53 protein-coding genes (1 of these 53 running past the window's edge) are annotated in these 55,538 nt (G+C 72.4%); 30 read left to right on the forward strand and 23 right to left on the reverse strand.

Annotation, left to right across the window (positions count from 1 at the left end; all coding sequences use genetic code 11):
* Positions 1-90: 90 nt before the first annotated feature.
* A complete protein-coding gene (locus ACFVYR_RS33950; RefSeq protein ID WP_384258584.1) occupies positions 91-636 on the reverse strand; it encodes an RNA-binding S4 domain-containing protein in 546 nt (181 codons plus the stop codon).
* Between the two features lie 179 nt (positions 637-815).
* Between ACFVYR_RS33950 and ACFVYR_RS33955 the strand changes: the two genes are divergently transcribed.
* The 5 genes from ACFVYR_RS33955 to ACFVYR_RS33975 all read left to right on the forward strand — a co-directional run bounded on the left by ACFVYR_RS33955 (position 816) and on the right by ACFVYR_RS33975 (position 7,226).
* Entirely contained in the window at positions 816-2,219 is a 1,404-nt protein-coding gene (locus ACFVYR_RS33955) for a M20/M25/M40 family metallo-hydrolase (RefSeq protein ID WP_384258586.1), read from the forward strand.
* Positions 2,216-3,754 carry a YfcC family protein gene (locus tag ACFVYR_RS33960; RefSeq protein WP_384258589.1) on the forward strand — a complete coding sequence of 513 codons (1,539 nt, stop codon included), beginning with the start codon at positions 2,216-2,218 and terminating at the stop codon, positions 3,752-3,754. Before ACFVYR_RS33955 ends, ACFVYR_RS33960 begins: the two co-directional genes overlap by 4 nt.
* A 58-nt stretch (positions 3,755-3,812) precedes the next feature.
* On the forward strand, positions 3,813-4,535 hold the full coding sequence (locus ACFVYR_RS33965; protein WP_384258592.1) for a uracil-DNA glycosylase: 723 nt from the start codon (positions 3,813-3,815) through the stop codon (positions 4,533-4,535).
* Between the two features lie 33 nt (positions 4,536-4,568).
* Positions 4,569-5,768, forward strand: a complete 1,200-nt coding sequence (locus ACFVYR_RS33970) for a nitrate/nitrite transporter (RefSeq protein WP_384258594.1) — start codon at positions 4,569-4,571, stop codon at positions 5,766-5,768.
* Positions 5,769-6,008: 240 nt separating this feature from the next.
* A complete protein-coding gene (locus ACFVYR_RS33975) occupies positions 6,009-7,226 on the forward strand; it encodes a glycoside hydrolase family 6 protein (protein ID WP_384258596.1) in 1,218 nt (405 codons plus the stop codon).
* Positions 7,227-7,232: 6 nt separating this feature from the next.
* On the opposite strand, the gene ACFVYR_RS33980 is transcribed toward ACFVYR_RS33975, so the two are convergent.
* From ACFVYR_RS33980 to ACFVYR_RS33995, 4 genes are read right to left on the reverse strand one after another with little or no spacing between them, the layout of a single operon-like run.
* Positions 7,233-7,643: a RidA family protein gene (locus ACFVYR_RS33980; RefSeq protein WP_384258598.1), complete on the reverse strand. Its 411-nt coding sequence runs from the start codon at positions 7,641-7,643 to the stop codon at positions 7,233-7,235.
* 52 nt (positions 7,644-7,695) lie between these two features.
* Positions 7,696-8,772 (reverse strand): hypothetical protein, encoded by a 1,077-nt coding sequence (locus tag ACFVYR_RS33985; protein ID WP_384258600.1) that lies wholly within the window; start codon positions 8,770-8,772, stop codon positions 7,696-7,698.
* Positions 8,769-10,043 carry an MFS transporter gene (locus ACFVYR_RS33990; RefSeq protein ID WP_384258602.1) on the reverse strand — a complete coding sequence of 425 codons (1,275 nt, stop codon included), beginning with the start codon at positions 10,041-10,043 and terminating at the stop codon, positions 8,769-8,771. The genes ACFVYR_RS33985 and ACFVYR_RS33990 overlap by 4 nt, the downstream gene beginning before the upstream one ends.
* Positions 10,044-10,061: 18 nt before the next feature.
* On the reverse strand, positions 10,062-11,036 hold the full coding sequence (locus tag ACFVYR_RS33995) for a metallophosphoesterase family protein (protein WP_384258604.1): 975 nt from the start codon (positions 11,034-11,036) through the stop codon (positions 10,062-10,064).
* A 346-nt stretch (positions 11,037-11,382) separates the two neighbouring features.
* Between ACFVYR_RS33995 and ACFVYR_RS34000 the strand changes: the two genes are divergently transcribed.
* The 3 genes from ACFVYR_RS34000 (at position 11,383) to ACFVYR_RS34010 (ending at position 16,514) form a co-directional block, all read left to right on the forward strand.
* Positions 11,383-14,343, forward strand: a complete 2,961-nt coding sequence (locus ACFVYR_RS34000; RefSeq protein WP_384258607.1) for a DEAD/DEAH box helicase — start codon at positions 11,383-11,385, stop codon at positions 14,341-14,343.
* Positions 14,340-15,938 (forward strand): SWIM zinc finger family protein, encoded by a 1,599-nt coding sequence (locus ACFVYR_RS34005; RefSeq protein ID WP_384258609.1) that lies wholly within the window; start codon positions 14,340-14,342, stop codon positions 15,936-15,938. The genes ACFVYR_RS34000 and ACFVYR_RS34005 overlap by 4 nt, the downstream gene beginning before the upstream one ends.
* Before the next feature lie 141 nt (positions 15,939-16,079).
* A complete protein-coding gene (locus tag ACFVYR_RS34010; RefSeq protein ID WP_384258612.1) occupies positions 16,080-16,514 on the forward strand; it encodes a hypothetical protein in 435 nt (144 codons plus the stop codon).
* A 77-nt stretch (positions 16,515-16,591) separates the two neighbouring features.
* Here the strand turns inward: ACFVYR_RS34010 and ACFVYR_RS34015 are convergent, their stop codons facing one another.
* The 3 genes from ACFVYR_RS34015 to ACFVYR_RS34025 all read right to left on the reverse strand — a co-directional run bounded on the left by ACFVYR_RS34015 (position 16,592) and on the right by ACFVYR_RS34025 (position 18,380).
* Positions 16,592-17,083: a DUF3574 domain-containing protein gene (locus tag ACFVYR_RS34015; RefSeq protein WP_384258614.1), complete on the reverse strand. Its 492-nt coding sequence runs from the start codon at positions 17,081-17,083 to the stop codon at positions 16,592-16,594.
* Between the two features lie 171 nt (positions 17,084-17,254).
* The gene (locus tag ACFVYR_RS34020; RefSeq protein ID WP_384258616.1) at positions 17,255-17,809 is read right to left on the reverse strand and encodes a 2'-5' RNA ligase family protein; all 555 of its coding nucleotides are present in this window, start codon (positions 17,807-17,809) and stop codon (positions 17,255-17,257) included.
* Between the two features lie 4 nt (positions 17,810-17,813).
* On the reverse strand, positions 17,814-18,380 hold the full coding sequence (locus ACFVYR_RS34025; protein ID WP_384258619.1) for an FABP family protein: 567 nt from the start codon (positions 18,378-18,380) through the stop codon (positions 17,814-17,816).
* A 339-nt stretch (positions 18,381-18,719) separates the two neighbouring features.
* Between ACFVYR_RS34025 and ACFVYR_RS34030 the strand changes: the two genes are divergently transcribed.
* On the forward strand, positions 18,720-19,781 hold the full coding sequence (locus ACFVYR_RS34030) for a phosphatidylinositol-specific phospholipase C domain-containing protein (RefSeq protein ID WP_384258621.1): 1,062 nt from the start codon (positions 18,720-18,722) through the stop codon (positions 19,779-19,781).
* A 25-nt stretch (positions 19,782-19,806) separates the two neighbouring features.
* Here the strand turns inward: ACFVYR_RS34030 and ACFVYR_RS34035 are convergent, their stop codons facing one another.
* Positions 19,807-20,763, reverse strand: a complete 957-nt coding sequence (locus tag ACFVYR_RS34035) for an endonuclease/exonuclease/phosphatase family protein (protein ID WP_384258624.1) — start codon at positions 20,761-20,763, stop codon at positions 19,807-19,809.
* A 256-nt stretch (positions 20,764-21,019) separates the two neighbouring features.
* Here ACFVYR_RS34035 and ACFVYR_RS34040 point away from each other — a divergent pair, with 256 nt between their 5' ends.
* The 3 genes from ACFVYR_RS34040 to ACFVYR_RS34050 all read left to right on the forward strand — a co-directional run bounded on the left by ACFVYR_RS34040 (position 21,020) and on the right by ACFVYR_RS34050 (position 23,425).
* On the forward strand, positions 21,020-22,318 hold the full coding sequence (locus ACFVYR_RS34040; protein ID WP_384258626.1) for a cytochrome P450: 1,299 nt from the start codon (positions 21,020-21,022) through the stop codon (positions 22,316-22,318).
* Between the two features lie 90 nt (positions 22,319-22,408).
* The gene (locus ACFVYR_RS34045) at positions 22,409-23,092 is read left to right on the forward strand and encodes a DUF899 domain-containing protein (RefSeq protein ID WP_384258628.1); all 684 of its coding nucleotides are present in this window, start codon (positions 22,409-22,411) and stop codon (positions 23,090-23,092) included.
* A 138-nt stretch (positions 23,093-23,230) separates the two neighbouring features.
* A complete protein-coding gene (locus ACFVYR_RS34050) occupies positions 23,231-23,425 on the forward strand; it encodes a hypothetical protein (RefSeq protein WP_384258731.1) in 195 nt (64 codons plus the stop codon).
* 86 nt (positions 23,426-23,511) lie between these two features.
* Here the strand turns inward: ACFVYR_RS34050 and ACFVYR_RS34055 are convergent, their stop codons facing one another.
* Positions 23,512-23,961, reverse strand: coding sequence for a hypothetical protein (locus ACFVYR_RS34055; RefSeq protein WP_384258630.1), 450 nt, complete (start codon positions 23,959-23,961; stop codon positions 23,512-23,514).
* A 108-nt stretch (positions 23,962-24,069) separates the two neighbouring features.
* Positions 24,070-24,552, reverse strand: coding sequence for an ATP-binding protein (locus tag ACFVYR_RS34060; RefSeq protein ID WP_384258632.1), 483 nt, complete (start codon positions 24,550-24,552; stop codon positions 24,070-24,072).
* Positions 24,553-24,709: 157 nt separating this feature from the next.
* On the opposite strand from ACFVYR_RS34060, the gene ACFVYR_RS34065 reads away from it, so the two are divergent.
* Positions 24,710-25,570: a helix-turn-helix domain-containing protein gene (locus tag ACFVYR_RS34065; protein WP_384258634.1), complete on the forward strand. Its 861-nt coding sequence runs from the start codon at positions 24,710-24,712 to the stop codon at positions 25,568-25,570.
* Position 25,571: 1 nt separating this feature from the next.
* Positions 25,572-25,892: a DUF397 domain-containing protein gene (locus ACFVYR_RS34070; protein WP_384258637.1), complete on the forward strand. Its 321-nt coding sequence runs from the start codon at positions 25,572-25,574 to the stop codon at positions 25,890-25,892.
* A gap of 50 nt (positions 25,893-25,942) precedes the next feature.
* On the opposite strand, the gene ACFVYR_RS34075 is transcribed toward ACFVYR_RS34070, so the two are convergent.
* Positions 25,943-26,422, reverse strand: a complete 480-nt coding sequence (locus ACFVYR_RS34075; RefSeq protein WP_384258639.1) for a DUF1772 domain-containing protein — start codon at positions 26,420-26,422, stop codon at positions 25,943-25,945.
* A 175-nt stretch (positions 26,423-26,597) separates the two neighbouring features.
* Here ACFVYR_RS34075 and ACFVYR_RS34080 point away from each other — a divergent pair, with 175 nt between their 5' ends.
* Together ACFVYR_RS34080 and ACFVYR_RS34085 are read left to right on the forward strand one after the other, a co-directional pair.
* Positions 26,598-27,257 carry a uridine kinase gene (locus tag ACFVYR_RS34080; protein ID WP_384258641.1) on the forward strand — a complete coding sequence of 220 codons (660 nt, stop codon included), beginning with the start codon at positions 26,598-26,600 and terminating at the stop codon, positions 27,255-27,257.
* A gap of 133 nt (positions 27,258-27,390) precedes the next feature.
* Complete coding sequence (locus tag ACFVYR_RS34085; RefSeq protein WP_384258643.1) at positions 27,391-27,825, forward strand: CBS domain-containing protein; 435 nt, start codon at positions 27,391-27,393, stop codon at positions 27,823-27,825.
* A gap of 43 nt (positions 27,826-27,868) precedes the next feature.
* Here the strand turns inward: ACFVYR_RS34085 and corA are convergent, their stop codons facing one another.
* The 3 genes from corA to ACFVYR_RS34100 form a co-directional block, all read right to left on the reverse strand.
* On the reverse strand, positions 27,869-29,014 hold the full coding sequence (gene corA / locus ACFVYR_RS34090) for a magnesium/cobalt transporter CorA (RefSeq protein ID WP_384258645.1): 1,146 nt from the start codon (positions 29,012-29,014) through the stop codon (positions 27,869-27,871).
* A gap of 108 nt (positions 29,015-29,122) precedes the next feature.
* Positions 29,123-30,163: a carbohydrate kinase family protein gene (locus ACFVYR_RS34095; RefSeq protein ID WP_384258647.1), complete on the reverse strand. Its 1,041-nt coding sequence runs from the start codon at positions 30,161-30,163 to the stop codon at positions 29,123-29,125.
* A 77-nt stretch (positions 30,164-30,240) separates the two neighbouring features.
* A complete protein-coding gene (locus ACFVYR_RS34100; RefSeq protein ID WP_384258649.1) occupies positions 30,241-31,149 on the reverse strand; it encodes a pseudouridine-5'-phosphate glycosidase in 909 nt (302 codons plus the stop codon).
* A gap of 137 nt (positions 31,150-31,286) precedes the next feature.
* Between ACFVYR_RS34100 and ACFVYR_RS34105 the strand changes: the two genes are divergently transcribed.
* Complete coding sequence (locus ACFVYR_RS34105; protein WP_384258651.1) at positions 31,287-31,652, forward strand: cupin domain-containing protein; 366 nt, start codon at positions 31,287-31,289, stop codon at positions 31,650-31,652.
* 231 nt (positions 31,653-31,883) lie between these two features.
* Here the strand turns inward: ACFVYR_RS34105 and ACFVYR_RS34110 are convergent, their stop codons facing one another.
* The 3 genes from ACFVYR_RS34110 to ACFVYR_RS34120 form a co-directional block, all read right to left on the reverse strand.
* The gene (locus ACFVYR_RS34110; RefSeq protein ID WP_384258653.1) at positions 31,884-33,146 is read right to left on the reverse strand and encodes an MFS transporter; all 1,263 of its coding nucleotides are present in this window, start codon (positions 33,144-33,146) and stop codon (positions 31,884-31,886) included.
* 156 nt (positions 33,147-33,302) lie between these two features.
* A complete protein-coding gene (locus ACFVYR_RS34115) occupies positions 33,303-33,857 on the reverse strand; it encodes a methylated-DNA--[protein]-cysteine S-methyltransferase (RefSeq protein ID WP_384258656.1) in 555 nt (184 codons plus the stop codon).
* Between the two features lie 62 nt (positions 33,858-33,919).
* Positions 33,920-34,846, reverse strand: a complete 927-nt coding sequence (locus ACFVYR_RS34120) for a glycerophosphodiester phosphodiesterase (RefSeq protein ID WP_384258658.1) — start codon at positions 34,844-34,846, stop codon at positions 33,920-33,922.
* A gap of 275 nt (positions 34,847-35,121) precedes the next feature.
* On the opposite strand from ACFVYR_RS34120, the gene ACFVYR_RS34125 reads away from it, so the two are divergent.
* The 7 genes from ACFVYR_RS34125 (at position 35,122) to aroQ (ending at position 44,139) form a co-directional block, all read left to right on the forward strand.
* Positions 35,122-36,006, forward strand: a complete 885-nt coding sequence (locus tag ACFVYR_RS34125) for an MHYT domain-containing protein (RefSeq protein ID WP_384258660.1) — start codon at positions 35,122-35,124, stop codon at positions 36,004-36,006.
* A 116-nt stretch (positions 36,007-36,122) separates the two neighbouring features.
* The gene (gene uvrB, locus ACFVYR_RS34130; protein ID WP_384258662.1) at positions 36,123-38,282 is read left to right on the forward strand and encodes an excinuclease ABC subunit UvrB; all 2,160 of its coding nucleotides are present in this window, start codon (positions 36,123-36,125) and stop codon (positions 38,280-38,282) included.
* 156 nt (positions 38,283-38,438) lie between these two features.
* Positions 38,439-39,017 carry a TerD family protein gene (locus ACFVYR_RS34135; RefSeq protein ID WP_384258664.1) on the forward strand — a complete coding sequence of 193 codons (579 nt, stop codon included), beginning with the start codon at positions 38,439-38,441 and terminating at the stop codon, positions 39,015-39,017.
* 118 nt (positions 39,018-39,135) lie between these two features.
* Positions 39,136-41,130 carry a TerD family protein gene (locus ACFVYR_RS34140; RefSeq protein WP_384258667.1) on the forward strand — a complete coding sequence of 665 codons (1,995 nt, stop codon included), beginning with the start codon at positions 39,136-39,138 and terminating at the stop codon, positions 41,128-41,130.
* Positions 41,131-41,440: 310 nt separating this feature from the next.
* Complete coding sequence (locus tag ACFVYR_RS34145; RefSeq protein ID WP_384258734.1) at positions 41,441-42,427, forward strand: TerC family protein; 987 nt, start codon at positions 41,441-41,443, stop codon at positions 42,425-42,427.
* A gap of 93 nt (positions 42,428-42,520) precedes the next feature.
* Complete coding sequence (locus ACFVYR_RS34150; RefSeq protein ID WP_384258669.1) at positions 42,521-43,621, forward strand: calcium:proton antiporter; 1,101 nt, start codon at positions 42,521-42,523, stop codon at positions 43,619-43,621.
* Positions 43,622-43,674: 53 nt separating this feature from the next.
* Complete coding sequence (gene aroQ / locus ACFVYR_RS34155) at positions 43,675-44,139, forward strand: type II 3-dehydroquinate dehydratase (RefSeq protein ID WP_384258671.1); 465 nt, start codon at positions 43,675-43,677, stop codon at positions 44,137-44,139.
* 39 nt (positions 44,140-44,178) lie between these two features.
* On the opposite strand, the gene ACFVYR_RS34160 is transcribed toward aroQ, so the two are convergent.
* On the reverse strand, positions 44,179-44,835 hold the full coding sequence (locus ACFVYR_RS34160) for an MBL fold metallo-hydrolase (protein WP_384258674.1): 657 nt from the start codon (positions 44,833-44,835) through the stop codon (positions 44,179-44,181).
* Positions 44,836-44,845: 10 nt separating this feature from the next.
* A complete protein-coding gene (locus ACFVYR_RS34165) occupies positions 44,846-45,571 on the reverse strand; it encodes a maleylpyruvate isomerase family mycothiol-dependent enzyme (RefSeq protein ID WP_384258676.1) in 726 nt (241 codons plus the stop codon).
* A gap of 229 nt (positions 45,572-45,800) precedes the next feature.
* On the opposite strand from ACFVYR_RS34165, the gene uvrA reads away from it, so the two are divergent.
* Both uvrA and ACFVYR_RS34175 read left to right on the forward strand, forming a co-directional pair.
* Positions 45,801-48,896 carry an excinuclease ABC subunit UvrA gene (gene uvrA, locus ACFVYR_RS34170; RefSeq protein WP_384258678.1) on the forward strand — a complete coding sequence of 1,032 codons (3,096 nt, stop codon included), beginning with the start codon at positions 45,801-45,803 and terminating at the stop codon, positions 48,894-48,896.
* A 192-nt stretch (positions 48,897-49,088) separates the two neighbouring features.
* A complete protein-coding gene (locus ACFVYR_RS34175; protein WP_384258681.1) occupies positions 49,089-49,853 on the forward strand; it encodes a crotonase/enoyl-CoA hydratase family protein in 765 nt (254 codons plus the stop codon).
* A 66-nt stretch (positions 49,854-49,919) separates the two neighbouring features.
* On the opposite strand, the gene ACFVYR_RS34180 is transcribed toward ACFVYR_RS34175, so the two are convergent.
* Positions 49,920-50,834, reverse strand: a complete 915-nt coding sequence (locus tag ACFVYR_RS34180) for a carbohydrate kinase (protein ID WP_384258683.1) — start codon at positions 50,832-50,834, stop codon at positions 49,920-49,922.
* Positions 50,835-51,015: 181 nt separating this feature from the next.
* Between ACFVYR_RS34180 and ACFVYR_RS34185 the strand changes: the two genes are divergently transcribed.
* On the forward strand, positions 51,016-51,444 hold the full coding sequence (locus ACFVYR_RS34185) for a Rieske 2Fe-2S domain-containing protein (RefSeq protein ID WP_384258685.1): 429 nt from the start codon (positions 51,016-51,018) through the stop codon (positions 51,442-51,444).
* Between the two features lie 72 nt (positions 51,445-51,516).
* Here the strand turns inward: ACFVYR_RS34185 and ACFVYR_RS34190 are convergent, their stop codons facing one another.
* Complete coding sequence (locus ACFVYR_RS34190; protein ID WP_384258736.1) at positions 51,517-52,428, reverse strand: hypothetical protein; 912 nt, start codon at positions 52,426-52,428, stop codon at positions 51,517-51,519.
* A 306-nt stretch (positions 52,429-52,734) separates the two neighbouring features.
* On the opposite strand from ACFVYR_RS34190, the gene ACFVYR_RS34195 reads away from it, so the two are divergent.
* Both ACFVYR_RS34195 and ACFVYR_RS34200 read left to right on the forward strand, forming a co-directional pair.
* Positions 52,735-53,421, forward strand: a complete 687-nt coding sequence (locus ACFVYR_RS34195; protein ID WP_384258688.1) for a papain-like cysteine protease family protein — start codon at positions 52,735-52,737, stop codon at positions 53,419-53,421.
* 5 nt (positions 53,422-53,426) lie between these two features.
* Positions 53,427-54,245, forward strand: coding sequence for a hypothetical protein (locus tag ACFVYR_RS34200; RefSeq protein WP_384258690.1), 819 nt, complete (start codon positions 53,427-53,429; stop codon positions 54,243-54,245).
* Positions 54,246-54,358: 113 nt separating this feature from the next.
* Here ACFVYR_RS34200 and ACFVYR_RS34205 read toward each other — a convergent pair whose 3' ends face one another.
* Positions 54,359-55,309, reverse strand: coding sequence for a L,D-transpeptidase (locus ACFVYR_RS34205; protein ID WP_384258692.1), 951 nt, complete (start codon positions 55,307-55,309; stop codon positions 54,359-54,361).
* 115 nt (positions 55,310-55,424) lie between these two features.
* On the opposite strand from ACFVYR_RS34205, the gene ACFVYR_RS34210 reads away from it, so the two are divergent.
* On the forward strand, positions 55,425-55,538 hold the beginning of the coding sequence (locus ACFVYR_RS34210; RefSeq protein ID WP_384258694.1) for a SigE family RNA polymerase sigma factor. 432 nt of this gene lie beyond the right edge of the window; the window shows 114 of its 546 coding nt (coding positions 1-114); its start codon is at positions 55,425-55,427; the stop codon falls past the right edge of the window.

The following is a 55,538-nucleotide window of genomic DNA, read 5'->3' on the forward strand; positions in this document are numbered from 1 at the left end:
CCTCCGCCTTGCAGCTGCACGCACCAGACCCCGCTCAAGCCCCACCCAAGGCAAGGCCACCCAAGTCCGGCCTGATCCGAAAGACAGACCCTAGCCCTCCGCTCCTCGCAGGCGTTCCATCTCGCGGCGGTCCCGTTTCGTCGGGCGGCCGGTGCCCCGGTCGCGGATGCCCGCTGGCGCGACGGCCTCGCGGGGCGGCGGAGGCGGCGAGTTGTCGACGTAGCACTCCACCGCGACGGGCGCGCCGACGCGCTTGCGGATGAGGCGCTTTACGACGGCGACCCGCTCCCGGCCGCCCGCCTGCCGCACCCGCACCTCGTCGCCCACCCGCACGCCGTACGCGGGCTTGACGCGCTCGCCGTTGACCCGGACGTGGCCGCCCTTGCACGCCGCGGACCCCGCCGAGCGGGTCTTGACGAGGCGGACCGACCAGATCCAGCTGTCGATCCGCACCGAGCCCTCGCCTGCGGGTCCGGGCCCGGGGCCCGCCGAGCCGCCGCCCGTCGCGCGCTTGTCCGACGCCGAGCCGTCGGACGTACTGCCCGAAGCGCCACCCGGCGTATCGTCCGGCGCGCCGCCCGGCGTACCGTCCGCCACGCGACCCGTTCCGCCGCCCTCCGATGTCTCCGAAGCCATACGTCGACCTTAGTCCCGGCTTCGGCGCGGCATGCCCGTCGCACGGCGAGCCGTCCGGAAACCGCTGACCTTGGGCGTCGATAATTCGGACCGATCACAACAAAACGGTCCGGACATGAGGACATGACACGCGACTCGCGCACCTCACGTGACTCGCGCGACGCCCAGGAGTGCTGCCCATGACGTCTTTCGAAGCCACCGTCGACGCTCTGATGGGCGGGCTCCGCGCCGACCTGGAACGGCTCGCCGCGATCCCCTCGATCTCCTTTCCAGGGTTCCCCGCTGGACCGGTGGAGGAGGCCCACGACCTGGTGGCCGGGCTGTTGCGCGACGCCGGGGTGGAGCGCGTCGAGCGGCTCGACCTGCCGGACACCGCCCCGGTGATCTACGGCGAGATCCCGCCGCCGTCGCCGGACGCGCCGACCGTCCTGCTCTACGGCCACTACGACGTGCAGCCGCCCGGCGACGAGGCCCTCTGGAAGTCCCCGCCCTTCGAGCCGACACCCGTCGAAGAGGCGGGCGGCGGCCTGCGGGCGCGGGGCATCGCCGACGACAAGTCCAACGTCATCGCGCACCTGGGCATGCTGCGGGCGTACGAGGGCAGGCCGCCGGTCGGGGTCAAGATCGTCATCGAGGGGCAGGAGGAGTACGGCAGCGCCTTCGACGGCTATCCGCCCACCGACCCGGAGCGGTTCGCCTGCGACGCCATGGTCATCGCCGACCTCGGCAACATCCGCCCCGGCACCCCCACCCTCACCACCGGTCTGCGCGGCGCCGCCGAGGTGACGGCCGAGGTCCGCACCCTCGACGAGCCGCGCCACAGCGGGGAGTTCGGCGGGGCTGCGCCCGACGCGCTGCTCGTCCTGCTCAAGGCGCTCGGCACCCTGCACGACGTCCACGGGGATGTCGCCGTCGAGGGGCTCAGGCGCGAGGAGTGGGACGGCACCTCGTACACGGAGGAGGAGTTCCGTTCGCTCGCCGGTGTGCGGGACGGGGCGCCGCTGATGGGCAGCGGCAGCCTGGGCGAGCGACTGTGGAGCGGGCCCGCGATCACCGTCATCGGCCTCGACGCGCCGGGCGTGGAGCAGGCCGCGTCCGCCGTGGTGCCGTACGCCAGAGCCAAGCTGAACCTCCGCTTCCACCCGCGGCAGGACCCGCGCGAGGCACAGGGCAGGCTCGTCGAGCACCTGCGTTCGCTCCGGCCCTTCGGGATTGCGCTCACGGTCATGCCCGGTGACACGGGGCCCGGATATGAGGCGGCCACCGGCGGGCCCGCCTACCGCGCCGCGCTCGTCGCGCTGCGGGAGGCATGGGGGAAGGACGCCTCGTACGTAGCGACGGGCGGGTCGATTCCGCTGGTCAACGGTCTTGCGAAGGCGGCGCCCGGCGCCGAGGTGCTGCTCTTCGGGGCGCAGGACAGCATGTGCAATCTGCATGCCCCGAACGAGCGCGTCCTCTTCTCGGAGCTGCGCAACACGGTCGTCGCCCTGTGCGCCTTCGTACGGGAGTACGCCGACGGCTTCGAGCGGCCGGACGCGGGCCGCCCGAACCGCTCGAAGCCCTCGGCGGGCGGTGCCGCGTGAGCTCGACCGAGACGCCCGTGGGCGGCGACCCGTCCGAAGCGCCCCCGCAGAAGCGGAAGTTCACCTTCCCCAGCGCCCTGACCGTCCTCGCCGTCGTCACCGTCGCCGTCTGGCTGCTCGCCTTCCTGATCCCCTCGGGACAGTACGACCGGAGCGGCTCCGGCGCCCCCGTCCAGGGCACCTACCACCGCGTCGACTCCGGGCAGTCCTTCACCGGCCGCCTGAACGACCTCTTCCTGTCGCCCGTCAACGGCCTCTACGGCATCCAGGACGAGAAGACCTCGCTGGTCGCGCCGGACAACGCGGGGTCGCTCTACGGCAGCGCGGGCGTCTTCCTGTTCGTGCTGGCCATCGGCGCGTTCATCACCGTCGTCTTCGCGACGGGCGCGCTCGACCGCGGCATCGAGCGGCTCGCGCACCGGCTGCGGGAGCGCGGCGCGCTGCTCATCGCCGGGATCATGGCCGTCTTCTCCGTGCTCGGCACGGTCGAGGGCTTCGCCGAGGAGACGCTCGGCTTCTACGGCCTGATCGTGCCGCTGATGCTCGCCCTCGGCTACGACCGCATGACCGCCGTCGGCGCCATCATCCTCGGCGCGGGCGTCGGGGTGCTGTGCTCGACGGTGAACCCGTTCGCGACCGGCGTCGCCTCGTCCGCGGCGGACATCTCGCTCGGCGACGGCATCGTGCTCCGCTTCGCCATGTGGGCCGTCCTGACCGGCGTCACGGTCGCCTACGTCATCCGCTACGCGAGGCGCGTACGGAGCGACCCGGAGCGCTCCCTCTCCGGGTTCCTGCCGGGCGACCGGGACCGCGAGCAGGCCGCCGAGGCCGACGAGGCGCCGGAGCTGACCCGGCTGCACAAGGCGGTGCTCGTCACCACGGCGCTGGTCTTCGCCTTCATGATCTTCTCGGTGGTGCCCTGGTCCAGCGCGCTCACCGGCAAGGCGGACGCGCAGCCGTACGGCTTCGAACTCGGCTGGTCCTTCCCGCAGCTGGCCGCCCTCTTCCTCTGCGCGGCCGTGCTCGTCGGTCTGGTCGCGCGGATGGGCGAGCAGCGGCTCAGCTCGACGATCATCCAGGGCGCCGCGGACTTCGTCTCGCCCGCGCTGGTCATCCTGCTCGCCCGCGGCGTCACGACGATCATGAATAACTCGAAGATCACGGACACCGTCCTGCACTCCATCGAGGGGGTGGTGAAAGGGACGTCGTCGGGTGTCTTCGCGGTCATCGTCTTCCTCGTGAACCTGCCGCTCGCCTTCCTCATCCCCTCCACCTCCGGCCACGCCACACTCGCCATGCCGATCCTCGCCCCGCTCGCCGACTTCGCCGGAGTCCCGCGGGCGGTCGTCGTCACGGCCTGGCAGGCGGCGAGCGGCTGGATGAACCTGTGGGTGCCGACCACGGCCGTCACCATCGGCGGCGTGGCGCTCGCGAAGGTCGGCTACGACAAGTACCTGCGGTTCGTGTGGCCGCTCCTCGCCGTCCTGGCGGCGCTCATCTGTGCCTTCGTGGCGCTGGGCGCCGCGCTGACCTGACACGGGCTCTGCGGGGGCCCGGACGCTGCGGGTACGCGGGCGTACGTACGGTGGAGGCATGGACGGCCTGAGCGAACTGGACGAGCGGATCACCGAATGCCGTGCCTGCCCCCGCCTCGTGGAGTGGCGCGAGGAGGTCGCACGCTCCAAACGCGCGGCCTTCGCCGACTGGGAGTACTGGGGGCGGCCCGTGCCCGGCTTCGGGCCGCCCGACGCCGCCCTCCTGATCATCGGCCTCGCGCCCGCCGCGCACGGCGCCAACCGCACGGGGCGGATGTTCACCGGTGACCGCTCCGGCGAATTCCTCTACCCGGCGCTGTACGACGTGGGGCTCGCCTCCCGGCCCACCGCCGAGAGCGCCGACGACGGCCTCACCCTGTACGGCACCCGCATCACCTCGCCCGTGCACTGCGCGCCGCCCGACAACAAGCCCACCACGGGGGAGCGCGACACCTGCCGGTCCTGGCTGGTGAGCGAGTTGAACCTGCTCGCCCCGACGCTCAGGGCGGTCGTGGTGCTCGGCGGTTTCGGTTGGCAGGCCGCGATGCCGGCGTTCGCGGCGGCGGGCTGGCAGCTGCCGAAGCCGCGTCCGGCGTTCGGGCACGGGGCGCGGACGACGCTCGCGGGCGGCGAGGGCCGGGAGCCGCTGGACGTCTTCGGCTGCTTCCACGTCAGCCAGCGCAACACGTTCACCGGGCGGCTGACGCCCGCGATGCTGCGCGAGGTGCTGGGCGCCGCCGCCTTCGAGGCGGGACTGCACCCGAACGGCCCAGCACAGTGAGCCGCGCCGGGCGGTGATTCCTACGTTGAGGACGTGGACGAGACCCGCGCAGCCAAGCCGCCAGAGCCCTCCTCCGCGGCCTACCGCAACCTGGCCGTGGCGACGGTCGGATTCACGCTCACCTTCTGGGCCTGGGACCTGGTGGCGCCGCTCGGCAGCGACTTCAAGGACCGCCTGGGGCTCAGCTCCTTCGAGCAGTCGCTGCTGGTCGCCGTCCCCGTGATCGTGGGCTCGCTGGGCCGCGTCCCGGTCGGCGCGCTCACCGACCGCTACGGCGCGCGGCTGATGTTCCCGCTGGTCTCGGCGCTCACGATCGTCCCGGTGCTGCTGATCATCCCGGCCAGGAACAGCTACTTGGCGATGCTCGGGGTCGGCTTCCTGCTGGGCCTCAGCGGCACCACGTTCGCCATCGGCATCCCACTGGTCAACTCCTGGTTCCCGCCCGCCCGCAGGGGCTTCGCGCTCGGCGTCTTCGGCATGGGCATGGGTGGTGTGGCGCTCTCCGGCTACTTCACACCGCGCATCGCCGAGCACGGCGACAACCTGCCGTTCGTCGTCGTGGCCGTCGCTCTCGCCGCCTTCGCGGTGCTCGCCTTCTTCCTCATCACCGACCGCCCCGACAGGACCGTGCCCACCAGCTCCCTCGGCACCCGGCTCGCCACGGCGGGCCGGCTGCGCGTCACCTGGGAGCTGTCCGCGCTGTACGCGATCGGCTTCGGCGGAATCGTCGCCTTCGGCGTGTACCTGCCGACGTACCTCAAGACCTGGTACGACCTCTCGCCCACCGACGCCGGGACCAAGGCGGCCGGCTTCGCGCTCGTCACCGTCGTCTTCCGGCCCGTCGGCGGCTGGCTCTCCGACCGTATCCACCCGGCTACGGTCACCACGACCGCCCTCGCGGTGGTCGCGCTCTTCGCCGTCGTGCAGGCCTTCGACCCGCGGCTGAACCCGACGGGCACGATCTGCTTCCTCGCCATGGCGGCCGGCCTCGGCACCGCGAGCGGCAGCGTCTTCGCCCTCGTCTCGCAGGTCACCCCGCAGCCGCAGGTCGGCTCCGTCACGGGCATCGTGGGCGCGGTGGGCGGCCTCGGCGGCTTCGTGCCGCCCCTGGTCATGGGCGCGATCCACAGCGCGAAGGGCTCGTACTCGATCGGCTTCATGCTGCTCTCCGACCTGGCGCTCGCGGGCTGCGTCTACGCGTACGGACGGATGCGGAACGCGAGGGCGGACTGACGTGCGTCGGTGGCCCGGGGCGGGCGGTGGGCACCTCCTCGGTGGGGACGCCAACCACCCGCCTCGGGCACCTACTTGACGATCTTGGTACGCGGGGGGCGCCGCCGTCCGGGTGATCTTCGGGGCGAACCGCCGTGCACGCGGCCGGGTACGGGTTTCCGCCGCGGCGCGCCGACCGAACACTCCGGGGAAGCGCCGGACACCACCGGCGCCGTCACGTCGAACGACTGGAGCCGCCCGGTGCCTCCGCAGCCATTCCGCCGCCTCCGACCGCGCCTCTCCGTCCCCTTCCCCCGCCCCGGCCGCTCCCGCTCCCGGACCGTGCTCGCCGCCACGCTCCTGCTGGGCGCGCTGAGTACGGTGGCGACGGGCGGGGCGGCAGCGGACGGCGCGGAGCCGACGGGACCGCCGCCCGCACCGACGGGACCGCCCGCACCGACGGAGACGGCTGCGGCGACGGAGACGGCCACTCCCACCGGGGCAGCCGTCCCCACCGAAACACCAGCCCCCACCGAAGCACCAGCCCCCATGCAGACGGCCCCGCCCACCGCCCCGGCCGCTCCCGCTGCCCCCGCCGTCCCCGCCGTCCCCGACTTCTGGGTCGATCCCGACAGCGCCGCCGTCCGCCAGGTCGCCCAGTGGCAGCGGGAGGGCCGCACCGCCGACGCCCGCCTCGTCGAGCGCATCGCGGCGCGGCCACAGGCCGTCTGGCTGTACGGGAGCGGGCCGGAGGCCACCGTCGGCTCCCACGTCGAGGCGGCGGCGAAGGCGGGCCGCACCGCGGTCTTCGTCGCCTACTTCATCCCGCACCGCGACTGCGGCGCGTACTCCTCGGGCGGTGCCCGCGACGCGGCCGAATACCGGAGGTGGATCGAGGAGTTCGCCTCGGGGCTCGGCACCCGGGGCGCGTACGTGATCGTGGAACCGGACGCCGTCGCCCAGCTGGTGGCGGGCTGCCCGCGCGCGGACGCCGCCGAGCGGTACGCGCTGCTCGCCCACGCGGTCCAGCGCCTCAAGCGCCAGCCGCACACCAAGGTGTACCTCGACGCGGGCAACGCCGGCTGGATCCCCGACGAGCGGCGCCTTCTCGACCCGCTGCGCCGCGCCGGTATCGCCGAGGCCGACGGTTTCGCGCTGAACGTATCCAACCACCATACGGACGAGGTGAGTTCCGCGTACGGGCACCGGCTCGTCAAGGAGCTCGGCGGCGACAAGCACTTCGTCATCGACAGCAGCCGCAACGGCAACGGCCCCTACGCGGGCGACCAGGCCTGGTGCAACCCGCCGGGCCGCGCCCTCGGCAGGCCGCCCACCGCCGAGACCGGCGACCCCGCGCTCGACGCCTACCTGTGGATCAAGCGCCCCGGCGAGTCCGACGGACCGTGCCGGGGCGGCCCGCGGGCCGGCCAGTGGTGGCCGGAATACGCCTTGGGCCTCGCCCGCCGGGCGCGGAGCTAGGAGGGGTCAAGGGCCGGGGACGACCGCGGTGGCGGTGATCTCGACGAGCTGCCCCCGGTAGCCGAGGCAGGGCGTGCCGAGCAGTGTCGAGGTGTGCGGTCCCGTGTGCAGGGCGGATGCCTGGACGACCTGCCACGCGAGGTCGAGGGTGGCGGGGGCGTCGCCGACCACGTACACGGTGCTGGCCACCACCAGGGAAAGATCGCTGCCCACCGCGCGCAGTGCCTCATCGAGGTTGGCGACGACCTGCTCGGTCTGGCGGCCGATGTCCCCCTCGCCGACGAGGTTCCCGGCCGGGTCGAGGGGGACGGAGCCCGCCATGAAGGCGAGCCGGGTGCCGGCTTCGACGACGGCGGCGTGGGCGTAACCGGGAGGTGGGAAGAGGGTGGGCACGACGGTGCGTTCCGGTGTGGTCATGCGGTGATCGTGCGGGGGCAAGGCCGCTCACGCATCCGAATTTCGGGCCGTCTCAGCGCACCGCCGCCGGTGAACTCCCGCCCCGTACCCGCAAAGCGGGCCGCCCCGAGCCGTCGGCGGGCGTCGTCCAGATGTCCTGCTTGCGGCCGTCCTCGCCGGGGAGTGCGTACGCGAGGGTGTCGTCGTCCAGCCAGGCCGCCTGGTCATCGACGCTGCGGCGCTCGGCGAGGGGGCGTTCGCGCATCGTGCGGAGGTCGAGGACGTACAGGCGCCAGGGGTCCCGCGTCCCCTTCCGCACCCGCTTCTTGAAGGCGAGGCGGGTGTTGTCGGGGGAGAGGGAGGGGCATTCGACGTTCCGGCGCAGGGCGGTCGCCGCCCACTTCCTCATGTCGCCGCGTACGAGATACGTGCTGCCCTTGGTCGAGACGGTCGCGTAGAAGCGGTTGTCGTCGTCCGCGAAGGTCACGCCCCAGTAGTTGACGTCGGGGGCGTGGTAGCGGCGGCCGTCGAGGGTGAGAGGGATCTCCTCCATGTTCTTGATCAGGTAGCCGGTGCGGGTGTCCAGGATCGAGGTGCGGGTGGAGAAGGAGGAGCCCGCGTAGGAGTCGCCGGTGGCGAACATCGTCCAGGACAGCATCCGGCCCGACGCCGAGACGCGTGCGCGGTTGGGTATCCCGGTGAGTGCGATACGGCGCTTCTCGCGGAGCCGGTCGTCCAGGACGACGGCGTACGACCTGGGCGGGATTCCGGCACGGCGCTGAAGGCACAGAGCCGTGCCCGCGGCGGCGTAGAAGCGCTCGCAGGAGGGGCCGCCGGTGGTGCGGGCGGTGCCAGTGGTGCGGGTGGCCTTGCCGGGTGCGGCCGTGGTCCTGCCGGATGAGGGAAGGCGGGCGACCCGGCCCGCGCCGGCTTCCGTGCTGCGGAAGTAGAGGTGACCCCGATCGAGGCCGAACTCCGATGTGGCGTCCGCCGACTGGGCGCTCTGCGCCGCGTTCAGGGTGTACGCGACGGCGACGCCCGCGAGGACGGCGGTGGCCGCGGCGACGGCCACGATCCGGGAGCGGAGGGAGCGGAGGGAGCGGAGGGAGCCGGGGGAGCGTTCCGGTCCCGTGTGAGGCGTGGTGGTCATGGGCGCCTTTCGGAGGGCGGAAGCAGGACGGCGGCACCGGCGAGCGCCACGGTCAGTGCGAGTGCCGCGCAGGTCAGCGCCGTGCTGATGCCCCACAGCGTCCAGGCGGCCCCGAACCCCGCGGCGCCGACGAGCCGCGCGAGAGCCTGGCCGGTCTGCAGGACGGCCATGCCGCTCGCCCGCCGTTCCTGGGCGACCACGGGGGCGACGAGAGCCATCAGGACCCCGTCGGTGGCGGCGTAGAAGATGCCGAGCAGGAGCAGGACGCCGATCAGCAGGGGCCGGCCTTCGGTGGGGGAGAGCAGCAGGATGTAGCCGCCGAGCAGGGCCACGTGTCCGGCGAGGAACGGCACGCGTCGTCCCGTGCGGTCGGCGAGCCGCCCGGCAGGCACCGCGAGCAGCAGGTAGACGGCGGCGGAGCCCAGCGGCAGCAGCGGGAACCACGAGATCGCGAAGTCGAGCCGCCGCTGGAGGAGGAGGTAGAGGAAGGAGTCACCGATGGTGGCCGCGCCGAGCAGCGCGGCGGCGCCGAGCACGCGCCGGAAGGCACGGACCCGGAGCAGGTCGAGGGCGCCGGTCCTGGGGTGGGAAGCGCTCTTGGGCGCGGGCACCCCGGCCGGACGCACCGTCTGCCCCGGCACGAACGCGCCCAGCATCACCACCCCGAGCAGCCCGAAGCAGAAGCTGACCACGAACACGGCGTCGTACGCGTCCGCGGTCGCCCACAGCAGCGCGAACGCGGCGAGCGGCCCGAGCAGCGCGCCCGTCGTGTCCATCGCGCGGTGCACGCCGAAGGCGCGGCCCAGTGCGTCGGGCGGGCTGCTCAGCGAGATGAGCGCGTCGCGCGGCGCGGTGCGTACGCCCTTGCCGATGCGGTCGGCGACGAGCGCGGTGCCGATCCCGGCGGTGGCGCCGCCCGCGAGCAGCAGCCCGAGCCGGGACAGCGCGGAGAGGGCGTAGCCGCCACCCGCGACCAGCTTGTGCCGCCCGCCGCGGTCGGCGGCGTACCCGCCGGCCAGCCGCACCAGGGCCGTGACGCCGTTGTAGAGCCCGTCCAGGAAGCCGAACTGGAGCGGAGAGAGGCCTAGTTGGAGGACGAAGTAGAGGGGCAGGACGGCCGTGACCATCTCGGAGGAGATGTCCGTGACGAGACTGACGGCGCCGAGCGCGAGGACGGGGCCCGCGACGCGGCCACGCCGGGCCCCGGACCGCTCCGGGGTCTCGGCGGTCGCGTCGCCTTGAGTGACCGCGCCCGTGGAAGCGAGGTACATCGCGGTGCTCCGGCCGGCTCAGCGGCAGGAGTAGGACGGGCTGGTGTCCTTCGTCGAGCCGTCCGTGGCGACGAGGTTCCAGGAGAATCCGGTGTCGGTGAAGTTCAGCTTGACCACGCCGAAGGTGTCCGTGAGCCGCTTCTGGCTGTTGGGCTGGACCTCCTCGATGTCGTAGGGGTTGGCGCCGCCCATGCCGCCGAGGAGTTCCACGATGCCGTTGGCGTCGGCCTTGCCGTCCGCGTTCTGCGGGGCGAACCGCTCGTAGTGGTGGTCGTGGCCGTTCAGGACCAGCTCGGCCTTGTTGGCCTGGAGCAGCTTCCAGACCGGGCGGCTCACCGGGTCGTTGCCGTGCTCGCCGGAGGAGAAGAGGGGGTGGTGCCAGTACGCGGCCACGCACTTCTTGGAGTTGGCGGCGAGGTCGTCCTTGAGCCAGTCGATCTGCTCGTCGTCGTCGAAGTTGTTGGAGTCGAGCGCGATGAAGTGCCAGTTGCCCTGGTCGAAGCTGTAGTAGCTCTTGCCGTCGGGGTAGGCGACGGACCCGAAGTAGGACTTGTAGCCCTTGAACGCGCCCGCCGGGTCGTAGCTCTCGTGGTTGCCGGGGACGGGCCGCGTCTTGCTCTTGAAGGCGCCCCAGGTCTTGTCGTAGTAGTTCTGGAAGTCCTTCAGGCGCGCGTCGTCGTACTGGTTGTCGCCCATGGTCATCACGAAGGACGGGTTGATCTGCTTGACCAGCGCGGCGGTCTTGACGTGCTTGCAGCTGCTGCTGCTCGCGGTGCACTGCTCGGCGATGTCCCCCGCGGCGACCGCGGTGAAGCCCGCCTGGGCGTGGGCGGCCGGGGAGACGTCGGCCTGCCCGGCGGGGGACCAGAGCAGGGCGCCGCCGACGAGGGCGAGCGAGGCGCTCGCGGCGACGGGAACGCCCCAACGCGCTTTCCTCTTGCGGGAGTTCTCGGGACTTCCAGGGCTTGCCATGGCGCGGGGGGTGGGCGACATGTCCGTCTCCTCGGTTTGGCGTGGGGGTGCCGGTCCGTCTCGAGGGGAATCCTGGCGATGCGACATGTGCGCGTCAATAAGTTCGGATGAATTATTGTTAGGAAACTTTCCTGCCAGTGTTCATGTGGGTGTTTGGCGACGCCTGTCGGTGCCTGTCGTCGCTCGCCGGGAGCGGGAGCGGGAGCGGGAGCGGGAGCGGGAGGGGGAGGGGCGGCCGCGGGCCCGTCGCCGGGGGCTTCGTCGGGGGGCTCGATGTGGTCGCCCCGGCGTTGTCAGTGGTCTCGCCTAGGGTGGCGAGCGTGGGGACAGGTGGCGTGAGCTGGGGCTCGGTGAGGCGGCGGTGGTGATGACGGCGGAGACGGCGACGGGCGCGCGAGCGGCGGACGGGACGGGCACCGACGACGCCTTCCTCGTACGCTCCTGCGCCGCCGTCTTCCTCCCGGCGGAGGCGCCCCAGGAGGGCCGGATGGCCTTCTGGCGCCCGGGTCCGGACAGTGGTGACCTTCCGGAGCGGGCGGGCCCTGCCGGTGTACGCGGTGACCTCGTCGTCGCCCGAAAGCACGGCAAGGGCGCCCGTAGGCGGACGGTTCCCGCGCTGTTCCTGCCGGTCGCCGAGGCCGTGCCGCTGCTGCTGCGCGCCGAGCGTCCGCAACCGGCCGCGGCCTGCTGGGGTGCGGCTGCCCGCCATGCGCTGCACCTGGCGGCGCGGGGCAGACTGCTGCCCGGCCTGACCGCGGGCGACCTGGACGCGTGGCGGGCGGGACCGCTGGACGAGGCCGATGTGGCGCACCTGCGGGCCATCGCCGCGGCGCTGCCCGCCGAGGCCCACGCGACACCCTTGCCCGGCCCCGGACCGCTGCGGCTGCCGCAGCCGTTCGCCCTGGTCAGAGCCTTCGTCGACGCGGTGGTCGACGCGCTGCCGCGCACCCCGGCCGCGGCGTACGCGGTGGGCGCGCCCTTCGCCGCACGCGAGCCGCGGCGGCTGCCGGGAGCGCGGGAGTGGGCGGCCGAGGTCGCGGCCGGAATGGACGCCGGGGTACGGGTGTCGCTGCGGCTCGACCTGCGGGCGCACGAGGTGTTCGACGGGGGAGAGGGCTTCGCAGGCTCCGCGGGGGAATCGGCGGACAGCGAGGACGAAGGCCCCGCCGAGGCCGTCCCCCGTACCGCCGTCGCCAGCCCGGCCGCCGCCGTCGTCCAGGTGCACAGCCTCGCCGATCCGGCGCTCGTCACGGACGTGCCGGGCCTCTGGGCGGGCGCCGACCACTTCGGCCCGCGCGCCCGCGTCGACACCCTGCTCGCGCTGCGCCGCGCCGCCCGCGTATGGCCGCCGCTCGGCAGGCTCCTTGAGCGGCCGCGGCCCGACGTGCTGCCGCTGAGCGAGGAGGAGTTGTACGACCTGCTCGGCGCGGCGGCAGGCCGGCTCGCCGCGGCCGGGGTGGCCGTCCACTGGCCGAGGGAGCTCACCCGCGGCCTCACCGCGACCGCCGTGGTCCGCCCGGCCCCCGGCACCGCCGCCGACAACTTCGACTTCTTCAAGACCGAACAGCTCCTGGAGTTCCGCTGGCAGGTGGCGTTCGGCGACCAGGACGCGCCGCTGACCGACGCGGAACTCGACGTGCTCGCGGAGGCGCACCGCCCCGTCGTCCGCCTCCGGGACCAATGGGTCCTGGTCGACCCCGAGCTCGTCCGCAAGGCACGCAAGCGCGACCTCGGCCTACTCGATCCCGTGGACGCCCTGTCGGTCGCGCTCACCGGTGCGGCCGAGGTGGACGGCGAGCAGGTGCCCGCCGTCCCCGTCGGCGCCCTGGCCCGACTGCGCGAGCGCGTGACGGGCGACCTCGACACGGTCGCCCAGCCGCCCGGCCTGCACGCCACCCTGCGCGACTACCAGCTCAGGGGCCTGGCCTGGCTGGACCGCATGACGTCGCTGGGCCTCGGCGGCTGCCTCGCCGACGACATGGGCCTCGGCAAGACGATCACGCTGATCGCCCTGCACCTCCACCGGGCACACCCCGCGCCGACGCTCGTGGTCTGCCCCGCCTCGCTCCTCGGCAACTGGCAGCGGGAGGTCGAGCGCTTCGCGCCCGGCGTGCCGGTACGCCGCTTCCACGGCCCGGGCCGCACCCTCGCGGGCCTGGACGCCGACGGCGGCTTCGTCCTCACCACGTACGCGACGATGCGCGCGAGCGCCACCGAACTGGCCGGTCAGCGCTGGGGCCTTGTCGTCGCGGACGAGGCGCAGCACGTCAAGAACCCGCACGCGGCGACGGCGAAGGCCCTGCGCACGATCCCGTCCCCGGCGCGGGTCGCGCTCACCGGCACCCCCGTGGAGAACAACCTCTCCGAGCTGTGGGCCCTGCTCGACTGGACGACCCCGGGCCTGCTCGGCCCCCTGAAGGCGTTCCGCGCCCGGCACGCGCGGCTGGTCGAGGGCGGCGACCCCGCGGGGGACGGTGCGAACGACGAGGCGCTGGACCGCCTCGCCCGGCTGGTGCGCCCCTTCCTCCTGCGCCGCAAGAAGTCCGACCCGGGGATCGCCCCGGAGCTCCCGCCGAAGACGGAGACGGACCATCCCGTCACCCTCACCCGCGAACAGACCTCCCTCTACGAGGCGGTGGTGCGCGAGACGCTGGCCCGCATCGAGGCGTCGGACGGCATGGCGCGCCGGGGCCTGGTCATGAAGCTCCTGATGGCGCTGAAGCAGATCTGCAACCACCCGGCGCAGTACCTGAAGGACGGCGCGCTGACGACGCGGACGGGCCGCCCCCGCTCGGGAAAGCTGGAGCTCCTCGACGAGCTCCTCGACACGATCCTCGCGGAGTCGGAGAGCGCGGGCGCGGTCCTGGTCTTCACGCAGTACGTGGAGATGGCGCGCCTCCTCGAGGCGCACCTGTCGTCCCGCGGCATCGGGTCCCAGCTCCTGCACGGCGGCACGCCCGTCGCACGGCGCGAGGAGATGGTGGACCGCTTCCAGTCGGGCGAGGTCCCGGTCTTCCTCCTCTCCCTGAAGGCGGCGGGCACGGGCCTGAACCTGACCCGGGCGGGTCACGTGATCCACTACGACCGCTGGTGGAACCCGGCGGTCGAGGAGCAGGCCACCGACCGCGCGTACCGGATCGGCCAGACGCAGCCGGTCCAGGTCCACCGCCTGGTCACCGAGGGCACGGTCGAGGACCGCATCGCCGAACTCCTCGCCGCGAAGCAGGCGCTGGCCGACGCGGTGCTCGGCGAGGGCGGCGAGTCGGCGTTCACGGAACTGTCGGACGCGCAGCTGGCGGACCTGGTGGCGCTGAGGAGGACGGCGTGAAGGGGAGCAGCGGTGGGCCGGGCGGCGGGGCCCGTGCGGGCGGTGGCCCCGGTCCCGGCGCCGGTTCCGGGGTGCGGCGGGGCGGTGGTCTCGGCTGGGCCAGTGGGATGAGTGAGACGAGCCGCATGGGCAGCGGCCGCGTCTTCCCCGCCCTGCCGGCGTACCCCGATCCGGCCACCCCCTTCGCCACCTCCTGGTGGGGCAACGCGTGGATCGACGCGCTGGAGGAGAGCGCCCTGGACCCGGCCCGCCTGGCCCGCGGCCGTACGTACGCGCGCGAGGGCGCGGTCGACACGATCACCGTGGCGCCGGGGCGCATCGTCGCGTACGTCCACGGCAGCCGCCCCCGCCCCTACCGCGCGGAGATCCGCCTGCGGACGATGCTGCCCGAGCACTGGGACCGCTTCCTCGACGCGGTCGCCACCGACCCCGCGCGCATCGCGGCCCTGCTCGACAAGGAGATGCCGCACGCCCTGGCCGACGCGGCGACCCGGGCGGACGTCCCGCTCCTGCCCGGCGCCCGCGAACTGGCCCCCTCCTGCACCTGCCCGGACCGCGGGCACCCCTGCAAGCACGCGGCAGCCCTGGCCTACCAGACGGCACGCCTCCTGGACGCCGACCCGTTCGTACTCCTGCTGCTGCGGGGCGGCGAGGAACAGGACCTGCTGGACGAGCTGGCGCACAGGAACGCGCGCATGTCGGCGGCGGAGGAGCACCAGGCGGTCCGGCGACTGACATCACCCGGCGACACACCCTCACCCGGCGACACACCCTCACCCGGCGACACACGCTCACCCGGTGACGCCCCGCCCCGCGGTGACGCCTCATCACCCCGCGACACACCGTCGCCGCCGCCGGAGGGCCTGGCCTCGAAGGGCGCCCCCGTGTCGTCAGCCATTCCCGCCGCACAACCCGCCCAGCCTCCCCACGACGGCCCCGCCCAGGACGGTGGCCCCGCCCTCCCCGGCGTCCCGGCCGGCGAGGCCCTGGCCACGGAGTACCGCTCACCGCTTCCGGCTCCGCTCCCCGCGCCGCCCCGGCCCGGCGACCCCCCGGTCCTGCCGTCCCTCCCCGGCGCCCCGGACCCGACGGCCCTGGAATTCCTGGTCACGGACGCGGCGGCCCGCGCCCACGCCTTCCTCACCACCGGCACCGACCCGTTCACGGCCACGTCCCCCTGGCACGACGCGGTCCGCCTCGCGGCCTCGCACCCCGGCCTCACGGGCCGCCGCACGTTCAGCCGCCAATTCACCGGGCTGGCCAGGTCGGTGGGGAGCAACCCCGCCGACCTCTCCAGGGCGGCGGCGGCCTGGCGCCAGGGCGGCGAGGAGGGCCTTGCGGTCCTGGAGGCCCCCTGGGACCCACCGGCAGGACCCTTCGACCGGGCCCGGGGAGCCCTGGTCGCGGCGGACCTCCCCCGCATGACGATCCACCGCAACCACCTCACGAACGCGGAGGGCACGCTCCAGCTCCGCTACGGCAGAGACGGCCGCTGGTACCCGTACGAGAGCGAGCCGGGCGCGGACGACTGGTGGCCCGAGGGCGAAGCGGACGCGGACCCGGTGGGGGCGTTGACGGGCATGGCGGAGACGTAGCGAGCGAAGGCGCGGCGAGGGAGGCGGCCGACCGCCGGTGAACCGTCGGTGGCCCGCGCTACGGTGAAGGCCCCCGGACGCGTGGCGGACGCGGGGACGAAGCAGGGAAGAAGCGGGGACGCGAGGAAGGGGAGGCGGTCTGTGGACGCTGAGTTGGCGGCGCTCGCGGCGACCGGTGCGACGGCGCTCGTGCAGCAGATGGTGACCGACGGATGGACGCAGGCGCGGGACCGGATCGCCGGGTTCTTCTCGCGCGGCAGGGGCGGCGAGGAGGACGTCCTCGTCGGAGAGCTGGAGGAGGCGCGTGCCGAGCTCGTCGCCGCGTGCGACGCCGGGGACGAGGAGACCGCGGACGATGTGCGGACGGAGTGGCGTTCACGGCTCCGCCGCAGGCTCGCGGCGGAGCCGGCGGCGGCTGCCGAACTGCGCGCGCTGCTTGACGAGTTGGCACCCTCGCCCGCTCCAGACGCGCAGCCGGGCAGCGTCACGTACAACAACACCATCAGCGGCGGCACGTATCACGCCACGGTGATCCAGGCCGGGACCGTGCACCACGGCGACAGCCGGAGTCGGTGACACGGCGGCAGGAACACCCGCTCGCCGCCCCCCACGGCCGATGCGCGCCCGTATCCCCGCTCCGTATCCCCGCGCGATCAGAAGTCGACGCGCGTCCGGTCCTCGACCCGTGCGACCGAGTCCTGCGCGAACGCCTTCTCGTAGTCGCTGCGGATCTCCTCGATCTGGACGTCCCGCCTGTGGGCCTCGGCCGTCGGATACAGCAGGATCAGCTCGTACGAACGCTCGCGCTCGATCGTGCCGTTGGAGTCACGCCACTGCCCGCGGCCGTTCTGGATCGTCAGCCCGTCGGGGAAGCCCGGCGTGACCTCCTTGTCGACGAAGGCCATGAACTGCTTGTCGGTCACCGCGGGACCGCCGTCGGGCCGCTCCGTCCCGAAGAGCAGCCGGGTCTCGATGTAGGGCTTGCCGCGGGGGACGGTCGAGGTGGCGGCCGAGGGCGACGGCCGGGACTCGTCGTCCAGCGAGGCGTACGCGGCCGGGGCGCTCGCCGCGAGGACCGCGGTGACGGCACCGGCCACGGCGAGCCGGGTCCTGGAGATGCGGCTGAGGGTACGGGTGCGGGGCATGGAAACCCTTTCTGCGGGGGGTTCGTGAGCTCTACGGGGCCGCTGGTCGCGAGCGCCCGCCACTCCCTAACGGCCTCGCAACGTAGCCGACACGCACGTCCCCCGTACGGACGTCGTCGTTCCAACGACCGGATGTCGTCCTCGCCGTGACCAACTGGGCCGTTGCCCGCATCAGCCCAACTCGTACGCCGCAAGGTCCCGCCAGGCACCACCCGCACCATCCGTCACGATCAGATGGACCGTGCCCACGTGGCTGGTGAGGGGGAGGTGCGGGGCGAGCTCCGACTCCAGCGCGTCGTACTCGCGTTGCCAGGTGTCCGGGCCCGCGTGGTTCGCGACGGTGAGGTGGGGTGCCAGGGGCGGGTCGAAGATGCCTCGGTAGGGGATGGCTTCCGGCCAGCGGGCCGTGACGGAGTCGGTGAGGGCGCGCAGGGGGGTGTCCGGGGTCGGGGGGAGGTAGAGGAGACCGGGGTAGCGGCGGAATTCCGTGAACCTGAGCGTGAAGGGGGCCTGGGCGGCGAACAGGGTCGTCAGTTCGGCGTGGGTGGACGAGGTGAAGCCGGACGTGTTGAGGAACGGGTAGAGCACCGTCACATGAGCCGGGAAACCCGCCTTCACCAGGGGGTTCGCCTCGGGGATGCGGATGGTCAGGGCCGTGTCGCCCGGGAGGTCGGGCCAGCCGTCGGCGGCCGTGGCGGCCGTGGCGGCTGTGGTCTGGGTGCTCATGGCGTCACGCGTCCGGCGTGCTCACGCCCTCGCGGCGCAGACGGGCCGAGAGGTGGTGCTGCAAGGGCCGGCCCACCGCGGCCATGTCGTGCGTGAACGTGAGCGTGTCATCGTCGGTCAGCGTGTAGCGGCGGCGGGTGGCCGTGACGTCCTTCGCGGTGGGGGTGAGGGCCACCTCGTGGGTGGCGAGGTCGACCGTGCCGTCGGCCGCGGCACCGACCACGATCTCCGCGATGCCGGTGGGCTGGGTGACCAGTGCTTCCACCCGGCCGTCCGGCTGCAGCCGCCACCAGCCGCTCTCCCGGGCCGCGGGACGAAGGGGCGCGTCGTCGGCGTCGAGCAGCCAGGCCCGGGCCTCGTACCGGAGGAAGGGGCGGCCGTCGTGGCTGAACGTGACTTCCTGCGCGTACGCGAAGTCGGCAGCGAGCGTCGGGTACGTGCCCCGGCCCCGGCCGCGCCATGTGCCGAGCAGACCGAGCACCGGCGTGAGCAGCGCGTGCGGTGCGGGGGTCCCGTCCGGGCGGAGGCTGTCCGGGTACGGGTACGGGTGCTCCGGTGCGAGGTCGAACACGGTGAGGGCTCCTGGGGTCGGGGGCGGCGATGGAGCTGTGCGGTGCGAGGGGGCGTGGTGTGGCGTGGTGCCTGAGGCAGCTTAGGGGGCGTGCCCCGCAGGCCGGTGTTCCTGCCCGGAGGGGGCACTAGTGGCCCGCACGGACGAAAGTGGCCCGCACGGACGAAAGTGGCCCGCACGGACGAAAGTGGCCCGCACGACGAAAGTACGTGCCTTCCGCCTCCTCCGTCGCTCCCGCGCCCCCTGACGTAAGACGCCGTCTTCCCCCGCGTCACCCGATTCCCTTAGGTTTCCCGGGACTTGGGCGGTGCGCGATGGCGTGAGAGGGCGGTGGGCGTGATGGTGCGCAAGGGTGTGAGAGGGCTGCTGGTGGGGGCTCTCGTGGGCTGGGGCGTGCTCGGCGGCGCCGGGGCCGGGGCCTCGGCGGGGCCTCGCGGTGCCGATGACCCGGCGCCGGGCTCGGCCTACTCCGCCACCACCGGCGTCGGCGTCCACAACGCCTACGAGAAGGCGAAGTACCCGTACTTCGCCGACGCCCTCGACTCCGGCGCCGCCATGCTCGAACTCGACGTGTGGACCAACGCGTTCGGCAGCGGATGGCGGGTGTCCCACAGCAACCCCGTCGGCAACGACAACAACTGCGAGAACGCCCAGAGCCCCGCCGAGCTGCGCACCAAGGCGCGCAACCAGAGCCTCGCGGGGTGCCTGAAGGACATGCGCAGCTGGCACGAGGCGCACCCCGGTCACCGTCCGGTCCTCGTGAAGGTCGAGTTGAAGGACGGGTTCCAGGGCAGGCGCGGGCGCGGGCCCGCCGACCTGGACGCGCTCCTCACCGGCGTACTCGGCGACGCCGTCTACCGCCCCGGTCAGCTCGCGGCCGGACACACCGGTCTCGACGACGCCGTACGGGACAAGGGCTGGCCGGTCCGCGCCGAGCTCGCGGGCAAGTTCGTGGTCGAGCTGATCCCCGGCACCGTCGAACAGGGCAACCCCGCCGACACCCTCTGGACGGACCGCGAGTACGCCACCCATCTGCGCGACCTCGCCGCCGCCGGCCGCCTCGGCGAGGCCGCGGCCTTCCCCGCCGTGCTCGGGGCGCAGGCGGGCGATCCGCGCGAGCGGTACACGGACGCGTCGATCCGGCCGTGGTTCGTGCTGTTCGACGGGGACGCCGCCGCGTACGCGGGCGGCGCCATCGACACCCGCTGGTACGCCGACCGGCGCTACCTCGTCGTCATGACCGACGCCCACGGCGTCGCCCCGGCCATTGACGGGACGCGGCCGACCGAGGCGCAGGCCAGGGAGCGGGTCGCGCTGCTCGCGAAGAAGCACGCCAGCATCGTCTCCGCCGACTGGTACCCGCTTCCCGGCGTCCTCTCCACCGTGCTGCCACGCGGCTGAACCCACCCATGACGCAGGGGGCGTGTCAAGGCTGGATGGTGATCCACACCGGCGCGTGGTCCGATCCCGCCGCCTCCCTGCGTACCGCCGGATCCCCGTCCGCGACCGAAGGCAGCGCGGTCGCCGCGGCACCCGGCGCGCCCGTGCCCGCGGACCGCACCTGGTCGAGGAGGCCCCGGCTCACGAGGATGTGGTCGATGAGTTCGCGGTGGCCGGCGTGGATGCGGGAGAAGCGCTGTTCGGGCGGGATCAGCGGGGCGACGTCCCACAGCCGCGCCGCGTCGCCCCTGTCCGGGCGGTCGTGGCCCGGCGTGCCGATCTCGGAGCCCGGCGGACCGAGCAGCATCTGCGTCGTCGCCGCGCCGACCTCGTCGTTGAGGTCCCCGACCACCGCGACCCGGTGCTCGCGACCGTCACCCCGCAGCAGCCGGTCGGCGAGCGCGCGCACCGCGGTCGCCTCGGCCGTGCGGCGGTACAGGGCGTAGGCGCCGTACCGGGCCCGCTCGCCCTCGTCACGCGGCTGGAAGCGGCCGTCGGGGTACGACAGGAGCTTCGACTTGAGGTGGCAGACGACCACGTCGAAGAGGAACGCCCGCGTCGACACCGTCACCGCGAGGATCCCGCGCCCGGACCGCCCCGTCGTCCGGCCCGCGTCGTCGACCTGCACCGGACGCACCGCTTCCGGGAACCCGGCCTCGTCGGCGACGACGGTCACCGGCAGGCTGGTGAGGAAGCCGACGCGGATGCCGCGGTCGTCCGCGTACCGGGAGAGTGTGACGTGCCAGGTGCCGTCCAGCAGGCCCGCCAGGTCCTCCAGGGCGGCGGGGTCGCCGACCTCCTGCACGCCGAGGACGTTCGGCTTCAGCGCGGTGACCGTCGCGGCGAGCGAGGCCAGTTTCGCCTCGTACGCGGCCTTGTCCCTGGGGCCGAACTCGCCGCCGGGCCGGTAGAGGTTCTCCAGGTTCCACGTGCCGATGATCATGACCGACTCCCTTGTCCGCCCCGTGCCCGCAAGGTCAGCGTGCCCGCTGGAACGGCTCCGCGACAGGGCCGCCGGATGCGCACTCGCACTACCGTGAAGAGATGACGCCGCCTCCCGCGCCCGGCCCCGCCGGACTCATCACGCGCTCGGCGCGCGGCTCGCCTGCGCCGAGATGATCCGCGGCGGCGTCACCACCTTCGCCGCGGAGGGCGGGGCGGCCCGGCGGCCGCTCCCGAACGCTCCCTAGGGTTGGCACATGGCGATCACCCCTTTGGACCCGGGCACCCCTCCAGGCTCGACCAACCCGTCAGGTCCTGCTACCTCTTCAGGCCCGACCACCCCGTCGGACCCTGTCATCCCTTCGGACCCGCAGCACCAAGACCCCGCCGAGGGCCTCCTCGACGACCCGTACGCCGCGTACGCACGGCTGCGCGACACCGCGCCCGTGCACCGCATCACCGGCACCGACGGCAACCCCGCCTGGCTCGTCACCCGGTACGACGACGTGCGCGAGGCGCTCGCGAACCCCCTGCTCTCGCTCGACAAGAGCCACGCGCTGCCCGGGAGTTACCGCGGTTTCGCCCTTCCGCCCGCCCTGGAGGCGAACCTGCTCAACATGGACCCGCCGGACCACACCCGCATCCGCCGCCTGGTCGGCCGGGCCTTCACCCGACGCCGGGTCGAGCGGCTGCGCGCCCCCGTCCGCAGCGCCGCGGACGCCCTCCTCGACGCCGTCGAGCCGCACGGCCGCGCCGACCTGATCTCCGCGTACGCCGCACCGCTGCCGATCACCGTCATCTGCGACCTGCTCGGGGTGCCGGGCGACGCGGGCCGTCTCGACCTGCGGGGCTGGACCGACGCCCTCGTGGCACCCGACCCCGCGCACCCCGAGAAGACCAAGGAAGCGGTCGTCTCCCTGCTCGCCTTCTTCACCGGCCTCCTCGCGGAGAAGCGCCGGAACCCCGCCGACGACCTCCTCTCCGACCTGATCGCCGTGCGGGACGAAGCGGCGGACCGGCTGAGCGAGGACGAGCTGATGTCGCTCGCCTTCCTCATCCTCTTCGCCGGATACGAGAACACCGTCCAGCTCATCGGCAACGCCGTGCTCGCCCTCCTCGACCACCCCGAACAGCTCGCCGCGCTCCGGGACGACCCGGCCAAACTCCCCGCCGCCGTCGAGGAGTTCCAGCGCTACGACGGGCCCGCGCCGCTCTCCATCCGCCGCTTCCCCCTGGCGGACATCACGATCGCGGGCGTCACCGTGCGGGCCGGTGAGACCGTGCTGCTCTCCCTGAACTCGGCCAACCGTGACCCCCGCCGCTTCCCCGACCCCGACCGCCTCGACCTCGGCCGCGACGCCACCGGCCATCTCGCCCTCGGCCACGGCATCCACCACTGCCTCGGCGCACCCCTCGCCAGGCTGGAGACCGCGATCGCGCTCGGCGCCCTCATCGAGCGCTTTCCGCGCATCGCGCTCGACGTGCCGAGGGACGAGCTCCGGTGGCGGCCCACCATCCGTGCGAGGGGGCTGCTCGAACTCCCGGTGATTCTCTGAAACTTCTTCGCCGGCGAGCGATGAGTTCCGCGAACCCCGCAGGTCCACCCTTCGCAGACGTACGCGCCCGAAGGGTGGAGGAGACACACCATGGGACTTCCGGACATCGTCACGCGCGAGGAGTGGCTCGCCGCGCGTGAGGAGCTGCTGGCCAAGGAGAAGGCCGCCACCCGCGCACGCGACGCGCTCAACGCCGAACGGCGCGGGCTGCCGATGGTCGAGGTCGACAAGGAGTACTACTTCGACGGTTCCGACGGGAAGGCGACGCTGCTCGACCTCTTCGACGGCAAGGACCAACTGATCGTCTACCACTTCATGTTCGCCCCGGAGTGGGACGCGGGATGCCGCAGCTGCTCCGGGTTCCTCGACCAGATCGGGCACCTCGCGCACCTGCGGGCCCGCGGCACGAACTTCGTCGCCGTGTCGCGCGCCCCGTTCACCAAGCTGCTGACCTTCAAGGCCCGCATGGGCTGGACCGTGCCCTGGTACTCGACCAACGGTGGCGACTTCAACTACGACTTCCTGGCCTCCTTCGCCGAGGAGCCCCGGGACGTGCCCGCCGTCAACTGCTTCCTGCGGTACGGCGACCGCGTCTTCCACACGTACGCGACGTTCGCCCGCGGCCTGGACGGCCTCGGCTCCACCACCAGCCTCCTCGACCTCACCGCGCTCGGCCGTCAGGAGGAGTGGGAGCGGCCGGCGGGGCGTGCGTCGGCGCTCGGGGCGCCGGCGGGCAGTGCGCGGGTGCGCTACCACGACGAGTACGAGGACTGACTCGGCCCGAGACCCCGGGAGAACCCTGGGAAATGCCCCGACCGCGTCTCAGTTCGGTCACGTCGCGAGTCCATGACGCCGTTCCGCGCGTTCTCCTCGGTACAGGGAACGAACCGAACGGCACGGGGGACAGGGATGATGATGAACGGACGCATGGTGCTCGAACGATTTCCCGCGGGCGGACCGCGCGGTTCGTGGCCCGCGGAGGAGTTCGCGCGGGCCCGCCGGCAGGAGGGCCAGGACGCGGAGGTCGTGATGGACCTCGCATCGGACACCTTCCTGGTGACGGTGCGAGCCCCTGGGCCCACGGGGGAACTGGCCGCCGTCGCATAGGACTCGGAGGCGCGGGGAAGCGACTCGGAGGTGCGGGGAAGCGATTCGGAGGTGCGGGGAACCGCCCACCCGGCCGGGCGGAACCTTCACGCGCTGAGGGCCCGGGACCACCCCGGCGTCGTCCCCGTCACCCGGCACAGCGCCAGATACAGCGGAATCGGCGGAGTGTAGGGAACGTCGTCCGCGGGACGGTTGATCAGCACCGGACGGCACTCCGGGTCCCGCACCACCGCTCCCGCCGAATAGGCGACAGGCGCGGGCCACTCCATGGCGACGTCGGAGTCGGCGGGCACGATCCACCACCAGCGCGCCCCGTCCTCGTACACGCATCCCACCCGGGGCAGCCGGGACATCAGACCGGGTCCGAACGCCGCGGGCACCGCCACCGCGTCACGGCCCAGCGGCTCGGTCATGCCCGCGGGCAGATCGAGCCGCGGAGGTGGCGAGGTCGGTGCCGGCCTCCCGGCGCGCTGTCGTTGCCGCGACAGGCGGACCAAGGTGTTCAGATCCAACGGCCGTACCGTACCCGCGCTCACATGCCCCCCGCCCGCATCACTGCCACGTTCGATCGTTCCGTTCCACGCACACGCCTGCGCGCATGCGCCGCTACGTACACACCGCGACGTACGCGACTACGTACACGTCTACGTACATGTCGCTCTCGGCAACTCCGCCCACACCGTGAGCCCGATACCGGGCCCCGCGTCGTGGACGCCCCACGCGCTGCTCACCGCGTCGACAAGAAGCAGTCCCCTCCCGTGCTCCTCGTCGGCCCCCCTGTGTACCGGGCGCGGCATGCCTGACCCGCACCCTTCATCACGTACGGCTATGCGCAGCTTCTCCGGATCTGCGCAGAGCTCGCAGATGATCCGCCTGCTCGCGGTGTGCACCACGGCGTTGGTGACCAGTTCGGAGATAACGAGTGCCGCCGCGTCGCAGGCGTCGTCGTCGCGCACCGCCCACCCGTCCAACTGTTCCAGCATCAGGCGTCTGGCCTGTGCGACGGAGCCGGGACGTGGTGCGAGGGCGAAACTGACGCAGACCTCGGCGTCCTCGGGCCGCGTCTCGGCGAGAACGCCGGGACGGCCTTCGGTGGCTTCGGTTCGTAACGGCGCGGGCGGAGTCACGTTCTCCACTATCGCCCCGCCCAGAACACCTTGGCAAGGGCCACTCTGAAATGTGCACAGTGGCGTGTCCCTCCGTGGCGGCGCATGGCACACTGCTCGCTACAGCCGCGGTGCGGTGTGAGTTGAGGCAACGCGCCAGTCAGGTGGAGGAGCAGACGTGAGCGAACCGCGGTCCGCGCCGACCGTCGGCCAGGTCGTTCTCGGTCGTCGCCTGCAGGATCTGCGCGAGGGCGCGGGTCTCAAGCGCGAGGAGGCCGCGAAGATCCTGCGCGTCGCCCCCGCCACCGTCCGCCGCATGGAGACGGCCGAGGTCGCGCTGAAGATCCCCTATCTCCAACTGCTCCTGAAGTCCTACGGCGTCGCGGACGATGAGGCCGAGGCCTTCGTGACGCTCGCCGAGGAGGCCAACAAGCCCGGCTGGTGGCAGCGGTTCCACGACATCCTGCCGGGCTGGTTCAGCATGTACGTCAGCCTGGAGGGCGCCGCCAGCCTCATCAGGTCCTACGAGCCGCACTTCGTCCCCGGGCTCCTGCAGACCGAGGAGTACGCGCGCGGCGTGATGCGCTCCGGTGCCATCGGCCAGACCCGGCCCGCGGACATCGAGCGTTACGTGGCGCTGCGCATGGAACGCCAGGCGCTGCTCACCCGTGCGGACGCGCCCCGGCTGTGGGTGGTCATGGACGAGACGGCGCTGCGCAGGCCGGTGGGTGAGCCCGAGGTGATGCGGGCCCAGATCGACCGGCTGCTCGAAGCCGCCGAGCTGCCCCATGTCACCCTGCAGATTGCGACGTTCGCGGCGGGCCCGCACCCGGGCACGTACGGACCGTTCGTGCTCTTCCGCTTCGCCATGGCGGAGCTGCCCGACATGGTCTACAGCGAGTACCTGACCGGCGCCGTCTACCTGGACGCGCGCAAAGAGGTGGCCACCCACCTGGAGGTCATGGACCGCATGGCGGCGCAGGCCGCCACCGCACAACGCACGAAGGAGATCCTCCGGGACCTCCGCAAGGAGCAGTGACATGGACCGACATCGAGCCGGAACGCGCCCCGCCGGTCCGCGTTCACCGGGCGGCCGCGACGACTCGCGAAGCGAGGCCCGCGCCGAATCCCGCATCTACAACGGTATGCCCGCCCGCGACCTCGGTACCGAGGGCTGGCACAAGCCGTGGAGCGGCGGCAACGGCGGCAACTGTCTGGAGGCCATGAAGCTGGCCGACGGCCGCGTCGCGGTGCGCCAGTCCACCGACCCCGACGGTCCCGCGCTGATCTACACGCGTGGAGAGATCACCGCGTTCATCCAGGGGGCGAAGGCCGGGGAGGCGGACTTCCTGCTGTCGTGATCCGGCGCGGGGCCCAACGGCTGACCGCGACCACCGGCCGCGGGGCCCGCTCAGGTCAGGCCGAGGATGAACGAGGCCGTCGCGGCGAGTGCGGCGACACCCCGGACGTGGTTCCAGGCCGTCCACTGACGTACGTACGAACGCCAGTACGCGGCGCCCTCCGCGCTCTCCGGGTCGACCTTGGCGAGGGCGTCGTTGCGCGGAATGTTCGCCACCACCGTCACCCCGAAGGAGCCGACGAGGTACAGCACGCTGCCGAGCAGCAACTCGACGGTGCCCTCGTCCGGCCAGAGCACGAACGTCACCACGGCGAGCACCGCGCAGAGCCCCGTCGCGCCGAGGAACACGGTCATGAAGGCCGGGGTGACCGCGGCGACGTTGATCCGGTTCATCGCGGCGATGCCCTGGGCCGGGGGCAGCGCCGCGAGGCCGGGCATGACGAAGGTCGAGAAGGCGGCGAACACTCCGGCGGCGAGGCCGCAGGCGAGCGCCCCGAGCACGGTGAGCACGAAGTACGGACCATCGATCATGGCAACTCCCGTGGGGGCGTGAGCGGTGACGACGGGTGGCGCCCGCCGGGCTCCGAGTGATCCTGCAGCGCGGTTCCGCGCACCACAAGTCAATTGCCACCGGCCCGCGAAGGCCATACGCGATCCTCGCGCGCCCATACGCCACCGTCCCGGCCCGCGGGCACCACCGGGCATCATGGGGCCCGTGCGACTCGAACCGATCACCTGGGAACGGCTGGCCGACACCCTCGCCGACCACCTGCTCCACCTGAAGAGGGCCGACGGCGGCCCCTGGCCGCGGGTGGCCGTCGACGGGGCACCGGTCGGCGGCACGGGCGGCACCGGCGAGCTGGCGCGCCGGGTGGGCGACGCGCTGCGCCTGCGGGGGCGCGACGCGCTCGTGGTCGGCACGGAGGGTTTCCTGCGGCCCGCCTCGCTGCGGTTCGAGTACGGCCGCGAGGACGTGGAGACGTACTACGGCGGATGGTTCGACACCGGTGCGCTGTGGCGCGAGGTCCTCGGGCCGCTCGACCCCGGCGGCACGGGGCGAGTGCTGCCCGATCTCTGGGACCCGGTGGCCGACCGCGCGACCCGCAGTCCGTACGTCCCGCTCGCGCCCGGCGGAACGCTGCTGCTGCACGGGCCGCTGCTCCTCGGCCACTGGTTCCCGTTCGACCTGACCGTGCACGTGCGGCTCTCGCCCGGCGCCCTGCGGCGGCGCACACCGGAGGGCGAGCGGTGGACGCTGCCCGCCTTCGAACGGTACGAGGACGAGGTGGGCCCCGCCGCCGTGGCCGACGTGGTGGTACGGGCGGACGACCCGAGGCACCCGGCGTGGAGCGGGCTGCCGACGTGAGGGCGGGGGGGGCGGTGCTGGCCGCGGTGGCTGCGGATGCGCCGTGACCAGGGCGCCTGGAGAATGTAGGGGCGCCGGGACCAGCGGTGCCTCCGCGCCGCCTGCGGACACTTCCCGGCACCGGGAGGTAGTGATGACCACCGCCGGAGACATCATGCACCGGGGCGCCCAGTGGATCCCCGAGCACGAGACGCTGGACCGCGCCGCCCAGCTGATGCGCGAACTTGACGTGGGCGCGCTGCCCATCAGCGACGAGAACGAACGGCTCTGCGGCATCCTCACCGACCGCGACATCGTCGTCGGCTGTGTGGCCATGGGACACGACCCGGCCCACATCACCGCGGGCGACCTGGCCAAGGGCACCCCGCGCTGGATCGAGGCGGACGCCGACGTGGGCGAGGTACTCCGCGAGATGCAGGACCATCAGATCCGCCGGCTGCCGGTGATCGAGAACAAGCGGCTGGTCGGCATGATCAGCGAGGCCGACCTGGCCACTCATCTCACCGATGACCAGCTCGCGGGCTGGGTCGAGAGCGTCTACGCGAAGGGCGGCCGGGGCCGGGGCTAGAGCGAATCCCCGGAAGGGGGGGCGGGGGCCGGGTGGGGGGGGATCACAGCCAGCCGTTCCGCCGGAAGCCGCGGTACAGGGCGACACAGGCTGTCGCGATCAACGACATGACGAGCGGATAGCCGAACTGCCAGTGCAGCTCGGGCATGTGGTCGAAGTTCATGCCGTACATGCCGCAGACCATCGTCGGCACCGCGACGACCGCCGCCCACGCGGTGATCTTCCGCATGTCCTCGTTCTGCGCGACGGTCACCTGCGCGAGATGCGCCTGGAGGATCGAGTTCAGCAATTCGTCGAAGGCGGCGATCTGTTCGGTGGCCCGCTTCAGGTGGTCGTCGACGTCCCGGAAGTACGCCTGTATCTGCGGGGCGATGAGCCGCATGGGCTGGGTGGCGAGGATCTGGAGCGGGCGGCCGAGCGGCACCACCGCCCGCTTCAGTTCGAGCAGTTCGCGCTTGAGCTGGTAGATGCGGCCCGGGTCGGTCCGCTGGCCGTCCGGGGCGAACACGTCCGTCTCGACCTGGTCGATGTCCGACTGCACGGCGTCGGTCGCCGCGAGGTAGTCGTCGACGACCTGGTCCGCGATGGCGTGCAGCACCGCGGCGGGTCCCTGGGCGAGCTGTTCGGGGGACGCCTCGAGCTCCTCGCGCAGCGGACCGAGCGAGCCGTGCCGACCGTGCCGGACCGTGATGACGAACTCCCGGCCGATGAAGACCATGATCTCGCCGGTGTCCACGACCTCGCTGGTCGCGGTCAGTTCGGCGTGTTCCACGTAGCAGACGGTCTTGAACACGGCGAACAGCGTCTGGTCGTACCGCTCCACCTTCGGGCGCTGGTGCGCGTGCACCGCGTCCTCCACCGCGAGCGGGTGCAGACCGAAGAGGTCGGCGACGTCCGCGAACTCCTCCTCCGTCGGCTCGTGCAGCCCGAGCCAGACGAAGCCGTCACCGCTCTTGCGGACCTGCTCCACCGACTCGACCAGATCGCGGTCCGGCGGCCGGCGCACGCCGTCCCGGTACGTCACGCAGTTCACCACCGACGAGCCCAGCGGGGAGCGGGCCGGGTGGCTCAGGTCGACACGGGCACGGCGCCTGCCCAGGCGTGCCATCTTCCTGAGGCCGCCGACCCCGCGCAGGCCGCCGACCCTGCGCAGGCTTCCGACCCTGCGCAGATTGCCTGCCATCGACATATGGGCTCCTCGCACCGACGACTTGACGTGCCAGTCTGCCAGGACGCCCCGAGGCCGTGCCAAGACCTGTGGGAACGGAATGCTCCGCTCCCGTTGCCCGAGGCCCGTTCACGGGCCGACGCCACGGGTCGGCGGTATCGCGACGCCAGGGGGCTCCTCCAAAGGCCCTTCCGGTGGCCTGCCGCCGATCACCTCCACCGCCCGCGCCCCCGCCCCGCACCCCTGCGCCGCCGCCTCGCAGAGCCCCGCCCCGTTCAGCCGCGCGGCGAGGAACGCGCCGGTGAACGCGTCGCCCGCCCCCGTCGAGTCGCGCACACGCGCAGGCTCCGCGACGGTGCGGCCGAGCACCTTGCCGTCCCGCGCCACCAACGCCCCCTCGGCGCCCAGCTTGACGACCACCGCAGGGAAGCGGCTGCTGAGCTTCGACGCCGCGTCCGAGGGGTCGGACAGTCCGGTCAGCAGCTCCGCCTCGTCGCGGCTCGGCAGCAGCACGGCCACCCCGCCCACCGTCGAGAGGAACCGCTCCGCGCCCGTCTCCGCTAGGAACCCCGCCGACGCCGGATCCACGGTGACCGGCACCCCACGCGCGCGAGCCGCCGCCAGCGCCGCACGGGCCGCGGCCCGGCTCGGCCCGGCGAAGAACAGGTAGCCGGACAGGTGCAGCAGGGCCGCGCCGTCGAGCAGTTCGGGCGACCAGTCGGCGGGGGAGAGCCGCAGCGAGGCACCGCTGTCCGTGAGGAACGTCCGCTCCGCCCCGGCGCCCTCGTCCACCAGGCAGATCACCGTCCCCGTCGGCGCCCCGGCATCGACGACGAGCCGCGGACGCACACCCGCGCGCGTGAGCGCGGCCTCGTGCCACGCCGCCGCGTCGGCGCCGACCCGGCCGAGGAGCCGTACGTCCGGACAGCCCCAACGCGCCGCCCAGCAGGCAACGTTTGCGCCCGCGCCGCCCGGCACCGTACGGATGACGGCGGCCGTGTCGGTGGCGGGCGTGAGCGCCGTACGGTGCCGGGCCACGATGTCCGTCACGACGTCCCCGACCACCAGCAGCCCGCCCGGACGTACGCGCGTGGGCGTCCCCGCGAAACCGGCCCGCGGACTCGAGACCCGGCCCGGTCCGCCGACGCCCGGCCCGCCGTGGGAGCCCACGGGAGGCACCGTCTCGCGCGGCACCACCCCGCCCGGCCCTTCGCCCGCCCCCGTACTCCCGCCCCCGTCCGCCGCCCTCACCGCCCGGCAGCCCAAGCGCGCGCGATCCGCCCGGCGAGGCGCGCGTTGCCGCGGACCGCCGCGAGGTTCGCCTCCAGGGACGCGCCCCGGGTCCGCCGCACCAACTGCTCCAGCAGGAACGGCGTGATCGCCTGCCCCGTGATGCCCCGCTCCTCGCACTCATCGAGCGCTTCGGCGAGCACGCGCGCGTGGAGGGCGGGATCGAGCTGCTCGTCCCGGGGGACGGGGTTGGCGACGACCAGCGCCGATCCCGGGCCGCCCAGCCCGTCCTGAGCCCGCATCACCTCGGCGGCCTCCCCCGGCGTGCGCAGCGTCCAGTCCACCGGGTGACCGGAGTCGGCGAGGTAGAAGCCCGGAAAGCGGTCGGTGCCGTAGCCCGCCACCGCGACGCCCAGCGTCTCCAGGCGCTCCAGCGTCGCCGCCACATCCAGGATCGACTTCACGCCCGCGCACACCACGGTGATCCTGGTGCGGGCGAGCAGCCCCAGATCGGCGGACTCGTCCTGCGTCAGCGTCCACTGCCGGTGCACCCCACCGAGCCCGCCCGTGGCGAACACCCGTACGCCCGCACGCGCGGCGAGCAGCGCGGTGGCCGATACCGTCGTCGCCCCGCTCGCGCCCGTCGCGACCGCGAGCGGCAGATCCCGGTGGCCGAGCTTGCGGATGCCGTCCTCGTCCGCGACCCGGGCCAACTGCCCCTCGGCGAGGCCGACATGGGGTATCCCGTCCAGGACGGCGATCGTCGCGGGTACGGCGCCCTCGTCCCGTACGACCGCTTCGAGCTCCTCGGCCACCTGGAGGTTGCGCGGGCGCGGAAGGCCGTGCGCGATGATCGTGGACTCCAGGGCCACCACGGGGCGTCGCTCCGCCACGGCCGTCTGCACCTCGTCGGACACCACCAGCACGGGCCTGCCTCCTGCCTGTCGGTCCTGTTGGTCCATCCTTGGCGGGCCGCGCGCCCCCGCAAACCCCCGGCTGGGCGTGGAGAAGGAGGCCGCCCCCCGCCGAGCCGCCGCCCGACTCCCGGCTAGGGTGACCGGCCATGACCACGAATGATCAAACTGTTGCGTCTTTTGCCGTGCACATTCCGGATGTCGAGCTGGAGGCCGAACCGCTCGAAGCGGAGCAGATCGTCTCCGGTGACCCTGTGGTGACCGGCAAGGTGCTGTGGGAGTCCGCCGATGGCAAGCAGCTGCGCGGGATCTGGCAGATCACGCCCGGCGTGGTCACCGACACCGAGGCCAACGAACTCTTCGTGGTCGTCAGCGGCCGCGCCACTGTCGAGGTCGAGGGCGGCGACACCCTGGAGATCGGTCCGGGCGACGCCGCCGTGCTGCGCGAGGGCGACCGCACCACCTGGACCGTGCACGAGACGCTGCGCAAGGCATACCACATCACCCTGCCCTGACCGCCCGCCCCGGTGTCAGAGCCTGTCTTTGAACCCCCGTCGTCCGCGCGAAGCGCGGGCGCAGCGGTGGATTGGGGCCTCCCCTGCTCGAGCGGAGCCGAGAGCTTGGGGAAGCGTTCGATCGGTGTGCGGAGTTCCAGGTCATGTGGCGGAGCCACCTGTCCTGGGGCTCCGTGCGCCTAGGGCGCGTGCCGGGCGTCGGGGCGCAGACGGGGGTTCAAAGACAGGCTCTCAGGCCTTCGCGACCGCCCTGCGCACCGCGAGCGCGGCCATCGGCAGCAGCAGGCAGACGCCGACGAGGTTGAGCCAGCCGTAGCTCGCCCGCGCCACGATCAGGCCCGCGGCGGCGCCGCCGATGCCCGCCGCCGCGTTCATCGTCAGGTCCGACAGGCCCTGCACGGCGGCCCGGGCGGGCGGCGGCACCGAATCGGTGAGCAGCGCGGAGCCGGAGACCAGGCCCGCGGACCAGCCGAGGCCCAGCAGGGAGAGGCCCGCGGCGGTCTGGGCGTGGCTGGGCCCCGCCGTACCGGCGAGCAGCGCGGCGCAGCACAGGAGGCCCACCGCGAGGCCGATCACGGAGAGCCGGCCGAACCGGTCGGCGAGCCACCCCATCACCGGCGAGAACGCGTACATGCCCGCGATGTGGCCGCTGATGACCAGGCCCACCAGTTGCAGGCTCGCGCCGTGGTGCCCCAGGTCGACCGGGGTCATCACCATGATCGAGACCATCACCGTGTGCGAGGCGGCCACCGTCACCAGGGCGAGCCTGGCCATCGGGGACGCCGCGACCGCGGCGACACCGGCCTTCAGCGAACGGCTCCGCGCGGACCCGCTCTCCTGCGGGGCCAGCGCGCGGGCGGTGAGCAGCGGATCGGGCCGCAGCAGGACCGCCACCACCAGTGCGGCCATCGCGAAGATCCCCGCGGCGAAGAGGAAGGGTCCCGCCTCCTCGGAGAGGGAGGTGCCGGTGAAGACACGGCTGGCGGGCGCGGAGATGTTCGGCCCGAGGACGGAGCCGATGGTGGTGGCCCAGATGACGTGGGAGATGGCCCGCCCGCGCCGGTCGGGCTCGACGAGGTCGGCCGCCGCGAACCGCGCCTGCAGCGTGGCGAGCGAGCCCGCGCCGAAGGCCGCCATGCCGAGCAGCAGCAGGGCGAAGCTCCCGGCGACCGAGGCGAGCACCACGAGCCCCGCGCCCAGTGCGCCGATCACATAGGCGAGGACGAGCCCGGCACGCCGTCCGCGCGCGTTCATCAGCGCGGCGAGCGGCAGCGAGAGCAGGGCCGTGCCTGCCACGGAAGCGGTCGGCGCGAGACCGGACAGCGCCTCCGTCCCGCTCACGTCGGTCGCGAGGACCGGAGCCAGCGTGATGCCGATCGGCACCCCGAGGCCGCCCAGTATCTGGCCGGCGATCAGCACCGCGTTCGTGCGGCGGCGCAGGGCGGCCAGCGCCTCCGGCGTGGCTATGTCAGGGGCGTCGACGGTCGAGGTCACTGACGCAGTGTGCCAGTGCGTTCCTGCGCAGGGAACACGCCCGGGAACGGGGCCGGGACGGGGGGGGGCCGGGACGGGGGCCGGGAACTGGGGGCACGGGACTGGGGGCAGGGCTCACGCCCGTCGCGGGCCCCCGGGGCCGGCCGCGGCGCGGCTTCAGAAGAGCGGCTGCGGCAGCACCCCCTCCAGGGCGAGCAGCTGCCGCTTGGTCTTCAGGCCGCCGCCGAAGCCGCCGATGCCTCCGTCGCGCTCCACCACGCGGTGGCAGGGCACCACCACCGGCAGCGGATTGGCGCCCATCGCGAGACCCACGGCCTGGGCCGCGCCCGGCTGGCCGACGCGGCGGGCCAGGTCGCCGTAGCCCGCCACCGAGCCGTACGGCACCCCGGCGACGAGCTCGCGCAGCACCTGGCGGTTGAAGCCGGAGATCAGGGACCAGTCGAGCGGCAGCTCGAAGTCGCGGCGCCGGCCCGCGAAGTACTCCGCGAGCTGGCGTATCGGCTCGGCGAGCAGGGGGGAGTGCGGCGCGTGGACCGGCTCGGCCCCCAGTCGGGAGCCGAGCCGGTCCAGAACCTTGTCACGCACCGCCCCGGTCGCGTGGAAGGCCACGGTGACCAGGCCTTCGCCGGTCGCGGCGAGCAGCAGCGGGCCGATGTCGCTGTCGACGACGGCCCACACGGCCGCACGCCGGTCCTGCGCAGAGGCGTTCATGCCGACCACCGTACGGCCGCCCACTGACAACGCGGCCGCGGCCGGGGTCCGCCAGCCGCCCGTCAGCCCTTGCGCAGCGCCCTGCGTACGACGTCGGGCGTGTTGGTGATGATCCCGTCCACGCCGAAGCCCGCAGCGCGCACCGTGCTCGTGGCGTCGTTGACGGTCCAGGTGAAGATCTCAAGAGGCTTGCCGTGCGGGCCCTTCACGGCGTGGAGCGCGGAGACGTAGTCGGCCGAGATGGTCGTGTGCGAGGCGTTGATCTGGTCGGCGAACCGCGCGTACGACGGCAGTTCCGCGACCGCGGGCGTGCCGAGGAAGCCGGTCTTCACATCGGGCCGCATGGCGTGCACCGTCTTCACGCTGTCGGCGCTGAAGCTCTGGATGACCAGCTTGTTCCTGACGTGCTGCCGGTCGAGCCAGCCCTCGTTGCGCAGGATCCGCAGGCCCTGCCGCTCGATCCCGGGGTACAGCTCGGGCTTCTTGAACTCGAAGACCAGGCTCTGGTGGTTGCGCGAGACCCGCCGCATGTACTGCTCCAGGGTCGGTACGCGCTGACCGGCGAACTTCGGGCTGAACCAGCTGCCCGCGTCGAGCTTCGCGATCTCCGCCGCGGTGAAGTCGCCGACCTTCCACGGGGCCCGGTCGGGGTAGACCTCCTCGACGTTCGTGGTCCGCTTCAGGGTGTCGTCGTGCACGATCACCAGCTCGCCGTCCTTGGTCCGCTGGACGTCGTTCTCCACCCAGCGGAAGCCCATGTCGCGGGCCTTGTCTATCGCCGCCAACGTGTTCTCGGGCGCGTAGGCGGAGGCGCCGCGGTGCGCGACCACCAGGGGAGTGCGGTAGCCCTTGGCGCCCGGTACCGCGGGGTTCTGCGTCGCGGGGGCTTTCGCGGCGGGGGTCTGCGCGGTGGCGGTCGAGGCGGGCAGGACGAGTGCCGCCGCGGCTCCGAGGAGGGCGGCGGTGGTGGCGACAGCGCGTGCGTACACGGGTACTCCTCGCGTCGTGAGATCGCGGACCGGTCGAGAGTGACAGCCTGCGGCCAACGGGAGACAGGTGCAGGATGGCCACAGGTTGAACGAAGTCGCCGAAGACGAGGACCCCGCGCGTGGGGAACGCGATTCTTTGCCGGAAAATCGTTCGTAGGTTCCGGCCTGAGCTTTACTCTCTGCCTCAGCAGACGGCCTTTCAGATGGCCGCCGGCAGGGGGTGCATGGAACGTTTTCAGGGCTTTTGGGCACAACAGGCGGAAGGGCTACCGCGCATGCAGGGCACGGTCGACGGGTTCAGCTACGGAGTCGTCACACCGGTGGTGGCCTATCTCATGGCCTGCCTGGGAGGAGCGCTCGGCCTGCGCTGTACTACCAGATCGCTGCTCGTGGCGCACTCCTGGCGGCCCGGCTGGCTGGCGCTCGGATCGGCGGCGATCGGTTCCGGCATCTGGACGATGCACTTCGTGGCGATGATGGGCTTCACCGTGGAGGAGGCCCCGATCCACTACGACAAGGCGCTGACCTTCGCGAGCCTCGCCGTCGCCATCCTCATGGTGGGCATCGGCATCTTCATCGTCGGCTACCGCGGCGCGACGGGCACCGCCCTCTTCACCGGCGGAACGGTCACCGGCCTCGGTGTCGCCTCGATGCACTACCTGGGAATGGCCGGTATGCGCCTTCGCGGGACGCTGGAGTACAACACCCTGACCGTCGCCGCCTCCGTGGTGATCGCCATGGTCGCCGCGACCGCCGCGCTCTGGGCGGCCGGACAGGTCAGGGGCTTCCTGTGGAGCCTCGGCGCCAGCCTCGTCATGGGCCTGGCCGTGAGCGGCATGCACTACATGGGCATGGCGGGGCTCAGCGTCCATCTGCACGGCTCGGACGCCGCGCCGCCCGGGGACTCGCCCGCGGAGATCCTCGCGCCCATGATGATCGGGCCGCTCGCGTTCCTGCTCCTGGCGGGCGTGATCGTGATGTTCGACCCGCTCATGATGGCGGGCGGCCAGGCCGACGTCAGGAACCCCGCGAACGGCGCCCGTGCCCGGCAGCCCTACCCCGTACCCCGCTCGGGCGACCGCCACGTACCGCCCGCCCGCCGCCGGAGCCGCCCCCGTCCCCGCACCCGCCCCGGCTCCCGCACCCCGCAGAACTGGTGAGCCGCGGCGGAGACCGCCCGGCGCCCGGGGGCGAGGGGCTGCGGGGCTGAGGCGCTGAGAGCCATTGAGCGGCCGATCCCGCCCGGTTGTCAGTGGTGGGTCGTACGGTTGATTCCATGCGGCCCGTATCCAAGATCGAACGCACGGTGGCACCCTTCGAGGTCGTCAGCCCGTACCAGCCCAGCGGTGACCAGCCGGCGGCCATCGCCGAGCTGGAGCGACGCATTCGCGCAGGCGAGAAGGATGTCGTCCTCCTCGGCGCGACCGGCACCGGCAAGTCGGCCACCACCGCGTGGATGATCGAGAAGCTCCAGCGCCCCACCCTGGTGATGGCACCGAACAAAACACTGGCCGCCCAGCTGGCGAACGAGTTCCGCGAGCTCCTGCCGAACAACGCGGTGGAGTACTTCGTCTCGTACTACGACTACTACCAGCCCGAGGCGTACGTCCCGCAGTCGGACACCTACATCGAGAAGGACTCCTCGATCAACGAGGAGGTCGAGCGCCTGCGCCACTCCGCCACGAACTCGCTGCTCACCCGGCGCGACGTGATCGTGGTCGCCTCCGTCTCCTGCATCTACGGCCTGGGCACCCCCCAGGAGTACGTGGACCGGATGGTCCCGCTCAAGGTCGGCGAGGAGATCGACCGCGACCAGCTCCTGCGCCGCTTCGTCGACATCCAGTACACGCGCAACGACCTGGCGTTCACCCGCGGCACCTTCCGCGTCCGCGGCGACACCATCGAGATCTTCCCGGTCTACGAGGAGCTGGCCGTCCGCATCGAGATGTTCGGTGACGAGATCGAGGCGCTCTCAACCCTCCACCCGCTCACCGGCGAGGTCATCAGCGACGACGACCACCTGTACGTCTTCCCGGCCTCGCACTACGTCGCGGGCCCGGAGCGCATGGAGAAGGCGATCAACGGCATCGAGAAGGAGCTCGCCGAGCGCCTCGCCGAGCTGGAGAAGCAGGGCAAGATGCTGGAGGCCCAGCGCCTGCGCATGCGCACCACGTACGACCTGGAGATGCTCCGCCAGATCGGCTCCTGCTCCGGCATCGAGAACTACTCGATGCACTTCGACGACCGCGCCCCCGGCACCGCGCCCCACACCCTCCTCGACTACTTCCCCGAGGACTTCCTCCTGGTCCTGGACGAGTCGCACGTCACGGTCCCCCAGATCGGCGCGATGTACGAGGGCGACGCCTCCCGCAAGCGCACCCTCGTCGACCACGGCTTCCGGCTCCCGTCCGCCCTGGACAACCGCCCGCTGAAGTGGGAGGAGTTCCTCGGCCGCATCGGGCAGACGGTCTACCTCTCGGCGACCCCGGGGAAGTACGAGCTCTCGCGCGGCGACGGCTTCGTCGAACAGATCATCCGCCCCACCGGCCTCATCGACCCCGAGGTCGTCGTCAAGCCCACCGAGGGCCAGATCGACGACCTGGTGCACGAGATCCGCCTGCGCACCGAGAAGGACGAGCGCGTCCTGGTCACCACCCTCACCAAGAAGATGGCCGAGGACCTCACCGACTACTTCCTCGAACTGGGCATCCAGGTCCGCTACCTGCACAGCGACGTCGACACCCTGCGCCGCGTCGAGCTCCTGCGCGAGCTGCGCGCCGGTGAGTACGACGTCCTGGTCGGCATCAACCTCCTGCGTGAGGGCCTCGACCTGCCCGAGGTCTCCCTGGTGGCGATCCTCGACGCCGACAAGGAAGGCTTCCTGCGCTCCGGGACCTCCCTGATCCAGACCATCGGCCGCGCCGCGCGCAACGTCTCGGGCCAGGTCCACATGTACGCGGACAAGATCACCCCGGCGATGGAGAAGGCCATCGACGAGACCAATCGCCGCCGTGAGAAGCAGATCGCGTACAACACGGAGCGGGGCATCGATCCGCAGCCGCTGCGCAAGAAGATCAACGACATCGTGTCGGCGATCGCGCGCGAGGAGGTCGACACCGAACAGCTCCTCGGCTCCGACTACCGCAAGCCGAAGGCGGGCAAGGGCGCCAAGGCCCCGGTGCCCTCGCTCGGCCACGAGACGGCCGCGGCCGGCAAGGCCGCGCCCGCCAAGGCCAGGGCCAAGGGCAAGAAGGCCGCCGGGACCGTCCCCACCGACCGCCCCGCGGCCGAGCTGGCCGAGCAGATCGAGGAGATGACCGAGCGCATGCGCGCGGCCGCCGCCGACCTGCAGTTCGAGATCGCCGCCCGGCTGCGTGACGAGGTGTCGGAGATGAAGAAGGAGCTCCGCCAGATGAGGGAGGCGGGACAGGCCTAGAAACCCCTTCGGGGCAGGGGGGAACGGCGTACTGCCCGGTCTGTTGCAAAGCCGCCACAAAGTGCTGCCCGGATTGAGGTTGCGCAGGTCGCACTGCATAGGGTGCTGGGCAACCGCAAGAGGCGGTTGCCCAGGCAGTACGAGAGGGGACAGCGCGTGACGGTCAACATGACCAAGGGTCAGGCCATCAGCCTGCAGAAGGACGACGGGGGCGCCCTGTCCGCGGTGCGCATGGGACTGGGATGGCAGGCGGCCCCGCGCCGCGGACTGTTCGGCTCGCGCACCCGCGAGGTCGACCTGGACGCCTCGGCGGTGCTGTTCGCGGACAAGCAGCCGATCGACGTCGTCTTCTTCCGTCACCTGGTCAGCGACGACGGCTCTGTGCGCCACACCGGCGACAACCTCGTGGGCGGCGTCGGCAAGGGCGGCGACGACGAGGCGATCCTGGTCGATCTCCAGCGGGTCCCCGTCCACATCGACCAGATCGTCTTCACCGTGAACTCCTTCACCGGCCAGACCTTCCAGGAGGTGCAGAACGCGTTCTGCCGCCTGGTCGACGAGACCAACGGTCAGGAGCTCGCCCGCTACACCCTGGACGGCGGCGGCCAGTACACCGCCCAGGTCATGGCGAAGGTCCACCGGGCCGGCGCGGGCTGGCAGATGACGGCCATCGGCACCCCCGCCAACGGCCGCACCTTCCAGGACCTGATGCCGTCGATCCTGCCGCACCTGTGAGCGCGCCCGCGGGCCGCGCCTGACAGCACGCCGGTACGTCAGCACGCCGGTATGCCAGCACGTCAGTACGTACGAAGTACGAGGGCTCGCGGGAGCCCTTCGAGGGGGAACGAACGCGATGACGGCCGAGCTGGTGCGGGGGCAGAACCACCCGCTTCCCGGAAACCGCCTGGAGATCCGTGTATCGGCCGGAAAGCCGGTCGTGGCGGGCGCCACGCTCGGCGACGAGCGGGGCAAGGTCCACGGCGTGGAGTGGGTGGCCCACCCCGGTTCGCCCGTCCTGCCGGGGCTCGAAGTGTCCAGGCAGGCGGCGGCCGACCACCGCCTCGCCGTGGACCTCGGCGCCCTGCCGGACACCGTCCACCGGGTCAGCGTGCTGCTCGCCCTGCCCGTCGGCGCCGGGGGACCGGGCACCTTCCGGGCGCTCGCCGCCCCCTTCGTCGCGGTCACCACGCTGGACGGCACCGAGGCCGCGAGCTACACCATCACCGACCTGGACACCGAATCCGCGGTCGTCGCCCTGGAGCTCTACCGGCGGCAGGGCGCCTGGAAGGTCCGCGCCGTCGGCCAGGGGTACGCGGGCGGCCTCGCCGAGATGCTCGCCGACCAGGGCCTGCCCGAGGCCCGCGAACTGGCCGCGGCGATCGACGACGCGGTGGCCCGTGGCCTGGCCCGCTCGGTGGCCCCGCCGCCCCGCCCGGCCGACGACACCCGCGTACGCACCGGCGCCCAGGGCCGGACGACGGCCCCCGCGCACGGGCGGCCCGACCCCGCGAACGGGCAGGCCGCCCCGGCGCACGGCGGGCCCGCTCCCGTACCCGGCCAGAACGTTCCCGAGCAGGGCCACCAGGCTCCGTCCTCGCCCCCGCCGCACCCCCACGCCGACGACGGCGCAGGACCCGTCGACTACACCCACCCGGGGCGCCGGCCTGCCGCGCCCCCGACACCTCCGCCCACCGTGCCCCCGGCCCGGCCGGGGCAGCCCGCCCAGCCCGTCGCGGGGGACGCCACCGGCTGGTCGATGGAGGAGCGGCTCTACAACCAGGTGTGGGGCATGTTCGAGGACCTGGCCCGCACCACGGCGGCGTACCGCAGCGCCGTCGACTTCGCCGACTCCCGCATGGAGCAGGAGCTCGACAAGGTCCTGTCCGATCCGCGTGGCCGCATCGGCGGCACGGGCGACGCCGCGCGCGAGAGCGCCCGCGCCAGGCACGCCGATCTCGTGGAGCGGGCCAGGGCCGCCCTCGACCGCGACCTGACCCAGCTCGCCGCCGAGGCCGACGTGGTCGAGCCCGCCCTGCCCCTCGCGTTCGCGGCGTGGAGCAGCCCCGTCTGGCACGCCTACCGCGCGCCGATGGAGATCCCGATGGCGCTGCGCGTCGGCGATCTCCACCTCCCCGAGCGCGTCGACCTGCGGATCCCGATGCTCGTCCGGCTGCCCCTTGAGCGCGGCCTGTGGATCGACAGCGGCAAGGCCCTCACCAACCACGCCACCGACTCCACCGAACTGCGCCGCCTCGCCGTGGACACCGCCGTCGCGCACGCGGCCCGGCTGCTCGCGGCCTATCCGGCGGGCGAGTTCCAGGTGCACGTGATCGACGCGGCAGGGGCCGCGACGTCCGCGTTCGCGCCGTTGGTGACGTCCGGTGTACTGGCGGGACCGCCGGCCGCCGGCGCCGCCGGGGTCTCCGAGGTCCTCGGCAGGCTCACCCAGCGCGTCGACCTGGTCCAGATGGCGGTCCGCGGCGGCGCGGCCGACGCGCTGCCCCCGGACCTGGACACCGCCGAGCAGCTCCTGATCGTCAACGACTTCCCGCACGGTTTCGACGACCGCGCCGTGAACCGGCTGCGCTACCTCGCGGACGAGGGCCCGGCCGTCGGCGTCCACCTCATGATGGTCGCCGACCGGGAGGACGCCGAGGAGTACGGGCCGCTCCTCGACCCGCTGTGGCGTGCGCTGCTGAGGCTGACGCCGGTGCCCGACGACCACCTGGCCGATCCCTGGGTCGGCCACGCCTGGACGTACGATCCGCCGGTGTTCCCGCAGGGCAGCCAGGTCCTGCGGCGGGTCCTGGAGCAGGTGGCCACAGCCCGGCGCAACGGCGGTCGCTGACTTCGCGGCAGGGCCTCCACGCCCCCCTCGCCGCCGCCCGGCCGTTGCCGGTAAAGCGACTTTCTCCTCCCCTGACCTGGTCTTTTGGTTCTTGTTTGCCGACCCCTTTACCAAACCTTGGTGTTTCGCGTAGGCTTCTGTCAGCGGAGGGGAGTACTCCCGGCTGCGACGTACCCGTCAATACGGACCGCCATCGGTCCCGGGGCGTCGGCCCGATTCACGGCGGAGACCGCCTCGGGTGGAAGAGACCTCCGGCAGCGACGACGCTGATCAGTAGCCGTACGACGCCGGAGGCGCAGTGGACGTATCAATGGCCATGTGGGTGACGACCGTTCTCGGTCTGTGTGCCCTGATCGCGGTCGACTTCTTCATCGGGCGCAAGCCCCACGACGTATCGATCAAGGAAGCCGGAATCTGGACGGTCGTCTGGATCGTCCTCGCGGCGCTCTTCGGCGTGGGCCTGCTGGTCGCGGGCGAGAGCCAGGCGTCCGGCGAGTTCTTCGCCGGCTTCATCACCGAGAAGTCGCTCTCCGTCGACAACCTCTTCGTCTTCATCCTGATCATGGCGAAGTTCTCGGTGCCCTCGCACCTCCAGCAGCGCGTGCTCCTGTTCGGTGTCCTGATAGCCCTGGTCCTGCGAGCGATCTTCATCGCCGCGGGCGCCGCGGTCATCGCCAACTTCTCCTGGGTCTTCTACATCTTCGGCGCGTTCCTGATCTACACCGCCTGGAAGCTCATCCAGGAGGCACGCTCCGACGACGAGGAGGAGGAGTTCGAGGAGAACCGCCTCCTGAAGTCCATCGAGAAGAAGTTCGGCGTCTCCGACCGGTACGAGGGCACGAAGCTGTTCATCAGGAAGAACGGCAAGAAGATCATGACGCCGCTCATGGTCGTCATGCTCGCCATCGGCACCACCGACGTGCTCTTCGCGATGGACTCCATCCCGGCGATCTTCGGCCTCACCCAGGACCCGTACATCGTCTTCACCGCCAACGCCTTCGCCCTGATGGGCCTGCGGCAGCTGTACTTCCTCATCGGCGGACTGCTCAGGAAGCTGGTCCACCTCAGCTACGGCCTGTCGGTGATCCTCGGCTTCATCGGCGTGAAGCTCGTCCTGCACGCCCTGCACGAGAACGGGGTGCACGTCCCCGAGATCTCCATCCCGGTCTCGCTCGGCGTCATCTGCGGTGTCCTGGTGATCACGACGATCACCAGCCTCATCGCCTCGAAGAAGCAGGAGCAGCAGGCGGCGGCCGAGGACGCCGACGCCGCGCGCAAGGACAGCATCGAGGCCTGACAGCCCGTCTTTGACAGTCGCTCACAGCCGCCGCCGGGCACCGGCGGCGGCCACCGAGTAGCGGCACCCGAGCGCCCGGGGCAGCATCGAGTCATGGTCACTCGGCTCCGGGCGCTCGGCATGCAGTGGACGGCCGTGGTGCCGGTCCTCGCGATCGTTCTTCTCGCGCTCACCTGGGGGCGCGATCTGCCGGGCGCCCTCGTCGCCCTGGTGACGCTGATCCTCGCCGGAGCGGTGCTCGCCGCTGTCCACCACGCCGAGGTGATCGCCCACCGCGTCGGTGAACCCTTCGGCTCACTCGTCCTCGCGGTCGCGGTGACCATCATCGAGGTGGCGCTCATCGTCACCCTCATGGCCGACGGCGGCGACAAGAGCGCCACCCTCGCGCGGGACACCGTCTTCGCCGCCGTGATGATCACCTGCAACGGCATCGTCGGACTCTGCCTCCTGGCGGGCGCGCTGCGCCATCGAACCGCCGTGTTCAACCCCGAGGGCACCGGGGCCGCCCTCGCGACCGTCGCCACCCTGGCCACGCTCTGCCTGGTCCTGCCGACGTTCACCACCACCAAGCCGGGCCCGGAGTTCTCCACCGCACAGCTCACCTTCGCCGCGATCGCCGCGCTCATCCTGTACGGGCTCTTCGTGACGACCCAGACCGTCCGCCACCGCGACTACTTCCTGCCCCTCACCCGGGAGGGCGACGTCATCGACGCGGACGGCCACGCCGAGGGCCCCACGGCCCGCGACGCACTGATCAGCCTCGGGCTGCTCGCCCTCGCCCTGATCGGCGTGGTCGGCCTCGCCAAGGGCGTCTCACCGACGATCGAGTCGGGCGTGGAGAGCGCCGGCATGCCGCACGCCGTGGTCGGCGTGATCATCGCGCTCCTCGTACTGCTTCCCGAAACGATCGCGGCCGTGCGTGCCACCCGCCGCGACCGCGTGCAGACCAGCCTGAACCTCGCCCTCGGCTCGGCGATGGCCAGCATCGGACTGACCATCCCGGCCGTCGCCGTCGCCTCCGTATGGCTCTCCGGGCCGCTCGTGCTCGGCCTCGGCGCTACCCACATGGTGCTGCTCGTCCTCACGGTGGTCGTCGGCACGCTCACGGTCGTGCCGGGGCGTGCCACACCGCTGCAGGGCGGCGTCCACCTGGTCCTTTTCGCGGCCTACCTGGAGCTGGCGATCAACCCCTAGCAAGGCCACGGGGGCCCTTCGGTGGTGTCCGGGGCGCGTGATAGACCTCCGGTATGACGCGCAGCCTCGCCACCGCCCCGATCATGATCCTGAACGGCCCGAACCTGAACCTCCTCGGCCGGCGCCAGCCCGAGATCTACGGCACCGACACGCTCGCCGACGTCGAGGCCCTCTGCGCCGCGGCCGCCGCCGCGCACGGCGGCACCGTGGACCTGCGGCAGAGCAACCACGAGGGCGAGTTGGTCGACTGGATCCACGAGGCGCGCGAGCACCACGCGGGCATCGTCATCAACCCCGCGGCCTACTCGCACACGTCCGTCGCGATCCTGGACGCCCTCAACACCTGTGACGGGATGCCGGTGCTGGAGGTGCACATCTCCAACATCCACCAGCGCGAGGCGTTCCGGCACCACAGCTACGTGTCGCAGCGCGCCGACGGCGTCATCGCGGGATGCGGGGTGCAGGGGTACGCGTTCGCGGTGGAGCGGGTGGCGGCGCTGGTCGCCGCGGGCGCGTGACGCGTACCCCCAGTACTCCCGGGTCGGTACTCCCGGGTCTCACCAGCCCCGCGCGCGCCACTCGGTGAGGTGCGGCCGCTCGGCGCCGAGCGTCGTGTCGCCGCCGTGGCCCGGGTAGACCCACGTCTCGTCCGGCAGCGTCCCGAAGATCTTCGTCTCCACGTCGTCGATGAGGCTCGCGAAGGCGTTCGGATCCTTCCAGGTGTTGCCGACGCCGCCCGGGAAGAGGCAGTCGCCGGTGAACACGTGCGGGTGCCCGTGCGGGTCGTCGTAGACGAGCGCGATGGAGCCGGGGGTGTGGCCCACCAGGTGGCGTGCGGTCAGGGTGATCCGGCCGACCGTGACCGTGTCGCCGTCGTCCACCAGGACGTCCGTGGGGACGGGGATGCCCTCGGCGTCCTCGCGGCCCGCGTACGTCCGCGCACCGGTGGCCGCCACGACGGCGGCCAGGGCCTGCCAGTGGTCTCCGTGCTGATGCGTGGTGACGACGGACGCGATGCCGTCGTCACCGATCAGCGTCAGCAGTGTCTCGGCGTCGTTCGCCGCGTCGATCAGCAGCTGCTCGCCGGTGGCCCGGCAGCGCAGCAGGTAGGCGTTGTTGTCCATCGGCCCGACCGCGACCTTCGAAATCATCAGGTCCGGCAGCTCGTGCACATCCGCGGGTCCGCCGACCTTCACCGCTCCGCTGTACGTCATGTGCGTCAGCCTATAGCGGCGGCAGGGCGGGCAGGGGGCCGCCTTCGGCCGAGAGTGCGGAGCCGTCACGACGGCCGCAGAGCCAGCCGAGGAGGTCGGCCTGCCGGCCGCTCACAGTGACGTCCCATGAGGGTTTCCAGCCGCCCCTGATCTGCTCTTCGGTGACACCTTCCACGGCGCCCGTGGCCAGTACCCGGCCGTCGTCCTGCCTGATCGCCACCGCGGGCAGGCCCGGAGCGTTGCGGAACCGGGCGGTGAGGAAGTTGATCTCCCGCTGCGTGAACTCCTCGGACAGGTCCTCCAGCTCGTACCCGATCCCCAGGTCGACGTGGTGCAGCTCGACCTCGATCCAGCGGCGGAACGGCACGTTCGACGCCGAGTCCGTGACGCCGTTGCGCAGCTCCACGGTGCGGGACCAGTCGGCGGGCTTCGCTCCCACGGCCGCGAAGCGCGCCGCGCTCTCCCTCATGTCGTCCAGCTGCTCGGTCAGCGACCGCGGCGCGTCCCGCTCGATGTCCGCGTCCCGCGCCTGCGCGCTGCTGTACATGGGTCGGCCGGCCAGGACGTTCACCAGCGCGTCCGCGTTTCGGGCGAGGTGGGCGAGGACATGGCCACGGGTCCAGCCGGGCAGCCGTGACGGCTCGGCGATCGAAGTGCCGGGCAGTTCGGCGGCTGCGCTGAGCAGCCGCTCCGTCGCGTCACGTACAGACGCCAGGTCGCGCACATGATCAATCATGGGCCCGACGATAGCTGGGTCACACGTTCGAGTGAAGACATCAGGACAGGCCGCAAATCGAATGTACGTCCTATATGGTCGAGGGTGGCATCGGGCATTCTTGAAGGTCCCGGTTTGTTGTGCATACGGAACCAGGGAAGCAGCCCGGCGTTGTCAGTGGCTCGCCCTAGTCTGTGAACGACGGGGGTTCTGCCCCTCGTCACTTCTCTCTAGAAAGGTGCGGACCGGCGTGGCCGACCGTCTCATCGTCCGTGGCGCGCGCGAGCACAATCTCAAGAACGTCTCGCTCGACCTCCCGCGCGACTCCCTCATCGTCTTCACCGGACTCTCCGGGTCGGGCAAGTCCTCGCTCGCGTTCGACACGATCTTCGCCGAGGGCCAGCGGCGGTACGTGGAGTCCCTCTCCTCGTACGCCCGGCAGTTCCTCGGCCAGATGGACAAGCCCGACGTCGACTTCATCGAGGGCCTCTCGCCCGCGGTCTCCATCGACCAGAAGTCGACCTCGCGCAACCCGCGCTCGACGGTCGGCACCATCACCGAGGTCTACGACTACCTGCGCCTGCTCTTCGCGCGCATCGGCAAGCCGCACTGCCCCGAGTGCGGCCGCCCCATCTCGCGGCAGTCCCCGCAGGCCATCGTCGACAAGGTCCTCGAGCTGCCCGAGGGCAGCCGCTTCCAGGTCCTTTCGCCGCTGGTGCGCGAGCGCAAGGGCGAGTTCGTCGACCTCTTCGCCGACCTCCAGACGAAGGGGTACTCCCGCGCGCGGGTCGACGGCGAGACGATCCAGCTCTCCGAGCCGCCCACGCTCAAGAAGCAGGAGAAGCACACCATCGAGGTCGTCGTCGACCGCCTCACGGTGAAGGACTCCGCCAAGCGTCGTCTGACCGACTCGGTGGAGACCGCCCTCGGCCTCTCCGGAGGCATGGTCGTCCTCGACTTCGTCGACCTCGCCGAGGACGACCCCGAGCGCGAGCGCATGTACTCGGAGCACCTCTACTGCCCGTACGACGACCTGTCCTTCGAGGAGCTCGAGCCCCGCTCCTTCTCCTTCAACTCGCCCTTCGGCGCCTGCCCCGACTGCACCGGCATCGGCACGCGCATGGAGGTCGACCCGGAGCTGATCGTCCCGGACGAGGACAAGTCGCTCGACGAGGGCGCCATCCACCCCTGGTCGCACGGCCACACCAAGGAATACTTCGGCCGGCTCGTGGGAGCCCTCGCCGACGCCCTCGGCTTCGCCACCGACATGCCCTGGGCCGGACTCCCGCAGCGCGCCAAGAAGGCCCTGCTCAACGGCCACAAGACACAGATCGAGGTGCGCTACAGGAACCGGTACGGCCGCGAGCGGGTCTACACCACCGCCTTCGAGGGCGCCGTCCCCTTCGTCAAGCGCCGCCACAGCGAGGCCGAGAGCGACGCCAGCCGCGAGCGCTTCGAGGGCTACATGCGCGAGGTGCCCTGCCCCACCTGTGAGGGCACCCGCCTCAAGCCGATCGTCCTGGCCGTCTCGGTCATGGGGAAGTCGATCGCCGAGGTCTCCGCGATGTCCATCAGCGACTGCGCGGACTTCCTCGCCCAGCTGAAGCTGGGCGCCCGCGACAAGAAGATCGCCGAGCGGGTCCTCAAGGAGGTCAATGAACGGCTGCGGTTCCTGGTCGACGTCGGCCTCGACTACCTCTCGCTGAACCGCGCCGCGGGCACCCTCTCCGGAGGCGAGGCCCAGCGCATCCGCCTGGCCACCCAGATCGGCTCCGGCCTGGTCGGCGTGCTCTACGTCCTGGACGAGCCGTCCATCGGCCTCCACCAGCGCGACAACCACCGCCTGATCGAGACCCTCGTCCGCCTGCGCGACATGGGCAACACCCTCATCGTCGTCGAGCACGACGAGGACACCATCAAGGTCGCCGACTGGGTCGTCGACATCGGTCCCGGCGCGGGCGAGCACGGCGGCAAGGTCGTGCACAGCGGCTCCATGAAGGAACTGCTCGCCAACGACAAGTCGATCACCGGGCAGTACCTGTCGGGCAAGCGGTCCATCCCGATCCCGGACGTGCGCCGCCCCGCCGACCCCGCTCGGCAGCTCACGGTGCACGGCGCCCGCGAGAACAACCTCCAGGACATCGACGTCTCCTTCCCGCTCGGCGTCCTCACCGCCGTCACGGGTGTCTCGGGCTCGGGCAAGTCGACCCTGGTCAACGACATCCTCTACACGCACCTGGCCCGCGAGCTGAACGGCGCCCGTTCCGTCCCCGGCAGGCACACGCGCGTGGACGGCGACGACCTGGTCGACAAGGTCGTGCACGTCGACCAGTCGCCCATCGGCCGCACCCCGCGCTCGAACCCGGCGACGTACACCGGAGTCTTCGACCACGTCCGCAGGCTCTTCGCCGAGACGACGGAGGCGAAGGTCCGGGGCTATCTGCCCGGCCGCTTCTCCTTCAACGTCAAGGGCGGCCGCTGCGAGAACTGCTCCGGCGACGGCACGATCAAGATCGAGATGAACTTCCTGCCGGACGTGTACGTCCCGTGCGAGGTCTGCCACGGCGCGCGCTACAACCGCGAGACGCTGGACGTGCACTACAAGGGCAAGTCCATCGCCGAGGTCCTCGACATGCCGATCGAGGAGGCGCTCGACTTCTTCGAGGCGGTGCCCGCCATCGCCCGGCACCTGAGGACGCTCAACGACGTCGGCCTGGGGTACGTACGCCTCGGCCAGTCCGCGCCGACGCTCTCCGGAGGCGAGGCCCAGCGCGTCAAGCTGGCCTCCGAGCTCCAGAAGCGGTCGACCGGCCGGACCGTGTACGTCCTGGACGAGCCGACCACCGGTCTGCACTTCGAGGACATCAGCAAGCTGATCACGGTCCTCTCCGGACTGGTCGACAAGGGCAACACGGTCATCGTCATCGAGCACAACCTCGACGTCATCAAGACCGCGGACTGGGTCGTCGACATGGGCCCCGAGGGCGGCAACGGCGGCGGTCTGGTCGTCGCCGAGGGCACGCCCGAAGAGGTCGCAGGGGTGCCGGCCAGCCACACCGGCAAGTTCCTGCGGGACATCATCTCGGCGGACCGGATCAGCGACGCGGTGCCCTCGCGGGGACGGCCGGCCAAGAAGGCCGCCGCCCGGAAGGCTCCCGCCAGGAAGTCAGCCGCCAAGAAGACGGTGGCCGCGAGCGCCACGGCCACGAAGCGGACGGCGACGGCCAGGACGGACGCCGCCCCCGCCAAGAAGGCGGCTGCTCCGAAGAAGACGGCCGCCACCAAGAAGACGGCTGCTCCGAAGAAGGCCGCAGCCAAGAAGACGGCGCGGACCCGCAAGGCCTGACCGCCACGGGCCGGGAGCCCCGGAGCCCCGAGCCCCGGAGCCCCGAGCCCCGGAGCGCGCCCGGCGAAAAGCGCCCCGCCCCTCACCGGGGGGCGGGGCGCTTTCGCGTACGCGGGGGAGCCGACGGCGCATGCGGTGACCGCCGTCCCGAACCCCCTTGCCCGCCGCGCCGCCCCGTGGTCGGCTTGCCCCATGCCGGTACGCAGCGAACGCGCAGGCCCCGTCACCACCATCGTGCTGTGCCGCCCCGCCGCGCGGAACGCCGTCGACGGGCCCACCGCCCGCGCCCTCGCCGACGCCTTCCGTGCCTTCGACGCCGACCCGGGCGCCGCCGTCGCCGTCCTGTGGGGCGAGGGCGGCACCTTCTGCGCGGGAGCGGACCTCAAGGCCATCGGCGGTCCCGACGGGAACGAGGTGGCCGAGGACGGCGACGGCCCCATGGGCCCCACCCGGATGCGGCTCTCCAAGCCGGTGATCGCGGCGATCTCCGGCCACGCCGTCGCGGGCGGCCTCGAACTGGCCCTCTGGTGCGACCTGCGCGTCGCCGAGGAGGACGCCGTCCTCGGGGTGTTCTGCCGCCGCTGGGGCGTCCCGCTCATCGACGGCGGGACGGTACGGCTGCCCCGGCTGATCGGCGAGGGCCGCGCCCTTGACCTGATCCTGACCGGCCGTCCCGTCGGCGCCGCGGAGGCGCTCGCCATGGGCCTGGTCAGCCGCACCGTGCCCACCGGCACCTCGCGCGCCGCGGCCGAGCGGCTGGCCGCCGAGATCGCCGCGTTCCCGCAGACCTGCCTGCGGCACGACAGGCTCGCCCTGCTCGAACAGAGCGGGCTGCCCGAACAGGAGGCCATGGCGGTCGAGTTGAGCCACGGCCTGCGCTCCCTGGCCGACGCGGCCAAGGGCGCGGCGCGCTTCGTCGCGGGAGCGGGCCGCCACGGGGCGTACAGGGACCGCTGACCACCGCGCCGAGCGCCCGGGGCCCGTAAGCCCTCCCGGCAGCCCCCCCCCGGCAGCCCCCGCTCCTCAGCCCAGTTCCGCCGCGTAAGGCGGCTCCGCGCCCGCCCGTGAGCAGGTGAGAGCCGCCGCCCGCGCCGCGAACCGCAGCACGTCGGTCCAGCCCTCGCCGCCCAGCCCCGCCAGCGCCCGTGCGGACAGCGCGTCCCGCTCGTGGAGCCCGTGCAGCAGCGCCGCGTTGACGGTGTCGCCCGCGCCGATCGTGTCCACCACGTCGACCGCTTCTCCGGGCACCCGCAGCTCCACGCCGTCCCGCGTGTACAGCGCCAGACCGTCCCCGCCGTGCGTGACCACCACGGCCGCGGGCCCCGCGGACAGCCACTCGTGCGGCGTGCCGCCGAGCCAGTCGGCGTCCTCCCGCGACAGCTTGAGCAGCGAGACCGACGGCAGCCAGCTCTTGAACCGCGCCCGGTAGGCGTCCGCGTCGGGGATCAGGCCCGCCCGGATGTTCGGATCGAGCGCGGTGAACACACCGCGCCCCGCCGCGCTGCGCATCAGCTCCTCGTACGCGCTCGCGCCCGGCTCGAGGACGAGTGAACAGGTGCCGAACGACATCGCGCGTACGCCGTCGGGGAGCCGGGCCGGGGCCTCGAAGAGCCGGTCGGCCGTGCCCTCGACGTAGAAGGAGTACCCGGCCGAGCCGTCCGCGCCGATCGAGGCGACGGCGAGCGTCGTGGGTTCCGGGCCGCGCCGCACGGGCGATACGTCGACACCGGCCGCCCGCAACCCGTCGAGCAGCGCCTCGCCGAAGGCGTCCCGCGAGACGCGCGAGCAGAAGGCGACCGGAGCGCCGAGCCGCCCGAGCGCCACGGCGGTGTTGTACGGGCCGCCGCCGAGGCGCGGCGCGAGCGCGGGCAGTCCCGCGCCGCCGTCCGTCCCCTGCGGAACGAGGTCGATCAGGGCCTCTCCTGCGACGACTATCACGGGCGGTTCCTCTCGGGCGCGGGATTCGGAGCGGGCTCGGCGTCCCCGTCAGGCTAGGCCGTACGCGCGGCCGCGGGCGGAAGCGGGCAGTACTCGGGCGCGCTCGTGCCCGACCCGGTCGCGGCGCTCCGCACCGGTATGGTCTGATCCGTCACCGACGCCCCTGACCTGTGGAGACACCATGTCCGGCACGCCCCACGCCCGCCGCACCGTGCTGCGGGCCGCCGCCCTCGCCCCGGCCGTCGGTCTCGGGCTCACCGCCTGCTCGTCCGGCGGCGACGGCTCGAACCGGTCGGCGCCGACCGAGCCGGTGGAGCTCGGGAAGTCCGACGACGTGAAGGTGGGCGCCTCGAAGCTGTACACGGACCGGAACGTCGTGGTCAGCCGGATCTCCGACGACGAGTACAAGGCGTTCAGCACGATCTGCACCCACGCGCGGTGCCCGATCAGCCATCTGGAGGGGCACAAGCTGATCTGCCAGTGCCACGGCAGTCAGTTCGACGCCACCAACGGCAAGGTGCTGCACGAGCCGGCCGTCGAGCCGCTCGCCGAGCTGCCGGTGAAGGTGGCGAACGGCAGGATCATCGCGGGCCCGGAGAAGAAGGCGTAGGGCCTTCTGACGCAGGTCCTGCCCTCCCTTCTGACACAGGCCCTGCCCTCCCAGCGGCTCGGCCGCCCCGGATCACTCCCAGTCCCACGCGATCCCCAGGATCCCCGCCCGCACCTGCGGCTCGACGAGATGCACCGAGCGGTGGCTGCCGCTCAGGGTCAGCTCCTGCCTGCCGCCGCGCGGGGCCGCGGCCGAGTGCTGTGCGAAGCGGTGGCAGCGTACGGGCAGGGCCGCCTCGTCGTAGCGGATCTGCAGCGCGTACTGGCCGCCCGCGTAGGTGAAGCCGCGCAGGTACTCGCTGGCAGGACCGGCCGTGCCGTCCTCGAAGCCGTAGCCGAACAGATGGGTGTCGCCCGCGCGCAGCCGCGCGTCGAAGAGCAGCTCGGCGACGAGCACGCCGGTGCCCTGGTGCCATCGCACACGGCCCGTACGGCAGTTCTCCAGGGCGCGCACGCGGACCCGGTCGGGGGCGCATCCGGGGTCACCGTGGTGGATGGCCACATAGCGGTCCACGCCGTCCCGGTGGGCGCGCACGACGTGCTGCGACTCGCGGCCGACCAACTGGCGGAGCGCGCCGATCCGCACCCGCTCGTGGTGGCCGATGGTGTGCAGGCCGCCGTCGACCGGTGAGCCCAGCTCCGCCAGGAGCGAGCGCAGCACGTCGGAGGCCTCCACCAGGGAGCGGTAGGAGCGGGCGGCGGGCCTGACACGGTCGGCGCGCTCGGTGGGCTGGACGAGCAGCCGGATCAGCGACTCCTCGGGGAGCCGCAGGATCTCCTCCAGGGCGCGTACGGCGCGCAGGGACTCGGGGCGCTGGGGGCGGCGGGCGCCCTGCTGCCAGTAACTCAGGCTCGTCACGCCGACGTTGACGCCCTGCATGGTCAGGTGGTGGCGTATGCGCTGCAGGGGCAGGCGGCGTGCGGCGATCGCGGTGCGCAGCGCGAGGTGGAAGGGGCCGGTGCGCAGGGCGGCCACCAGCTCCACCGGCTCTTCGTGGTCCGTGGTCCCCGCGGGCTCCGCGTGCTGCTCGTTCCGCTCGTCCGCGAGTCGTGTGCCGTACCGCAAAGCGGACTCCTTCTGTGAACGTTCACTTCTGCCGTTCCGGCGTTCGCGCCGGTGGGGGCGGGCTGCCAGGTGGGCGCGCGGGCGATGTTCACATCCGTACGCCGCCGTTCACGGCCCAAGTAATTCCGCATTGAAGCGTGTTGACCTGCACCCGACAACACTCGATGCTCAATCGCAGCGTCCGGACGCGCTCCTCCACACCCCACCCCGCACGGGAGGAACGCGATGCGCACACCCCACCTCAGGAGCAGCGGCGCCGGCAGACGGAGACTCCTCTCCACTCTCGCCGTCGTCACGGCGGCCCTCTTCGCCGCACCCGTGGCCACGGCCACGGCGGCTCCGTCCACCACCACCCCCGCCACGTCGGCCGCGCCCGAGGCCCGCACGGCGAGCACCGCAGGCATCACCACCGCCGCCGACCCGTCCGTCCTCGCCGCCAAGCGGCTGAACATCACCATGCAGTCGCAGCAGAAGACCAACTGGTGCTGGGCCGCCGGCGGCAACACCATCGCGACCTATCTGGGCCGCAACTACAGCCAGAACCAGTTCTGCAACGCCGCCTTCGGGCGCAGCCAGAACACCGAGTGCCCCAACAACCAGGCCACCCTCGGCAATGTGCAGAGCGGCCTGCGCTGGGCGGGCATCAACCCCGGCTCGTACGTCACCGGGTGGCTGCGCTACCCGACCGTGAAGGCCGAGATCGACGCGGGCCGCCCGGTCGAGACCCGCATCCAGTGGTCCAACGGCGGCGGGCACATGCACGTCCTCTACGGCTACGACGACGCCAGCAGCTGGGTCTACTGGGGCGATCCCTGGCCCTCCAACGACCGCTACAACTGGGCCTCGCACGACTGGTACATCGACAACAACACCTTCTCCTGGACCCACTCGCTCTACCGGATAGGGGCGTGAGAGCGATGACCCGTCACCTTCCCCGCCACCTGGGCAGGGCCGCGCTCGCGGGTACGGCGGCCACCCTGCTCCTCGGCCTCGTGGCCCCGGCCGCCTCCGCCGACTCCGGCCCCGCGGCGCCCTCCGCCGCCTCCCGCGCCGCCGCGCACCGGGCGGCGGAGGCACCGAAGACCCTCGACACGCTCTCCCGCTTCTTCGCGCGGGAGGGCGCGGTCACCAAGGCCGCGGCCGACCCGCGGGTCGAGGGCAAGGCGGTGCCCGTCTACTACCTCTCGGCGGACTTCGTCGCGGGCAAGAAGGGCGCGCCCGTCGCCCGCCTGCAGTTCCTCGCCAGCAAGGCGGTCTCGTCCGACGGCCAGGAGGCCTCCCTCTGGACCGTCGAGCAGGGCGACTCCTGGCGGGTCGTGAACATCGCCACCGGGGACGACGAGACCCACTACGCGCGCGTGGGCGCGCAGAAGGTCCCCGGAGGCACCGTCTTCCACGAGCCGCAGATCAACGCCTGGTATGTCCAGGACGAGGCCCACGCGCGCGTGCTGCCGCTCGACAAGGACGCGGTGCGCGCGGTCGGGGCCGAAGGGACCTCCGTCGCCGCCTACCGCAAGCGCGTACAGAAGGCGTACGGCGACAAGCTGCCGGGCTCGGCGTACGAGAAGTCGGGCAAGGCCGGCGGCTACGAGGACGCGAGCCCCCGGGCGGGGCAGCCGTCCGACCAGGGCCCGGTCACGGTCGCCTCGTCGCTGGCAGGCGCGGGCGCCCTGGTCGCCCTCGGCCTCTCCGGGACGGCGCTCCTGCGGCGCCGCGCCCACCGGCGGGAGGGCTGACCCGGCGGAGGGGCGGCCGGAACGCCGACCGCCCCTCCGCACCCCGCCCGCACCGCCGGCCGCCCCTCCGCACCCCGCCCGCACTGCCGCCCACCGGTCGCGCCGCCCGCCCGTCAGCTCAGTGCGCTGCCCGCCCGCCACTGCTTCCAGCCGACGTTCCAGTCGCCGTAGCCGTTGCCCGCGTCCACGGTCTCCTTGGAGCCGACGACCCGCACGATGTCACCGGGGATCACCTCCGCGTAGAAGCGCCGCGCGCTCCCGTCGGTCGCCAGGCCTATGCAGCCGTGCGTGACGTTGCGCTCGCCCGCGGTGGCGTTCGCGTTCGGGTTCTCGTGCAGGTAGGTGCCCGAAGCCGTCAGGTGCACCGCGAAGTTGTAGTAGTCCTTGTACGCCTTCCCGTAGCCCACCGTCCGCGAGTCCATGAGCACCCGGGACTGCTTGTCGAGGACGACCATCGTGCCGTTCCAGGTGTCCATGCCCGGGGCGCCCGCGGTGACCTTCACCTCGCGGGTCCTGCCGTCCTTCACCACCGTCATGGTGTGGGTGCGCACGTCCACGGTGGCGACGAGCGAACGGCCCACCTGGAACGTCCGGGTGGTCCCGGCGCCCGCCCGGACGGTGACCTTCGTGCCGGGATTCCACGGCTCGCTGGGCCGGTAGTCGACGCGCTGCCCGTCGTGCAGGTTGCGGTCCTTGACCCAGCTCCACGATCCCGTCACGCCGGGATCCGCCTCCACCTTCAGGCGCCGCTCGACGGCCGCCCGTTCCACGGCAGGCACCGGACGGTCGAAGGTCAGCGACACCGGCATGCCGACACCGACGGTCTGTCCGTCCTGGACGTTGATACGCACCCCGTTGAGGGCCGCGGGATCCGGGACGGTCCTCTCCACGGGCTTCTGCCGCGCGGACGACGCACGGTCCGCCGCGGTCGGCCCCGGTCCCGGTACGGACGCCTTCCCGTCGTCCGCCCCGCCCTCTGCCGAGCAGCCCGCGAGTGCGAGCGAACAGAGCGCCGCCGCGCTCCACGCGCGCGTGGCGCGCCTCATCGTCATCCCTGTGGTCATGAGTCCCCCCTGAGCTGTGTTTCGATGTACGGCACCTGTACGCACGGGCGAGGCGGCGGGTTGCACACGAGGTGCGGAATTTTCAGATCGGGTGATCCGGCGGGGGCGCGGGGGCATGACGGAGGACGAGTTCGACGCGTTCTACGCCGCCGCCTTTCCGCGTCTGGTGGGCCAGTTGTACGCGCTGACCGGCGATCACGGCGAGGCGCAGGACGTCGTCCAGGAGGCG

The sequence above is a fragment of the Streptomyces sp. NPDC058284 genome (genome assembly GCF_042881135.1).
Lineage (GTDB): Bacteria > Actinomycetota > Actinomycetes > Streptomycetales > Streptomycetaceae > Streptomyces.

Excerpts from the sequence above, each read along its gene's own strand:
- ACFVYR_RS33950 (WP_384258584.1), bottom strand. The coding sequence starts at position 636 with ATGGCTTCGGAGACATCGGAGGGCGGCGGAACGGGTCGCGTGGCGGAC.
- ACFVYR_RS33955 (WP_384258586.1), top strand. The coding sequence starts at position 816 with ATGACGTCTTTCGAAGCCACCGTCGACGCTCTGATGGGCGGGCTCCGC.
- ACFVYR_RS33965 (WP_384258592.1), top strand. The coding sequence starts at position 3,813 with ATGGACGGCCTGAGCGAACTGGACGAGCGGATCACCGAATGCCGTGCC.
- ACFVYR_RS33980 (WP_384258598.1), bottom strand. The coding sequence starts at position 7,643 with ATGACCACACCGGAACGCACCGTCGTGCCCACCCTCTTCCCACCTCCC.
- ACFVYR_RS33985 (WP_384258600.1), bottom strand. The coding sequence starts at position 8,772 with ATGACCACCACGCCTCACACGGGACCGGAACGCTCCCCCGGCTCCCTC.
- ACFVYR_RS33990 (WP_384258602.1), bottom strand. The coding sequence starts at position 10,043 with ATGTACCTCGCTTCCACGGGCGCGGTCACTCAAGGCGACGCGACCGCC.
- ACFVYR_RS33995 (WP_384258604.1), bottom strand. The coding sequence starts at position 11,036 with ATGTCGCCCACCCCCCGCGCCATGGCAAGCCCTGGAAGTCCCGAGAAC.
- ACFVYR_RS34000 (WP_384258607.1), top strand. The coding sequence starts at position 11,383 with ATGACGGCGGAGACGGCGACGGGCGCGCGAGCGGCGGACGGGACGGGC.
- ACFVYR_RS34015 (WP_384258614.1), bottom strand. The coding sequence starts at position 17,083 with ATGCCCCGCACCCGTACCCTCAGCCGCATCTCCAGGACCCGGCTCGCC.
- ACFVYR_RS34020 (WP_384258616.1), bottom strand. The coding sequence starts at position 17,809 with ATGAGCACCCAGACCACAGCCGCCACGGCCGCCACGGCCGCCGACGGC.
- ACFVYR_RS34030 (WP_384258621.1), top strand. The coding sequence starts at position 18,720 with ATGGTGCGCAAGGGTGTGAGAGGGCTGCTGGTGGGGGCTCTCGTGGGC.
- ACFVYR_RS34035 (WP_384258624.1), bottom strand. The coding sequence starts at position 20,763 with ATGATCATCGGCACGTGGAACCTGGAGAACCTCTACCGGCCCGGCGGC.
- ACFVYR_RS34040 (WP_384258626.1), top strand. The coding sequence starts at position 21,020 with ATGGCGATCACCCCTTTGGACCCGGGCACCCCTCCAGGCTCGACCAAC.
- ACFVYR_RS34045 (WP_384258628.1), top strand. The coding sequence starts at position 22,409 with ATGGGACTTCCGGACATCGTCACGCGCGAGGAGTGGCTCGCCGCGCGT.
- ACFVYR_RS34050 (WP_384258731.1), top strand. The coding sequence starts at position 23,231 with ATGATGAACGGACGCATGGTGCTCGAACGATTTCCCGCGGGCGGACCG.
- ACFVYR_RS34070 (WP_384258637.1), top strand. The coding sequence starts at position 25,572 with ATGGACCGACATCGAGCCGGAACGCGCCCCGCCGGTCCGCGTTCACCG.
- ACFVYR_RS34075 (WP_384258639.1), bottom strand. The coding sequence starts at position 26,422 with ATGATCGATGGTCCGTACTTCGTGCTCACCGTGCTCGGGGCGCTCGCC.
- ACFVYR_RS34080 (WP_384258641.1), top strand. The coding sequence starts at position 26,598 with ATGGGGCCCGTGCGACTCGAACCGATCACCTGGGAACGGCTGGCCGAC.
- ACFVYR_RS34085 (WP_384258643.1), top strand. The coding sequence starts at position 27,391 with ATGACCACCGCCGGAGACATCATGCACCGGGGCGCCCAGTGGATCCCC.
- corA (WP_384258645.1), bottom strand. The coding sequence starts at position 29,014 with ATGTCGATGGCAGGCAATCTGCGCAGGGTCGGAAGCCTGCGCAGGGTC.
- ACFVYR_RS34105 (WP_384258651.1), top strand. The coding sequence starts at position 31,287 with ATGACCACGAATGATCAAACTGTTGCGTCTTTTGCCGTGCACATTCCG.
- ACFVYR_RS34115 (WP_384258656.1), bottom strand. The coding sequence starts at position 33,857 with ATGAACGCCTCTGCGCAGGACCGGCGTGCGGCCGTGTGGGCCGTCGTC.
- ACFVYR_RS34125 (WP_384258660.1), top strand. The coding sequence starts at position 35,122 with ATGCAGGGCACGGTCGACGGGTTCAGCTACGGAGTCGTCACACCGGTG.
- uvrB (WP_384258662.1), top strand. The coding sequence starts at position 36,123 with ATGCGGCCCGTATCCAAGATCGAACGCACGGTGGCACCCTTCGAGGTC.
- ACFVYR_RS34140 (WP_384258667.1), top strand. The coding sequence starts at position 39,136 with ATGACGGCCGAGCTGGTGCGGGGGCAGAACCACCCGCTTCCCGGAAAC.
- ACFVYR_RS34145 (WP_384258734.1), top strand. The coding sequence starts at position 41,441 with ATGGCCATGTGGGTGACGACCGTTCTCGGTCTGTGTGCCCTGATCGCG.
- ACFVYR_RS34150 (WP_384258669.1), top strand. The coding sequence starts at position 42,521 with ATGGTCACTCGGCTCCGGGCGCTCGGCATGCAGTGGACGGCCGTGGTG.
- aroQ (WP_384258671.1), top strand. The coding sequence starts at position 43,675 with ATGACGCGCAGCCTCGCCACCGCCCCGATCATGATCCTGAACGGCCCG.
- ACFVYR_RS34160 (WP_384258674.1), bottom strand. The coding sequence starts at position 44,835 with ATGACGTACAGCGGAGCGGTGAAGGTCGGCGGACCCGCGGATGTGCAC.
- ACFVYR_RS34165 (WP_384258676.1), bottom strand. The coding sequence starts at position 45,571 with ATGATTGATCATGTGCGCGACCTGGCGTCTGTACGTGACGCGACGGAG.
- ACFVYR_RS34175 (WP_384258681.1), top strand. The coding sequence starts at position 49,089 with ATGCCGGTACGCAGCGAACGCGCAGGCCCCGTCACCACCATCGTGCTG.
- ACFVYR_RS34185 (WP_384258685.1), top strand. The coding sequence starts at position 51,016 with ATGTCCGGCACGCCCCACGCCCGCCGCACCGTGCTGCGGGCCGCCGCC.
- ACFVYR_RS34195 (WP_384258688.1), top strand. The coding sequence starts at position 52,735 with ATGCGCACACCCCACCTCAGGAGCAGCGGCGCCGGCAGACGGAGACTC.
- ACFVYR_RS34200 (WP_384258690.1), top strand. The coding sequence starts at position 53,427 with ATGACCCGTCACCTTCCCCGCCACCTGGGCAGGGCCGCGCTCGCGGGT.
- ACFVYR_RS34205 (WP_384258692.1), bottom strand. The coding sequence starts at position 55,309 with ATGACCACAGGGATGACGATGAGGCGCGCCACGCGCGCGTGGAGCGCG.